The following is a 55,375-nucleotide window of genomic DNA, read 5'->3' on the forward strand; positions in this document are numbered from 1 at the left end:
GGCGATGATGGCGTCCGGCGTGTTCGCCGGCGTGCTCGACCAGGCCGATGTCTACGGGCACACCGACCAGCAGGGGAAAAAATTCGGCGAGGAGCTCGAACGCATCGGCTGGAAGGGCACCGAGAAGGTCGGTGACCGCATGATCCACGCTTTCTTCGAACTGCATATCGAGCAAGGACCGATCCTTGAGGACGAAGACATCGACATCGGTGTCGTCACCCACGGCCAGGGCCTGAAATGGCTGCAGGTGACGCTGACCGGCAAGGAAGCGCATACCGGCTCGACGCCGATGCCAAAGCGCCGCAATGCCGGGCTCGGCATGGCACGCGTGATCGAGCTGGTGCACGAGATCGCCATGGACTACCAGCCCGACGCCGTCGGCGCGGTCGGCCACATGGAGGTCTATCCCAACTCGCGCAACATCATCGCCGGCCGCACCGTCTTCACCATCGATATCCGCTCGCCCGAGAAGGAAGTGCTGGACGCCATGGACGGCCGCATCCGCGAAGGCATCGACACGATCTGCGAGGCGCTCGACATCCGCTACGAGATCGAACAGGTCGGCGCTTTCGATCCGGTCACCTTTGACGCCGGTTGCGTCAAGGCGATCCGCGATGCCGCCGAACGCCTCGGCTATTCCCACCGCAACATCGTCTCCGGCGCCGGCCATGACGCCTGCTGGATCAATCGCGTTGCGCCGACCGCCATGGTGATGTGCCCCTGCGTCGACGGGCTGAGCCACAATGAGGCCGAGGAGATCACCAAGGAATGGGCCAGCGCCGGCGCCGACGTTTTGTTCCATGCCGTGGTGGAGACGGCTGTCATCGTGGAGTGAGCTTAGAAACTACTTTCCAAACGCCGCTCGCAAAGAAGCGCGAAGAGAACAAGGGAACACGAAAATGACCAAAGTCATCAAGAACGGCACCATCGTCACCGCCGACCGCACGTGGAAGGCCGATGTGCTGTTCAGCCACGGCAAGATCGTCGCCATCGGCGCGGGACTGCATGGCGACCACGAGTTCGACGCCACCGGCTGCTACGTCATGCCGGGCGGCATCGACCCGCATACGCATCTCGAAATGCCGTTCATGGGTACCTATTCGGCCGACGATTTCGAATCCGGCACGCGGGCAGCCCTTGCCGGCGGCACGACGATGGTGGTCGATTTCTGCCTGCCAGCGCCGAAGCAGTCGCTGCTCGAAGCCTTGCAGATGTGGGACAACAAGACCTCGAAGGCATCCTGCGACTATTCCTTCCACATGGCGATCACCTGGTGGGGCAAGCAGGTGTTCGACGAGATGGCCACCGTCGTCGACAGGGGCATCACCTCGTTCAAGCACTTCATGGCCTACAAGGGCGCGCTGATGGTCGACGACGACGAGATGTATGCGTCGTTCCAGCGCTGCGCCGACCTCGGCGCGCTGCCGCTGGTGCATGCCGAGAACGGCGACGTGGTCGCCGCCCTGTCGCAGAAGCTGCTTGCCGCCGGCAACAATGGTCCCGAGGGTCATGCTTATTCGCGGCCGCCGGAAGTCGAGGGCGAGGCGACCAACCGCGCCATCATGATCGCCGATATGGCGGGCGTGCCGCTCTATGTCGTGCATGTCTCCTGCGAGCAGAGCCACGAAGCGATCCGCCGGGCGCGGCAGAAGGGCATGCGGGTGTTCGGCGAGCCGCTGATCCAGCATCTGACACTCGACGAGAGTGAATATTTCGACAAGGACTGGGACCATGCGGCGCGCCGCGTGATGAGTCCGCCCTTCCGCAATAAGCTCCACCAAGACTCGCTCTGGGCCGGCCTGCAGGCGGGCTCGCTGCAGGTGGTGGCGACCGACCACTGTGCCTTCACCACCAAGCAGAAGCGCAACGGCGTCGGTGATTTCACCAAGATCCCGAACGGCACCGGCGGGTTGGAAGACCGGATGCCGGTTCTATGGACCACCGGCGTCAACACCGGCCGGCTGACGATGAACGAGTTCGTCGCGGTGACCTCGACCAACATCGCCAAGATTCTCAACATGTATCCGAAAAAGGGTGCCATCGTCGAAGGCGCCGATGCCGACATCGTCGTCTGGGATCCCGGCGCCAAGAAGAAGATCACGTCGAAAAAGCAGCAGTCGGTGATCGACTACAACGTCTTCGAAGGGTTCGAGGTGACTGGCCTGCCGCGCTTCGTCTTCTCCCGCGGCGAATTGTCGATCCAGGAGGCCGAGGTCAAGGCCAAGCCCGGCCATGGCGAGTTCGTCGCTCGCGAGCCGAATGCGGCGGTCAACCGGGCGCTGTCGACGTGGAAAGAGATTTCCGCGCCGCGCAAGGTGGAACGCACCGGTATCCCGGCGACCGGGGTTTGAGCTTGGCGCGTTCGGCCGCGCTTTTTTCGTTGGTCCTGGCGGCAATTGTCTCCGGCCCGGCAGCAGGCGGCGTGCTGGCCGGCTCCTGGGGCAATGATGTCGGGTGTGCCGGCCTCAAGGTCGGCTATCAGGACAGTGACGCTTATATCGTCCTGACCGCCGAAGGCATCGAGACCTATGGCAGCGGCTGCCGGTTCGCGCATCAATTGAAGCCGGTGCTGGGTGAACAATCACTGATTTCGACCTGTTCTGCCGAAGGCGAGGCAGGAAGGACCGTCGAAACCGTCGTGGTCACCAACAAGGGAGAGGATGGTTTCTTTGTCACCATCCCCGGCCTTGAGGAAATGGGGCCGCTGCAATCATGTTTGTGACGTTTTGGGGGTGAGCATGCGTGGTTTTGGTCTATCTGTCGCGATGGTTCTCGTGCTGGCTGCGGGGCAAGTTTCGGCGGCGGGCATCGATCTGTCCAAGCCCTATGGCAACAAGTCCGGTTGCATCAACAAGAACGGCCAGAAAGTCTATGCGGAAGACATGCTGCTGCTGAACGCTACGGAATTCATCACCGCGACCAACGCCTGCACCTTTACCGACAAGAAGACGCAGGCTGACGGTTCGCTGGTGGTAAAGTCAATGTGCGAGGCAGACGGCGGGGATGGTCAGTCGCCGATACAGTTCACCATCAAGCGCAGTCCCAAGAACGCCAAGAAGCTGGTGATCGCGGATGAGGATGGCACTGTGTACGGGGAAGTTTCCCGGTGCCGATGACGCGCAAGTTCCTATCGATGCCGTCGGATTCAGGCGACCAGCGCATCCAGTTCCGGCAACAGGACGACGCTTTCCTGTTCGTTGGGATCGGTGCGGGCAATGACGGCCGAAGACGGGGCGCCGCTCAGATTGGCCGGCAAATGCGGCACGCCGGCGGGAATGTAGAAAAGGTCGCCAGCCTTGACGACGATATGATGCTCAAGCCGGTCGCCATACCAGGTATGGACTTCGCCGGAGAGGACATAGATCGCCGTTTCATGGCTCTCATGCATGTGCGCCTTGGCGCGGGCGCCGGGTGGCATGGTGAGGACGTGCATGCAGATGCCGGAGGCGCCGACGGTTTCGGCGGCGATGCCGGCGAAATAGGTCAATCCCTGCTTGCCTTCATAAGTGCTTTCAGGGCGGATAAGGTGACAAGTGGGTTTGGGCGACATCGGGAAACTCCGGGCGTCGATTGAGTGTGGGACAAGACCAATGGGACAGGGCGAGTGGAAAACAACATCGCAATAAAAGCAATCGGATTCCAGCCGGCGCTGCGGGGACGGGACCAGGCGGGCGGCAGCCGATGACAGGGATTTCGCCAGCCGTCGTCGCGGCCAGCAAACTCGGACTGACCTTCCAGACCAGTGACGGCCCGGTGCAGGCGCTGTCCAATGTCGATCTCACCATCGGCAAGGGAGAGTTCGTCTCCTTCATCGGGCCCTCGGGCTGCGGCAAGACCACGCTGCTGCGCGTCATCGCCGATCTGGAGAAGCCGACCTCGGGGACGATTTCGGTCAACGGCATGACAGCAGAACAGGCACGCGAGAAACGCGCCTATGGCTATGTCTTCCAGGCGGCAGCGCTGTTTGCCTGGCGCACCATCGAGCGCAATGTCGGGCTGCCACTGGAGATCATGGGCCTGTCCAAGGCGGAGCAGGCGCAACGCATCAAGCGCACGCTCGATCTCGTCAACCTCTCAGGATTCGAGAAGAAATATCCCTGGCAGCTGTCGGGCGGCATGCAGCAGCGCGCCTCGATCGCTCGCGCGCTGGCCTTCGATGCCGACCTGCTGCTGATGGACGAGCCGTTCGGAGCTCTGGACGAGATCGTGCGCGACCATCTCAACGAGCAATTGCTGGAACTGTGGGGGCGGACCAACAAGACCATCTGCTTCGTCACCCATTCCATTCCCGAAGCGGTGTATCTGTCGACGCGCATCGTCGTCATGTCGCCGCGTCCGGGCCGCGTCAGCGATGTCATTGAATCGACGCTGCCGAAAGAACGGCCGCTCGATATCCGCGAGACGCCGGAGTTTCTGGCGATCGCCGCGCGAGTCCGCGACGGGCTGCGGGCAGGGCATAGTTATGATGATTGAAGTGGCGAAGGATGAGGTTCCTCCTCTCCCCAACGGGGAGAGGGTGGCCGGAGCGAAGCGGAGGTCGGGTGAGGGGGCGGCACCGACAGATCCGACCAAAAGAAAGGTCGGGGCAACCGAGCGCGCCCGAAAGCTGCGGTTTGACGAGACCGAAGCCGAGTACAGGCTTTGGGGAGAACTGAGGGGCCGTCACCTCAACGGCTACAAATTTGTGAGGCAGGTGCCGCTTGGGCCATTCATCGCTGATTTTGTTTGCCGTGAGATGGGCCTGATTGTCGAACTCGACGGCAGCCAACACGCGGATTCACCAACCGATCCGGCCAGAACAGCTTGGCTGAATGGCCATTGTTATTCGGTTCTCCGGTTCTGGAACCATGAGGTTTTGGCCGAACGTCGAGCGGTCCTGGATACGATCTTGGCTTGCCTGGACGGAAAGATTTCTACCCCCTCACCCGACCTCCGCTTCGCTCCGGCCACCCTCTCCCCGTCGGGGAGAGGAGGGCGCGTACCTGGCGAGGTTCGCTAGATGGACACTTTCCGCGACAAGCTCATTCCCGTGACCTCGATCCTCGCTGGCGTCGTCGTCCTCTGGTATGTTTTCGCCGTCATCCTCAACACACCGTTCCAGCGCGATCTCGACCGCCGCGCCGGTGAATCACCTGCCTTGAGCGAGTTCATCGCCAACACGTTGGCGCAGCCGAAGCCGACGCTGCCGGCGCCGCATCAGGTGGCGGTGAATTTTTTCGAAAACACGTTCCTGCGGCCCGTCACCTCTAGTCGCAGCCTCGTCTACAATGCCTGGGTGACGCTGTCGTCGACGCTGCTTGGCTTTGCCTTCGGCACGGCGCTCGGCATAATCATTGCGGTCGGTATCGTGCATGTGGCGACGCTCGATCGCAGTCTGATGCCGTGGATCATTGCCTCGCAGACCATTCCCATCCTGGCGGTGGCGCCGATGATCATCGTCGTGCTGGCGGCGGTCGGCATCACCGGCCTGGTCCCGAAGGCGATGATCTCGACCTATCTGTCGTTCTTCCCGGTGACCGTGGGCATGGTGAAGGGCCTGCGCTCGCCCGAGATCATGCATCTCGACCTGATGCACACCTACAACGCCAGCCGTGCGCAGACCTTCTGGAAATTGCGTGTGCCGGCCTCGGTGCCGTTCCTGTTCACCTCGATGAAGGTGGCGGTGGCGGCAAGCCTGGTCGGCGCCATCGTCGGCGAACTGCCGACCGGCGCTGTTGCCGGCATCGGCGCCAAGCTGTTGGCCGGCGCTTACTACAGCCAGTCCATCGACATTTGGTCGGCGCTGGTCGCCGGCTCGGTGGTGGCCGCGCTTCTGGTCATGGTGGTCGGCATCGCCGGGCGCATCGTCGATCGCGCCATGGGCGGGAGGCCGGCATGAACTGGCTGAAACCTTCCTGGCAAGCGTTGCTGGCCATTGTGCTGTGCCTGATCGCGGTCGCGCTTGGTGCGATGTCGAAGCCGGAGGCGGCTGCGCTTGCGGACCCAACGGTCAGCATCAACTATCCCTATCTCGGAACCAAAAGCTTGATGTTCGGCCTGGCCATACTGGCGGCGCTGATCTCAATGACCAGGATTCCGCCCCTTGCTGAAGCGATGGTGCTCTTTGTCGGCGCTCACCTGATCGCCTGGCTGCTGATATCGGGCATTACCGGTTTTGAGGGCACCGCACTGGCGCCGAATTTCCTGCTGCTCGCGGCCGCATGGCTGCTTGGCTGGCGCTGCGTGGCGGTGCTGTCGTCATTGCGCCCTTTCGCCAGTTGGGCTCGGACGGGGTTGCGCCTGATCATCCCAGCCATCTTCGGCGCCTGGATCCTGATCATCTGGGAAGCGGTGACGCGAGGCGCGGGCATCCCCTTCATCCTGTTGCCGCCGCCCAGCGCCATCGGCGTGCGCATCGCCGGTTCGCTGCCTGTACTCGGCGCCGACGTCCGTCAAACCATCTTCAAGGCGGTTGTCTTCGGCTATGTCGTGGGCAGTGGCGCCGGCTTCATCGCCGCGGTGCTCGCCGACCGTGTGCCGTTCCTACGGCGCGGGCTGCTGCCGATCGGCAACATGGTCTCGGCGCTGCCGATCATTGGCGTCGCACCGATCATGGTCATGTGGTTCGGCTTCGACTGGCAGTCCAAGGCGGCGGTGGTCATCATCATGACCTTCTTCCCGATGCTGGTGAACACGGTCGCCGGTCTCGCCGCCTCGGGTCATATGGAGCGCGACCTGATGCGCACCTATGCTTCGGGCTACTGGCAGACATTGCTGAAGCTCAGGCTGCCGGCAGCCGCGCCCTTCATCTTCAACGCGCTGAAGATCAACTCGACGCTGGCGCTGATCGGCGCCATCGTCGCCGAGTTCTTCGGTACGCCTGTCGTCGGCATGGGCTTCCGCATCTCGACCGAGGTCGGGCGGATGAACATCGACATGGTCTGGGCCGAAATCGCAGTTGCAGCACTTGCGGGTTCGGTCTTTTATGGCGTGGTCGCTCTTGTCGAAAGAGCCGTCACGTTTTGGCATCCCTCTGTCCGTGGTGGATAGGGGCGGTGGGTTTAAGGGTGCTAACTTCAGAGGGTAAAAACATGAAAAGACTTGTTATTCCAGTTCTGGCCGGCGCGATGTCGCTAGCCGCTTTCCAGGCAATGGCCGCCGACAAGGTGACCTTGCAGCTGAAATGGGTCACGCAGGCCCAGTTTGCCGGCTACTATGTTGCCAAGGCCAAGGGTTTCTACGAGGCCGAAGGCCTCGACGTCGACATCAAGCCGGGCGGTCCCGATATTGCCCCCGAGCAGGTGATCGCCGGTGGCGGCGCCGACGTCATCGTCGACTGGATGGGCGGTGCGCTGGCCGCCCGCGAGAAGGGTGTGCCGCTGGTCAACATCGCCCAGCCGTTCAAGAAGGCCGGCATGGAGCTGGTCTGCCCGAAGGACGGCCCGATCAAGACCGAAGCCGACTTCAAGGGCCACACGCTCGGCGTCTGGTTCTTCGGCAACGAATATCCGTTCTACGCCTGGATGAACAAGCTTGGCCTCAAGACCGATGGTGGTCCGGACGGCGTCACCGTCCTGAAGCAGAGCTTCGACGTGCAGCCGCTGATCCAGAAGCAGGCGGATTGCATCTCGGTCATGACCTACAACGAGTACTGGCAGCTGATCGACGCCGGCTACAAGCCCGAACAGCTGACCGTGTTCAACTATTCGGCGATGGGCAACGACCTGCTCGAGGACGGGCTTTATGCGTCGGAAGACAAGCTCAAGGATCCGGCCTTCGAGGACAAGATGGTGCGTTTCGTGCGCGCTTCGATGAAGGGCTGGAAATACGCCATCGACCACAATGACGAAGCCGCGAGCATCGTCATGGACGGCGGCGGCCAGGACGAAAACCACCAGAAGCGGATGATGAGCGAAGTCGCGAAGCTGATCGACAATGCCGACGGCAAGCTCGATCCGGCAACCTACGAGCGCACCGCCAAGGCGCTGCTCGACCAGAAGATCATCACCAAGGAGCCGACCGGCGCCTACACCACCGCCATCACCGACAAGGCGGTCAAGTAAGCCTAGCTGGCAACATCTCGATCTCGAACGGCGCCTCTGGCAGAAGTGTCAGAGGCGCCGTTCCTTTATGGTGTTCATGACGAAGCTGGTCTCGATCGAGGCGACGCATTTCAATCGCGCGATCTTTTCCTTGATGAAGCGCTCGTACTGCTCGAGGCTTCCGGTCACCACCTTCAGCACATAGTCGCGCGAACCGGTGACGAGGTGGCATTCCAGGACCTCTTCCCAGCCGCGGATCGCATCCTCGAACATCACGATCTCGTCCTCGTTCTGGCGGCTGAGCCGGATGGTAGCGATGGCGACCATGCTCCAGCCGAAGGCTGAGGGGTCGACCAGCGTGGTGTAGCCCCTGATGACGCCGGTTTCCTCCAGCCGCCGCACCCGCCGAAGGCAAGGCGATGGCGACAAGCCGATCCGTTCGGCAAGCTCGTTGTTGGTGATGCGGGCATCAGCCTGCAGCTCACGCAGGATCCTGCGGTCGAAATCATCGGCTACTTTCTGCTGCACTTTCTGTCTCTCCAGGCGATTTGTTGCGGGAATGCAGCCATGCGAGCCGAAGAATAGCAAGGACTGGCGGATCAGGATCGCATAAATTGCTGCGACACTCCTCGAATAAGGCAGAAAAGACATGACCGCGCCACGCCCATCGAAAACCCATATCGGCAACCACAAGCTCCATCCGGAGACGCTGATGCTGAGCTATGGTTTCGATCCGCAGCTTTCGGAGGGCGCGGTCAAACCACCGGTATTCCTGACCTCGACTTTCGTCTTCAAGTCAGCGGAAGAGGGACGCGACTTCTTCGACTACACGTCGGGCCGCAAGGAGCCGCCGAGCGGTACCGCGTCCGGCCTGGTCTATTCGCGCTTCAACCATCCCAACAGCGAGATCGTCGAGGACCGGCTGGCGATCTATGAAGCGACGGATGCCTGCATCCTGTTTTCGTCAGGCATGTCGGCGATCGCCACCACACTGCTAGCCTATGCCCGTCCGGGCGACGTCATCCTGCATTCGCAGCCACTCTATGGCGGCACCGAGACGCTTCTGACGCGCACGCTTTCAGGTCTCGGCATCGGCGCTGTCGGCTTCGCCGACGGCGTCGACGAGACGGCAGTGCGCGCGGCTACCGACGCGGCCATCGCGAAGGGCCGCGTATCGGTCATCCTGATCGAGACGCCGTCAAATCCGACCAACAGCCTGGTCGACATCGCTCTGATGCGGACGATCGCCGACGAGATTGGCACGGCTCAAGGGTCGACGCCGATCGTCGTCTGCGACAACACATTGCTCGGCCCGGTTTTCCAGCGGCCGATCGAACATGGCGCCGATGTCTCGGTATATTCGCTGACCAAATATGTCGGCGGCCATTCCGACCTCATCGCGGGCGCCGCCATGGGCAGCAAGGCGGTCACCAAGCCCATCAAGGCGCTTCGCGGCGCGATCGGCACGCAGCTCGACCCGCATTCCTGCTGGATGCTCGGCCGGTCGCTGGAGACGCTGTCGATCCGAATGGAGCGGGCCAACGACAATGCGCGCCTGGTCGCCGAATTCCTGCGCGATCATGCGAAGGTCGAGAAGGTACATTATTTGCCGTTCCTGGGCGAGGATACGCCAGCGGGCCGCGTCTACAGGGCGCAATGCAGTGGCGCCGGCTCGACCTTCTCCTTCGACATCAGGGGCGGGGAGACGGCGGCCTTCGCCTTCCTCAACGGGTTGCAGATCTTCAAGCTGGCGGTAAGCCTCGGCGGAACGGAATCCTTGGCCAGTCACCCCGCGGCCATGACCCATTCGGGAATTCCCTACGAGGTGCGCCAGCGCATCGGCGTGCTTGAGACCACGGTCAGGCTGTCGATCGGTGTCGAGCACCCGGACGATCTGATCGCCGACCTGACGCAGGCGCTGGCGGCGGTCTGACGGGTCATTCCCTGGAATCCGGGAAGGGCAAGGATCGGATTCCTTCATCAGCCATCACAAATGCGTGTGGTGGGATACATTTCGCTGCTCAGCCGTTGCATTACCGCATGCGCGCGCCGGGAGGCGCGACGGATGCGACATCCCAATCGGAGGTGCTTCATGCGCAACCTATCCTTCTTCCCGGCGCTTTCGGCGCTGGCCATTTCGACCGCGTTCCTGTTCGCATCGCCGGCTCTGGCCGCCACGGAAAAGTTCAAGGCGACGCTCGACGGCGGCCAGCAAAACCCGCCCGTCACCACGAAGGGCAAGGGCACGGCCACTTTCACGTTCGACACGGCCAAGAAGAAGCTCAGCTGGAACGTCAAATATTCCGGCCTCAGCGGACCAGCGACGGGCGCGCACATTCACGGCCCGGCGGCGATGGGTGCAAACGCCGATCCGGTCATCCCATTCAAGAAGCTCAAGAGCCCGATCAGGGGATCTGAAACGCTGACGGATGCCCAGGTGGCTGACCTGGAGGCAGGCAAATATTACGTCAACATCCATACATCAGCCAACAAGGACGGTGAAATCCGCGGCCAGATCGAAAAGGCGAAGTAGGTTGTTTCGAAAGAAGGGGCGGGCGACCGCCCCTTCTTTCTGAATCACGCCTTGTCGCGGATCTGGCTCATCGTCCGGGTCGGCGTGATCGCCTCCGGGTCGAGCCTGATTTCGACGATCGCCGGCTTGCCGCTGGCGAGGGCACGCTCGAAGGCCGGGGCGAACTCCGCGGTCTTCTCCACCGTTTCTCCATGGCCGCCATAGGCGCGGGCGAGGGCCGCGAAGTCAGGGTTCTTCAAATCAGTGGCGATGACGCGGCCGGGGTATTCGCGCTCCTGATGCATGCGGATGGTGCCGTAGATGCCGTTGTTGACGACGACGACGACGATCGGCAGGTCGTACTGCACGGCGGTGGCGAACTCCTGCCCGTTCATCAGGAAGCAGCCGTCGCCCGCGAAGGCGACCACGGTTCGATCCGGAAACAGCTCTTTGGCGGCGACCGCAGCAGGCGTGCCATAGCCCATCGAGCCTGAGGTCGGTGCTGCTTGTGTGGCGAAGCGCCGGGAGCGATGGAAGCGATGCACCCAGGTGGCGTAATTGCCGGCGCCATTGGTGAGTATGGCGTCATCGGGCAGCATCTTTTCCAGGTAGTTCATGATCGGCCCCATCTGGACCGAGCCGGGGCCGCTCTCCGGCGGCGTCGACCAGTCGAGATAGGCGGCATGCAACTTTGACGTTTCGGCTGCCCAACTCGGAGCCGAGACCGGCTTGCGCTTGGCGAAGGCCTCGACAAAGGCGGATGGCGAGGCGTTGATCGCCAGTGCCGGCCGGTAGACGCGGCCAAGTTCGCCAGCGTCGGCATGGACATGGACCAACGCCTGGTCCGGATAGGGGCTTTTCAAGAGAGTGTAGTCGGACGACGGCATTTCACCCATGCGGCCGCCGATCAGCAGCACGAGATCGGCCTGCTTGATCGCTGTCGCGAGCTTCGGATTGATGCCTATGCCGACATCGCCGGCATAGTTCGGATGCAGATGGTCGAACAGCATCTGGCGGCGGAACGAACAACCGACCGGCAGCGACCACGCCTCGGCGATCGTGCGCATTTGTGCAACCGCCTCGGCATCCCAGCGCGTGCCGCCGAGGATGACGAACGGCCGCTTGGCGTTGGCCAGCAATTTCTCCAACGCGTCGAGTTCGGCTTCGCCGGCTCGCGTTTCGACCGGTGTGTGGGCCAGCGCGATGGGCGCTTCGACGACGCTGGTCAGCATGTCTTCCGGCAGCGAGATGACGACCGGGCCGGGGCGGCCCGATGTCGCCACCGCGAAGGCGCGGGTGACGAATTCCGGGATGCGCGACGCGTCGTCGATCTCGACCACCCATTTGGCGATGTCACCGAAGAACCTGACGTAATCCACCTCCTGGAACGCCTCGCGCTCCTTGGCGTGGCTGGCGACCTGGCCGATGAACAGGATGACGGGTATGGAATCCTGCATGGCGATGTGGATGCCGGCTGAGGCGTTGGTGGCGCCGGGGCCGCGGGTGACGAAGCAGATGCCTGGCTTGCCAGTCAGGCGGCCGTGACAATCGGCCATCATCGCAGCACCGCCTTCCTGGCGGCAGACGATGGTGCGGATCGCTGAATCGTGCAGCGCGTCGAGCACCGCCAGATAGGATTCACCGGGTACGCAATAGATGCGGTCTGTGCCGTTGGCTTCGAGCGCGTCGACGATCAATTGTCCGCCGGTCTTCATTGTCCAGACTTCTCCAGTTCGGCAAGGATTTCTTGCGTGTGCTCGCCCAGGCGCGGCGAGGGGCGTCCATAGACGAGCGGCGTACCAGACATGATCATCGGCGCACGCACCGACGGCAGAAGGTTGCCGTGGCCGTCGTCGAGATCGAGCCGCATGCCTCGCGCGATGGTCTGCGGATCGGCGAACATCTGGCCGATCGTGTTGATCGGGCTGGCCGGCACGCTCGCCGCTTCCAGCCTTGCCAGCAGCGGATCGCGATCAAAAACCTTCAGCGCCTCGATGATGCGTTCGCGCAGCTTGACCCGGTTGGCGACCCGGGCCGGATTGGTCGCAAAGTCGGGATCGACAGGCAAATCGTCCAACCCGACGGCAGCGCAGAATTTCGCGAACTGGCCGTCATTGCCGACCGCCAGGATGATGTGGCCATCCCTGACCGGCACCACTTCGTAAGGGGCGATGTTCATATGCGCATTGCCCATCTGCACCGGCGACTTGCCGGAAACGAGATAGTTGAGGTTCTGGTTGCCGAGCGCCGAGATCTGGGTGTCGAAGAGTGCCATGTCGATCTGCTGGCCTTCGCCGGTCTGTTCGGCATGGCGTAGTGCAGCCTGGATGGCGATGACCGAATAGAGGCCGGTGAAGATGTCGGAGATGGCGACGCCGGCCTTTTGCGGCTCGCGGCCGACCTCGCCGGTGATCGACATCATGCCGGCCATGGCCTGGATGATGAAGTCATAGCCGGCGCGTGGCGCGTATGGGCCATCCTGGCCGAAGCCGGTGATCGAGCAATAGACGAGGCGGGGGTTGATCTCGCGCAGACTGTCATAGTCGAGGCCGTATTTCTTCAGGCCGCCGAGCTTGAAATTCTCGATCAGCACATCCGACGTCGCGACCAGCCGGCGCACGGTCTCGGCGCCCGCCGGCGTCGAGAAGTCGATGGCGATGGAGCGCTTGCCACGATTACAGGAATGGTAATAGGCAGCCGACAGGTTCTCGCCATCCTTTCCCATGACGAAGGGCGGACCCCATTTGCGGGTATCGTCGCCACCATCGGGGCTCTCGACCTTGATCACATCGGCGCCGAGATCGGCAAGCAATTGCCCGGCCCATGGCCCGGCAAGGATACGGGCGAGTTCGACGACGCGGACGCCTTTCAGCGGGGGTTCGGCCATAAATCACCGTGGTTGCTGCAATCACCTTGATTGCTGCGAATGCAGAGCCTCTATCAAGCCCTGCAATGGCTGTCACGGCTCTTGCGATAGGCCAATCCCTTCAGCCCTTCAGCACGCCGTCGGCCCAGGTCGCAAAATCATCCATGATGATGTCGCGATTCACTTCGTTCAGGCTTTCGTGGCGGGTGTCGGCGTAAACCTTTGAAACGAGATTCGAAAAGCCCATCGCACGCATGCGACCGGCAAGATGCATGATCCCCTTGCCGTAATCCGAGGCGGGATCTTTTCCGCCGCCAACGATGTTGACGGGGAGGTCGCGCCGGATGCCGGCAAAGCCGGCATCCTTGCCGCCGTTCAACGCCATCTCGACGATATCACGCCACATCGACACCGAGGCATCCCAGCCGCACAGCGGATCGGCGATGTATTTTGCCACCTCGGCCTCGTCGCGTGACAGCCAGTCGAACAGCGTGCGGTGGTTAGGCACCGCCTTGCCCCAGGCCTGAAAGGTGAGTTTCGGCAGCAGCCGCGACGGAACGTCCGAGCCCAGCCGGAACCGCTCCCAGGCAAGAATACCGAGCGCCAGCTGGCCGAGTAGGCCTTGAGAAAAATTGCCGTTCCAGATCGCGGCGGCATGAACGCGCGGCGAATGGCGCAGCAGGTAGTTCAGCGCCATGGACGCACCCATCGAATGACCAAACAGGATGACCAACCGGTTCGGGCATTCGCTGGCGATGACATCGTGAATGGCATCGATGTCGGCGATCACCTTGGCCGGGCCGTCCTTGCCGGCGAACCTGCCGAGCGGCGCGTCGGGGGCCTTGGTCGCACCATGGCCGCGATGATCGTGGACATAGACGTGGAAGCCGCGCTGGGCGAGGAAATCGGCGAAGCGAGCATAGCGCGCGGCGTGCTCGGCCAGTCCATGGTTGATCTGGACGACGGCACGCGGCCGGCCTTCGGCATGTCTGACGAAAAGATTGAGATTGGCACCGGTCGGCGAGGCAACCACGCGCTGCTGGCTGAATGACATGCCGCTTGGTCTCCAGGCTCCGGCACCATCGCGGCGCCGGCTTTGTTTGCGCCGGTGCCGGTTTTGCGTCAATCCGCTGTGCCTGCTTTTCCGCGACGATGTTTCTTGCGTTTGGCCAGCAAAATATCGCAATTCTGACATGGAGACAGCTTCAGTCTGTCGTCCACTTCTTCAGCCGGGGTTTTTTCATGCGCATTGGTGTCGTTTTCGGATTGGCCGTATTGGCGGCGTCGCTGGCTGGTGCGGCGCGTGCCGACGTCAAGTTGAGCGGCAGCTTCGTCGCCGACGCAGCCTGTCCGGCAACGCAAGCGATCAAGAACGGCAAGAACACCGGCAATGTCTCGACCGATGCCGGGCAGAGCTACCAGCTGCTTGCCGGCAACAAGGAGGCGCCGACGCATTACCTTATCCAGGTACCGGGCGCCGATCCGGAGCGACGGTGGGTGAAGGTTAGCTGCGGCCATGTCTCCGGCAGCGTGGCGACCGTGCCGGCAGCACCAGCCGGTAAAGGCAACCTGGCAATGTCCGGAAAACCCGAATACGTCTTCGCACTGAGCTGGCAGCCGGCTTTTTGCGAGACCAAGTCGAACAAGGCCGAATGCAAGGCGCAAAACCCGAACGAATTCGATGCCACCAACTTCACCTTGCACGGATTGTGGCCGCAGCCGAACGGCAATTTCTATTGCCAGGCGGCAGCTGGCGACAAGGCCAACGACATTCCGGCCCACTGGAAGGATCTGCCGCCCGTCAATCTGGACGCGGTCACACGCGCGGAACTCGACAGGGTGATGCCGGGCACGGCTTCGCAGCTCGATCGGCATGAGTGGATCAAGCACGGCACCTGCTACGGCAAGAGCCAGCAGGAATACTTCTCCGACGCGCTCAAGCTGATGCGTGAGGTGAACAACTCGCCGGTGCGCGGTCTCTTTGCCAAGAACATCGGCGGCAAGCTGACGGCGGACCAGATTCGCGGCGCCTTCGACGCCGCCTTCGGTGCCGGGGCCGGGGACCGTGTACGCGTGTCCTGCGTCATCGATCCGTCGAGCGGCCGGCGGCTGATCGGGGAGTTGACACTCGGCCTCGCTGGCCCGATCGGCCCCGACAGCTCGCTCAAGGGTCTGCTGCTGGCGTCGGTACCGACCAACAAGGCCGGCTGCCCGACCGGCACCGTCGACGCGATCGGGTTCCAGTAAGTGCGGGGTGCGGCTCCGGGCGGGTCCCGGCAGCGCGCGCTTCTCCACGTGACCGGCCAGACATGGCAAAAGCGATTGCCGTTCGCCGCCGCATCGCCTACATAGCGGCCAACCTCCACTCAATTCGACAAATCCAGTCGGTTTTCTGGATCAGTCAGTTTATCAGGGAAAGCGCGCGTGGCACGCCAGTTCATCTATCACATGGCCGGGCTCAACAAGGCCTACGGCACCAAGAAGGTGCTCGAGAACATCCATCTGTCCTTCTATCCCGACGCCAAGATCGGCATTCTCGGCCCCAACGGGTCGGGCAAGTCGACGATCCTCAAGATCATGGCCGGGCTCGACAAGGAGTGGAACGGCGAAGCCTGGCTGGCTGAAGGCGCCACTGTCGGCTATCTGGCACAGGAGCCGGCCCTCGATCCGAACAAGACCGTGTTCGAAAACATCATGGAAGGCGTCGCCGCCAAGACCGCCATCATCGAGCGCTACAACGAATTGATGATGAACTATTCCGACGAGACAGCCGACGAGTCGGCCAAGCTCCAGGACGAGATGGACCGGCTCAACCTGTGGGACCTCGAACAGCAGGTCGAAATGGCGATGGAAGCGCTGGGCTGCCCGCCCAAGGATTCAGAAGTCACCAAGCTTTCGGGCGGCGAACGCCGCCGCGTAGCGCTTTGCCAGCTCTTGCTGCGCCAGCCCGACCTTCTGCTGCTCGACGAACCGACCAACCATCTCGACGCCGAAACCACGGCGTGGCTGGAAAAGCATCTGCGTGCCTATCCGGGCGCCGTGATGATCATCACCCACGATCGCTACTTCCTCGACAATGTCACCGGCTGGATCCTCGAACTCGATCGCGGCCGCGGCATTCCCTATGAGGGCAACTACACCAAGTACCTCGAAGCCAAGGCCAAGCGGCTCAAGCAGGAAGGCCGCGAGGACGACGCCCGCCAGCGCGCCATCGGCCGCGAGCGCGAATGGATTCAGTCGAGCCCGAAGGCGCGCCAGACCAAATCCAAGGCGCGTATCCAGGCTTTCCAGGATCTTTTGGATGCAGCCGACAAGCGGCGTCCGAGCGATACGCAGATCGTCATTCCGCATGGCGAGCGGCTCGGCAATGTGGTGATCGAGGCGGAAGGCCTGTCGAAGGGCTTTGGCGACACGCTTTTGATCGACGGGCTGGAATTCAAGCTGCCGCCCGGCGGCATCGTCGGCGTCATCGGACCCAACGGCGCCGGCAAGACGACGCTGTTTCGCATGATCACTGGACAGGAAAAGCCGGATGCCGGCACGATCCGCGTTGGCGAAACGGTGAAGCTCGGCTATGTCGACCAGAGCCGCGATGCGCTCGATCCGTCGAAGACGGTGTGGGAAGAGATTTCCGGCGGCGCCGAAGTGGTCAAACTGGGCAAGTTCGAGGCCAACACGCGTGCTTATTGCGCCTCGTTCAACTTTCGTGGCGGCGACCAGCAGCAGAAGGTCGGCAATCTCTCGGGCGGCCAGCGCAACCGCGTGCACTTGGCCAAGATGCTGAAGACCGGCGGCAACGTGCTGCTGCTTGACGAACCGACCAACGATCTCGATACGGAAACGCTGGCCGCGCTGGAAGACGCACTGGAAAACTTCGGCGGCTGCGCGGTCATCATCTCGCACGATCGCATGTTCCTCGACCGCCTGGCGACGCACATCCTCGCCTTCGAAGGCGACAGCCACGTCGAATGGTTCGAGGGCAATTTCGAAGATTACGAGCAGGACAAGATCCGCCGCCTCGGGCCGGATGCCGTCAACCCGCACCGCATGACGTACAAGAGGCTGACGCGGTAAGGGGCAGAGCCGTTGCGGGTGATCGGCGTTTGACCTAAATTGACCTGACGGAGCTGGACATGATCACAGTCAAACTGCCGCAAAAAACCGAGAAGCTCCTAGCCGACATGGCCAAGGCCAGTGGTCGCACGGCCGATCAGGTCGCAGTTGATGCGATCCTCGAGGCTATCGAGGATTGGCAGGACGCCAGGATTGCCGAGGAGCGCATCAGGAATGATGACGGCGTTCGTGTCCCGCTGGAGGAGATGATCCGCAAGCTTGAACTTCGTGAAGTCGAGGAGCGCGGCAAGAAGCCCGCCGCTGGATGAGTTGGCGTGTCGAGTTCACGCTGCGAGCCAAAAAAGATATTGAGCGGCTTTCGACAAAAGACCAGCGCCGAATCCTGGAATTCCTCTCTGGAAGAGTTTCGGCGCATCCCGATCCGAAAGTTCTGGCCAAGCGTCTGACCGCGACCAAAGAAGAAGCTTGGCGATTTCGCGTCGGCGACTATCGCATCATCGTCCAGTTCTGGGATAGCCGTCTTGTCGTCCTGGTCGTGGAAATAGGCAACCGTCGCGAGGTCTATCGATGAATAACGGCGGCGTTTTACAAAAGCCCGATTGGTCAGCCGCTCAGTACCTGAAATTCGAGGATGAGCGCACGCGGCCCGCGCGGGACTTGGTGGCGCAGGTGCCGGTGGATTTTCCGCGCCGGGTCGTCGACGTCGGCTGCGGGCCGGGCAATTCGACCGAGCTGCTTGTCGCGCGCTGGCCGAATGCGCAGGTAAGCGGTTTCGACACTTCGCCCGACATGATCGAGAAGGCGAAGGCGCGTCTCCCCGAGGTCACTTTTGATCTCGCCGATGCCTCAAAATGGCAGCCGGCGGAGCCGGTCGACGTGATCTTCGCCAATGCGGTGTTCCAATGGCTGCCCGAGCATCCCGCGGTCTTCCAGCGGCTGATGGGCTTCCTGGCGCCGGGTGGCGCCTTGACCGTCCAGATGCCCGACAATATGGGCGAGGACTCGCACCGCCTGATGCGAGAAACCGCCGCCGAAATGCCGTTTGCCGCCAAGATGAAGGGCGCGGCGCGCGCCCCCCTGCCGCCGGTGTCGTTCTACTATGACCTTCTTTCGCCGCTCAGCGATCGGCTGGACATCTGGCACACGATCTACAACCACCCGCTTGCCGACGCCGAGGCGATCGTCGAATGGGTGAAGTCGACGGGTTTGAAGCCCTTTGTCGACCCGCTCGATGCGAATGAGAGGGCGCTGTTCCTAGACAGCTACACGGCCAAGATCGCCAAGGCCTATCCGAAGACGGCGAGCGGCAAGGTGCTTTTGCGCTTTCCGCGCATCTTCATCGTCGCCAAACGGGCCTGATTATCCATCTTGCACGACGCCTGTTGTCGCCGCTTGACCCCGTTTCGCCGCCATGCGCAATTCATTCCGATGGGATGACAATGCCCGCGTGGCAGGGGTGGATAATGACACTGAAAAAGATGCTTTTCGGCGGTGGCGTGTGCGCGGCGGCACTTCTGGCGTTCTCGATCTCGGCGGAGGCCAAGCGGGCGCGCTGCTTCACCAGCGATGACGGTTATTTCGCCTGCAGCTATCGCTCGATTGACGGCGCCGGCAGTTTCCGCATCTCGGCGCCGGGCTATCCGACCTATGTCCTGGAGATCGACGAGCCGGGCTTTGCCTATGGTTATGTCAATCTCGGCCACCGCAATGTGCCGCTGCCGGGGCAGTTCGTGCGCAGCCGCGACGATGGTGCCTGCTGGAACAACCCGCAGACCAACACCAAGATGTGCGCTTGGTGAGGATTGGCTTAAGTCGGCCTAAACCTTTGGTTTAAGTCGGTGTAAACCGCCGCGGTGAGAAAACTGTTGCGCCGGCGCATTCCGGCGTCCACATGAAGCCTGGAACGCCGGACGGACTGGATATATGCATCGCGTCATCATCAGCGGCATCGGCGTTGAAATCCCTGAAGCCACAATCACCAATGAAGAACTGGTCGCCAGCTTCAATGCCTGGGTCGACATGGAGAATGCGCGCCGCCTGGGCACCGGCGAGCCGCCGCTGCCGAAATCCGACAGTGACTTCATCGTCCACGCTTCGGGCGTGCGCACCCGTCACGTCATCGAGCGCGAGGGCATTCTCGATCCGACCCGCATGGCGCCGCGCATTCCGGCACGGCCCGACGATGCGTTGTCGCTTGAAGCCGAGTTCGGTATCGCCTCGGCCAAGAAGGCTCTCGACCATGCTGGCCTAGACCCGTCCGATATCGACCTTGTGATCTGCTCGGCCTCGCACCACCAGCGGCCCTATCCGGCGATCGCCGTCGAAATGCAGGAGGCGCTGGGCACCAAGGGCGCCGGATTCGACATGGGGCTTGGCTGTTCGTCCGCCGCGGCGGCCCTTCACATGGCAGTGAATTTGGTGCGCTCGGGCGCGCACAAGCGCATTCTGGTGACGACGCCGGAAATCATCACCGGCCATCTCAATTTCCGCGACCGGCAGACGCATTTCATCTTCGGCGATGCCTCGGTGTCGATGGTGGTGGAGGGACTTGCTCAGGGCGACAAACGGCCTGGGCGTTTCGAGGTGCTGGACACACGCATCTGGACGCAGATGTCGAACAACATCCGCACCAATCTCGGCTACCACACCCGAACCGCCCAGGACGACCCCTACATGATCAACCTGGAAGGCAATCTGATCAAGCAGGTCGGTAACAGGGTGTTCAAGGAAGTCACCGTTGCCGGGCAGAAGTTCATCGTGGAATTCCTCGCCGAGCACGGCCTGACGCCACAGGCGGTGAGGCGCTTCTGGCTGCATCAGGCCAATGCGCGGATGAATGCCATGATCCTGAAACTGTCATTCGGCCACGAGGTCGATCACGATCGCGCGCCGATGGTGCTTGAACGGCTTGGCAACACGGCGGGCGCCGGCGCCATCGTTGCACTTTCGGAGAACCACGCCGACATGAAACCCGGCGATTTCGGCCTGATCTGTGCCTTTGGCGCGGGCTATTCGATAGGCGGCGCGCTTCTCAGGATGCTGTAGAGAGCTATTCGTGCCAGACCGGTGCGAACGGCACCAGCATCGGTACCCGCCTGATGTAGTCGTCATAGGCGCTGCCCAGCTCGCTGCGCAGGAAGCATTCCTCGAGCTTTGCCTTCATGACGATGCCGATGGTCAGCAGGAGGGCGCCGGCAACACCCCAGACAGTGCCTTTCGCCGCCATGGTGGCAAGGATTGCCAAAAGCAGTCCTGTGTAGATCGGATGGCGGACGAGGCCGTACGGGCCAGTGTCGACGACACGGTGCCCGGCCTTGGCGGTGACGGTGCCCGACCACAAGCGACCGAGATGCAGGCGCGCCCACCAGCAGAGGGCGAAGCCTACGGCAATCAGTGCGACGCAAATCCAGGCTTCGGCAAGGTTGGGAGACCACAGGCGAAGCCGGCCGACATAGTTATGCGCCGGAATGAAGAGCAGGATGGTGCCGGTCATCAGAGCCGCGCGGTAAGGCGCCTCGGCCCGGAAGCCGGCACGCTTCGAGGCTTTGTCGGCCCAGAAGGCGGCAGCGGCCCACGACACCACCCAGATCAGCCAAAGAAGCGTGATTGCCGTCCCGGGACGCATGAGACCCTCCGCGATGGTTCGGAGGCATCATGTAGCCGGCACAGCGCGGCGGCAATGCGGCGCTGTGTGAGAGTGGTTCGATTCAGGTAAGAAGATCGTGACCCGCAGCGGACCTCATTCATTGGGACAGTTAAACATCCACTGCACGCCGAAGGCGTCGACCAGCATGCCGAACCTGGTTCCCCAAACTTGCCTCGCCAGAGGGACGGTGATCCGGCCAGCCTCACCCATGCGGTTGAAAAGCCCGCGCATCGCGGTCAGGTCGTCGAATTCCAGCATCAAGGCGGAGCCTTTCATTGGCTCCGCATCGTCATTGTCCGAAGCGTGGAACAGGACGCCTGGGCCTTCGAACCGCGCGTGCAGCACCTTTCCACGCATGGCTTCGGTTCGCACCGGCATATCGTTGTCGCCCCAGCGCAGCAGGATCGTCCCCCGGCCAAGGCCGCACTGCTCGTAGAAGGTCAGTGCAGGTTCGCAATTGGTGGTGAAGAACAGGGAAGGGGAGAGCCGCATGGGTTTGCTTTTTGCCGGATCAGTGCGCGGCGGCGGTGGCGGCAGTGATAAGCGCCTCGCCCGTATATTGCCTGTCACCGATCCCCCAGCCGCCGTCGGGTGCGTTGACGATGTTGATCCAGGTGTCTTCGGGCCGGTGGTTTGGCTCGCAAAGCTCGGCGACGATCCCGGCGGCTGCGGTGATGAAGCTATTTCGAGCTTCGATCGAACCGAGGCCGATGTTGGGCAGCTTCAGCTCGACCATCACGACCGGGCAATTGACGCCGCCGGCGTAGATGCGATGAAGCGGCAGGACATGGACCGTGCCGCCGACGATCGCGGTGAAGAACGGATTGCCGGTGGCGCCCGAGGCTTCGATGAGGGCGGTGCTGAGACGCGGCAGGATCTCGCGTTCTCCCGCAGGGGTCAGTACGCCTTCCGGCGCGGTCACGGTGATTGGCATTTGGCTCTCTCCTGTTCGCTGGTTTGCATAGCTTCCGGCGGATATTCGTCCGGCTTGCGATGTTTCGTATCAATTGTTACGTTACAAGAAGAAGGCGAGTCAACAGGTTTCGTATCGATCGATATGGAAGATTTGGAAAAGCCCCGTGGCGGACGGCCGCGCGCATTCGACCCCGACCGGGCGCTGGATGCGGCGATGCATCTATTCTGGGAGCATGGCTATGAGGCGACGTCGCTGGCCATGCTGCGCGAGGCGATGGGCCTGACGCCGCCGCAGATCTACAACGCGTTCACCGACAAGGAGACCTTGTTCCGCAAGGCACTGACGCGCTACCACGAAACCGAGATTGGGTTTGCGCTGGAAGCGCTGAGCGCGCCGGTATCGACGCGGGAAGCGATCCGGCGGTTGCTGGTCGGCGCGGCGGAGGCGTATTCCAGGCCCGGCAAGCCTGCTGGCTGTCTGTTCGTCAGCGGCGCGTTGGCAGCCTCGCCGCAGGCGCAAGCCATCGCCGATGAACTCAAGATCTATCGCAAGGCAAGTGAAGCGGCGATTGCAGCCCGGCTGGCCAAGGGCAGGGCAGTGGGCGACCTCCCGGAAAACCTCTCGGTCGAGGGCTTCGCCAAATACCTTGCCGGCGTGATGACTGGCATGTCGATCCAGGCTCGGGACGGCGCTTCGGTCGAAGAGTTGCGCGGTTTGGCCCAAACCGCTCTTGCGGCCTTGCCAGCCGAAGGGCAAAACCAAGCGGCATCATCCAAGGAATGAAGCCATGCTGGATCTCTTCCCCCAAGCTGAAAAGCCGGTTGAAATCGTCCCCGCGCGAAAGCTTGTCGCCAAGGCGGCAGCACTTTACGCGGCACCATCGGATCATTTCCAGACGCGCCCGGCGGACGAATTGCGGCTGGGTTTCGGCGGTATAGCGGGCGATTTCCATGCCGGGTCGACGCGGCGTTCGGGCGGGCGCGAGCCCTGGTATCCGCGCGGCACCGAAATGCGCAACGAACGGCAGATATCGATCGTGGCATTGGATGAACTCGCCATCGTCGCGGAACGGATGAGCCTGGCCGAGATCAAGCCGGAGTGGATCGGCGCCAACCTGGTGATCGAAGGAGTGCCAAACCTCTCAATGCTGCCGCCCGGCACGCTGCTGTTCTTCAAGGGCGGCGTGACCATCAAGGTCGACGCGCAGAACGGCCCTTGCCGAATCGCCGGCCGTTCGATCGCCGAACATGCAGGGATGGCCGATATCGAGGCCGGTGCGCTGTTGTTCCCGAAAGCGGCAAAGCGGCTGCGTGGCGTCGTCGCCTGGGTCGAGAAGCCGGGAACGGTCAAGGCCGGCGAAGAAATCTCGGTGCGTGTGCCGGAACAGTGGATCTATCAAGCCTGAGAGCAGGCTACGCCGCCCATGGAGCGGCGTAGCAAAAGCGCTGGGCTTCAGCCCTTGCGGTTCTTCTTCTCGCCTTGCGCCATGATGGAAACGTGGTCCCACTTTTCCCAGGTGGCGATGCGGTTTGCGTATTCCTGTTTGATCATTGGCAGGCCGCCGTCGCCGAAGAATACCCTGAGCGGCGGCTCGGCGGCGTCGACAATGGCCAGCATGGCCGGCCCGGTGGCCTCGGGATCGCCCGCGACCGAATTGGCGCGGCGCTCTGCCATCTTGGCGCGGGCGGGCGCATAGGCCTCGATCGGTTGGGAGACCTTTGCCGACGGGCCGGCCCAATCGGTGGAGAAACCGCCGGGTTCGACCAGCGTGACATGGATACCGAATTCCGCGACCTCGATGCTCAGCGACTGGCTGAAGGCTTCCAGCGCCCATTTCGAGGCGTGGTAGAGGCCGAGCAAGGCAAAGGCGTTGACGCCGCCGATCGACGAGATCTGGATGATGTGGCCGGACCGCTGCGCCCGCATGATCGGCAGCGCTGCCTGGGTGACCCAGAGCGCGCCGAAGACATTGGTTTCGATCTGGTCTCGGGCTTCCTGCTCGCTGACTTCTTCGATGGCGCCGAAATGGCCATAGCCTGCATTGTTGATGACGACGTCGAGCCGGCCAAAGCGCCTGTGCGCCTCGGCGACAGCGGCATCGACGGCTTTCTTGTTGGTGACGTCGAGCTTCATCGCGGCAATGTTTTCGCCGTACTTCTCGACGAGATCGGCGAGCGTGCCGGCATCGCGGGCGGTCGCGGCAACGCGGTCGCCACGCGCTAGTGCTGCCTCGGCCCAGACGCGGCCAAAGCCCTTCGACGATCCGGTGATGAACCAAACCTTGTTTGTCATAGTGTGGAGTCCTTGCCCCTGCGGGCGTGATTTCGGTGGAAACGGAGGCTACTCCGCTTTGAGGCATATACGGTCTATCGCCTGATTTTCCAGAGGCCGAGGCGAATCTTTTTACAGGACGCCGGTCGATCAGGGATAATTCACAGGGCTCGACCATGCCGGGTCGTCGTGCTTCTCCCAGTAAAGTCCCATCAGCCGGCTGGTGACCGCGCCGACCGTGCCGTCAGCGATCCGGACGCCGTCGACCTCCGTCACCGGCATGATGCCGCCGGCGGTGGAGGTGATGAAAACCTCGTCGGCGTCACGTAATGCGGCAACGCTGACATTGGTGGCGGCGGCCGCAAGACCTTGTTCGATGCAAAGATCGAAGACGGTGCGCCTTGTGATGCCGGGCAGCACGCCAATGGAAGGCGTCGACAGTTTGCCATCCTTGACGCAGAAGACGTTGAAGCCCGGGCCTTCGGCGACATTGCCGTTGAAGTCGAGAATCAGCGCCGTCTCGGCGCCGCGGTCATAGGCATCGTAGAGGCCGCGCACCAGATCGAGCCAATGGTAGTTCTTGATCGTCGGGTCGAGCGAAGCCGGCGGAATGCGCACCTTGTCGCTGATGGCGACGCGCAGGCCGCGCTGCAACTGCTCGGCATTGGCAACCGAACCGAATGGCACGGCGAACGCCATAAACCGATTGATCGCCTGGCGCGGGTCGCGGCTGAAGGTCGGCGAGGCGCCGCGCGTGCACAGCATTTCGACATAGGCGGCGCGATGGCCGGACAGCGCCACGCAATTGTGCAGGATTTCTGTGACGCCTTCGCGGTCGAAAGGGATCGTCATGCGCAGCTTGTCCAGCCCGCCGAAGAAGCGGTCCAGATGCAGGTCGAGCCGGAAGAAACGACCTTTCCAGACATGCGCGGTGTCATAAGTGGCGTCGGAATGCAGAAAGCCCCAGTCCAGCACCGAGATCTTGGCTTGCGACATCGGCAGGTATTGGCCGTCAAGGAAAGCGACGCCCTCGGGGTAAGAATGTGGGTCGAGATGGCGGTCGCCGACGATGGGCAGTTGCATCTCGTTCATCGTCTGCCTCATTGGGACCTCCTGTCGCGCAAGGCGAGGTCAGCAGGCTAGCGGTGCTGGGCAGAAGGCATAGAGCCACCCGCTCGGCGCTGTTCGGCCTCCATGATGGTCTGAACGATACATTGGATTGGAATTGCCCTACCATTCCGGTTCTGCGGTCGCCGTGCTCGCGCGGAAATGACTGCGTTCAATACTCCTCGTCATCGGCATCGAGCAGACGTGTCGCGCGCCAGCGGGTGAGCACGATGTTGGTCTGCTCGATGACGAAGAAACGCGCCGAGTCGCGATCGTAACCTTCGGCCAGCAGTTTCTCGTAGTCGGTGTGCACGTGGCGGATATGGGCAATCGTCGCCAGCCACACGGCGATGCCCGGCGGCAAGGTCTTCATGTGGACCGCACCGGCGTCGGTGCGGATCTTCTCCATATCGGCATAGGGCGCCAGCGGCAGCAGTGCCGTCAGCGCCTTGGCGATGGCGCGGCGTCGGCCGGTCGGCGCCGTCATCGCCGGATCCGATCTGGCTCGTCGCGCCCTTCGATCATCGCTTCGGCAAAAGCGTCGGTCGAGGCGAAATAGGGTTTCAGGTCGATGACCGGCGTGCCGTCGAGCACGTCGATGGCGTCGAGATCGATGCGGCCGGTGTCTTGGTCGAGCCCAACCAGCCTGGCCACATGCAGCCCGATGGGGTTTGGGCGGGCAGGGGAGCGCAGCGAAAATACGCCTTTCGCTTCAGCCGCGTGACGCGGTTTCTGCACGATCAGGTCGCGCGGCGCATAATGCAGCCAGGACAGGATGATGACGTGGCTGGCCCGCTCCAGCCCTTGCAGGCCCTCGCGATAGGGCGCGTCGATGGTCAGCACCGCGGGCTGTCCGGTCTCGCGCGCGGCATGCATGTTCTTCGGACAGGTCTCCCGCGTTATCCATGGCGAGGCGATGCGGCCGATGAAGACGATACCGCCATCCGGAGGCATAGATGCCGGATCGTTGTTCAGCCTACGCTCGCCTTCGCGTTCCTCGAACATTTCACGCGATCCGGTCATTTCGCTCGTCTTTTTGTTGGTGCATGTCGTTACATCAAGACCGCGACATACTTTTAGGCGACACGCATCGAGAATCACGCATGCGGCATTTTCTTGTCCGGCAGCGACATAGCGCTTGCAAGGTTTTGAAAATCGACATAAACATATGTTTATATCTTTTAAAAGAGAATACGCTGATGCATGTCTCGCTCGACACCATGGTGGATACGTTGAAGGCGGCGGCCGAATCCAGCCGCTTGCGCATACTGGCACTGTTGTCGCGCGGCGACCTCACGGTTTCCGATCTTACCGAAATTCTCGGCCAGTCGCAGCCGCGCGTTTCGCGGCACCTGAAGCTCTTGCTGGAGGCCGGGCTGATCGGCCGCTATCAAGAAGGGTCATGGGCCTTCTTCCGCCTGTCGGACACGGATTCCGCACGTGACTTCGTCATGGGGCTGGTTTCCGGCATTCGGGGTGCCGATCCGCAGGTTGAACGCGACCTCGAACGGCTGGCCTCGGTGAAGCGCAAGCGGCAGGACCGGGCGGTCCAGTATTTTTCCGTGAACGCGGCGAGCTGGGACCATATCCGTTCGCTGCACGTGCCGGATCGCGCCGTCGAAGCCGCCATGCTGAAGCTGGTCGGCAAGCGGCCGTTCCAGTCGATGCTCGATCTCGGCACCGGCACCGGGCGGCTGCTCGAAATCTTCTCGCCACTCTACCGGCGCGGCGTCGGCATCGACATGTCGCGCGAAATGCTGACCGTGGCACGGGCCAATCTCGACAAGGCCGGCGTTTCAAACGCGCAGGTGCGGCAGGGTGATATCTTCGCGCCGCCGGTTGAGCGCGACGCCTTCGATCTCGTCACCATGCACCAGGTGCTGCATTATCTCGACGATCCCGCCCGCGCCATCCATGAGGCGGCGCGGCTTTTGCGCCCGGCCGGGCGCCTGGTCATCGTCGACTTCGCGCCGCACACGCTGGAATTCCTGCGCGACGAGCATGCGCATGTGCGGCTCGGCTTTTCCGACCGGCAGATCATCGATTGGTTTGCGGAAGCCGGGCTCGATCTCGAAGATGCCCAGGAGTTCGAGCCGCGCGGCGGTAACGAGGCCAGGCTCACCGTGAAACTCTGGCTTGGCCGCGACCGGCGGCTGCTGATCGCCGATCCTTCCAACGACAGCAAGCAGATAAGGGAAACCGCCTGATGAACCAGTTCCGCTTTTCCCGCCGCCCCGACATCGGCGACAAGGTCAGGGTTTCCTTCGAATTCTTTCCGCCGAAGACCGACGATATGGAGGCCAGGCTTTGGGACACAGTCACAAGGCTGGAGCCGCTGAAGCCGAAATTCGTTTCGGTGACCTACGGCGCCGGCGGTTCGACACGTGAGCGCACCGCCCGCACCGTAAAGCGCATCCTGACCGAAACCGATATTCCTGCCGCGGCGCATCTGACCTGCGTCGGTGCAACGCGCGACGAGGTCGACGCGGTCATCCAGGACTACAAGTCGATCGGCATCAACCGGTTCGTGGCGCTGCGCGGCGACCCGGCCTCCGGCGTCGGCGAACCCTATCGCCCGCATCCCGGTGGCTACGAGAATGGCGCGGAGCTGGTCGCCGGGCTGAAGTCGATCGCAGATTTCGACATCTCCGTCGCGGCTTACCCGGAGAAGCATCCGCAAAGCCCCGATTTCGCCACCGACATCGAGATGCTGAAACGCAAGGTCGACAATGGCGCGACGCGGGCGATCACCCAGTTCTTCTTCGATAATGATCTCTACGAGCGCTATGTCGAGCGCGTCCGCCGCGCCGGCATCTACATCCCCATTGTGCCGGGCATCCAGCCGGTTCACAGTTTCAAGCAGGTCGCGAACTTTTCCGCGAGGGCGGGCGCGCATGTGCCCGGCTGGCTGGCGGAACGGTTCGAGGGCCTCGACCGGGACCCGCAGACGCATGCGCTGGTGGCATCGGCGGTGGCGGCCGAACAGGTCATGGATCTGGTCGAGCGCGGCGTCGGCGATTTCCACTTCTATACGATGAACCGGGCCGATCTGGTCTTTGCCATCTGCCATATGATCGGCATCCGCTCGCATGAGGCGGCGGCCGCCGGATCAGCCGCTGCATGAGCCAGGCTCAACAACAAAAGGCCGGGAAAAACCCGGCCTTTTGAATTGGTTGGACTATTTGGGTGCTGGTCTTCCCCGCTTTGGCGGTCAGGGAAGGAAACCCATAATGAGGGCTCCGATAAAGGCGAACGCAGCACAGATCATCAATGCGTTGATAGGCCTCGTAAGTCCCATGACATAGCCTCCTCTTAAAGAGCTATGTCCAGGAGTCTAGTTTCATTTGTGCCACAGGCAAGCGGAAAATATGCTGCATTGCGACGTGATTGTGAAATTCGCGACCCGTCTTTTGCCGTTAGGCGTTGAAACTCCTAGGCAAAAACCGGCCTCAGACCTGTGAATAAATTATGGCGGTGATGTGTCTCTGTCGTGTCATGGCAGCGCCACCCCCGCGAAAGTCGAATCGGCTTTCACGCTACGGCGCGTCCAGTTGGACGCACGGCTAACGTCTTGCGAACAGTCGTCCGTCGATGGTGACGAGGCCAAGGGCGATCAGCACCACGCCGACGACTTCGAACAATTCGAGCCGCTCGCCGAGGAACAGGAAGCCGAGCAGCATGGCGCTGGCCGGCACGATGAGCGTGACCAGCGACGCGTTGGTGGCGCCGGCGGAGGCAACAAGGTTGAAATAGAGGATGTAGGCGAAGGCGGTGGACAAGAGCGCCAGCGCCAGCACCGCGGCCCAGACCGGCGGTGAGGCCGAGAACAGGCCTGCTGGACCATAGGTGAAGAGAACGATCGGAATCATGATGATGGTCGAGGCGGTCAATTGCCCGGTGGCGATGGCCGGCGAGGGCACGCCCTTGAAGCGGCGGGCGACCATCAGGGCAATGCCGTAGGACAGCGAAGCGCCGATCAGCGCGAATTTGGCCCAGACCGGGCCGCCGAGCCCGGCAAGCAGCCCGGGGCCGATCATCACAGCCGTGCCGGCGATGCCGAGCGCAATGCCGGCGAGCTTGTTCCAGGAAAGCTTTTCGTCTGATGTCAGCGCATTGGCGAGGATCAAAGTCCAGAACGGCGTCGTCGCGTTGAGCACCGAGGCAACGCCGGCGCCAAGCTCCGTCTGGCCGGCGAAGATCAGCGAGAAGGGGACGACGTTGTTGGTGAGTGCCAGCAGGAAGAACAGGCCGGCATGCGGAAGCGCGAGTCGGAAGGAGGGGCCACGCAGGCCGAGATAGGTATGCAGCGCGACCGCCGCGATGGCGACACGAAACAGCACCAGCACCAGTGGATGGAGTTCCGCCACCGCGATGCGGGCAAAGAAGAACGAGCCGCCCCAGATTGCACCGAGCAGCAGGAGCTGGCCCCAATCCTTGAGCACCATCGGCCCGCGTGATGCAGTCGCCCCGGCTATCGCCATGTGATCGTTCTCCCCCCAGACGGCCTGAATGCCAGTCGGTCAGGCGAAACGCATATCGGATCCGGCCACAAGGGCCACCCGAAACCTGATTGATGGCAAGCCTTCACGCCAAGACCTAGCTCCGCTGCGACAGCGCCGCGAGACACAGAATTGTTTTCATTAGCCGCTAGCTTGGATTAATTGTGCGCAGGCTAGGTCAAGGATTCGTCGATGCAGCGATTCGAAAATGCCCGCGAGGCGGCACTGGCGCTTCGTCCGGACGACCCGGTCTATTGCTTCCGCCCGCAGGTGCTGATCGCCGATGCCAAACAGTTCATGGGCATGTTCCCCGGCAAGACCGCTTATGCGGTCAAGACCAATGGCGAGCAGATCGTGCTGAAGACCCTGGTCGAGGCCGGCGTGAAGGCTTTCGATGTGGCTTCGCCGGGCGAGTTCGCCGCCGTGCGCGCGGTCTCTGCCGATGCCGAGATGCTCTACATGCACCCGGTCAAGGCACAGTCGGACATCAAGCTGGCGCTGGAGAAGTACGGCATCCGCGTCATTTCGCTCGACCATGAGGACGAGATCACCAAACTGACCCGCGTGGTGCGGGCGCTCGACGTCGATCCGAGCTCGATCAGTGTCTTCGTGCGGGTGCAGACCAAAGGGCATGCCGCCTACGAACTGTCGAAGAAGTTCGGCGCCGGGCCGGCCTATGCCATCGAACTCGCCGAGCGGCTGAACCGTACCGGCTACAAGGTCGGCCTGTGTTTCCATGTCGGCAGCCAGATCGAGGATCCCGACACCTATGAGCGGGCGCTTGCGTCGGCCGACTGGGTGCGCAACCGGCTGACCTTCGATATTGGCGGGCTCGATGTCGGTGGCGGTTTTCCCGCCGAATACGGCCATGATCCCAACCGCAAGCAGATCGAGATGCCGTCGCTCGGCCAGATCATGTCGCGGCTGTCCGGCGACCTGAAGGAATACCAGTTCGACCAGATGCCGCTGGTGGCCGAACCCGGCCGCGTGATCGTGGCGCGCTGCCTGTCGCTGATCGTGCGGGTGCTGCTGCGCAAGGGCAAGCGGCTCTACATCAATGACGGCATCTGGGCATCGCTGTCGGATTCATGGACGGGCAAGATCACCCTGCCGGCGCGCTTCATTCCCGATCCGGCAATCCGCTCGCGCAATGGCGAGGAAAAGAGCATCGTGCCTTTCAAGGTCTGCGGCGCGACCTGCGATTCCGTCGACATCCTGTCGCGGCCGTTCTGGCTGCCGGAAACCGTCGACACCGGCGACTGGATCGAGATCGGCCACATCGGCGCCTATTCGCTGTCGCTAAGGACCCGCTTCAACGGCTTTTATCCCGACACCTTCGTCGAGGTCACGACGCCCTTCGACGAGGGCGACGTGCCACAAGGGTTTGCGAGCCTGGAGACGATGGCGGATTAGCGAATAGCGAATAGCGAATAGCGAATAGGGAATAGGGAATAGGGAATAGGGAATAGCCAGTAGCGAATAGGGAAGATTTGCTGAGACAGCAGCAAGGAAGGACCACCTTCTATTCGCTATTCGCTATTCGCTATTCGCTAAAGCTTTGCCAATAGCTCCGGCGTCGGCCAGCCATCCACCGGCAAACCTAGCCGCATCTGCTCCTTGCGGATCGCCTCGCGGGTGTTGGTCCCGAGGATGCCGTCGACTGTGCCGACGTCGTAGCCCCTGGCTTCGAGCTTTGTCTGCAAAGCCTTCATTTGCTCGCTCTCGAGACCGGTCTCGGGATTGCGTGGGTCGAACTGTTTTGCTCCCGCCAACCGGGCGGCGAGATTGGCCGCGGTCAGCGCGTAGGTGAAGGACTGGTTCCACTCGAGATAGACGTCGAAATTGTCATAGGCGAGGAAGGCGGGGCCTTTGCGGCCCATAGGCAGCGCCAAGCCGGCCCTGAGGCCGTTGTCGATCAGCGGCGTGCCGTCGGGGTTGGTGATGCCCCATTGTGCCCATTGCGATAGGGGCAGCTTGTTGGTGCGACCGGTCTGGTCCCACGGCATGTCTTCGGGCACGCGGACTTCCTGGATCCAGGGCTCGTCGCGTTTCCAGCCACGCGACAGTACCTTGTTGGCGGTGGTCATGATCACGTCCGGCACACTGCCGCGCAGGTCGACCTTGCCATCGCCGTCGCCATCGACCCCGCGCGCCAGATAATCGGACGGCAGGATCTGCGTCTGGCCGATCTCGCCGGCCCAGGCACCCTTGACGTCGGCCGGCACCACGCCGCGATCGATCAATTGCAGAAGCGGCATCAGTTGTGGCCGGAACAGTTGCGGTCGGCGGCAATCATGGGAAAGCGTCACCAAGGCGCTCAACGTGTGGAAATCGCCCTGTACGGCGCCGAAATCGGTCTCCAGTGCCCAGAACGCGGCGATGATCGGCGCCTGGACGCCGAACTGCCGATCGGCGCGGGCGAAGACATCGGCGTATTTCGTCAGATTCGCCGCACCTTGCTTCAGTCGGTAGGCCGAGATCATGCGGTCGGAGAATTCGATGAAGGTCTGGGTGAAAACGCCCTGGGCGCGGTCACGTGCGAGAACCTTCTCGTCTATAGTGGCGTCCTCCAGTGCGTCGAGACCGACGGGGCCGATGCCAGCCGCCTTGGCTTCCACCGCCACGCCCTGCTTCCAGGCTTCGAAGTCGCCGCCGCATTCCTGCGCCATCGCCGGCAAGGCCGAGGCGCACAGGAACAGCGCCGCGAGGGCTTGAGAACGCAGTCGCATCAGCTTCCTCTCGAAACGAATGGGCATTTGTCGTGCTTCGCCGGGAAGCCCAACGCCCTGAATTGCCTGCGGTTGCACTCTTTACCGCTGCCTGTGTCGAAAAGCAGGCGGCAGCCCCGGTGTCAACGGTTCTTCTGCCGCAGCCCTTATTCCCGAGGCTTCGCCGCCATTGTGACGATGTCAGCGGGTGTTCTGCCGCAGCCACTTGTTCCAGGCGGCTTCGCTGCCGTTGAAGACGTTGATGTCGGACTTGCCGGTCATGCCCGGAACGATGCCGGTTCCAGTGTACTGCCAGAAGGTGAAAGGGTGGCTGCCATACTTTTCGCGCGGATGGCCGGCGACGGAGCGCAGCCAGTAGGGATACCCGCCGAAGCTCGCCAGTTCGTTATCGTCGAAGAAGTCGACCGAGGTGTAGATGATCGGCTTCTTGCCGTAGTGCCGTTCGACGATTTCGAGGAAGGTGGTCATCTCCGCGCGCACCGTGGCCGCGTCGGGACGCAGCTTGCAGGTCGGCGATTGCGGGTTCCATTCCATGTCGAGGACCGGTGGCATTGCCGAGCGATCGACAGGGACGTTGCGGATGAACCAGCGCGCCTGCACGGCAGCCGGGGTGCAGAAATAGTAAAAATGATACGCCGCGCGCGGAATCCCGTTGGCCTTCGTGCGCGCCCAATGCTCGTTGAAATAGTCGTCGAAACGGTCGCCGCCCTCGGTCGCCTTGATGAAGGCGAAGGAGATGCCGCTGGCCCTGGCCGCTGGCCAGTCGACCGAGGTCTGGTATTTGGAGACATCGGTGCCGTGGACAGCGTAGCTCCACGGCGCGCCGCTTTCCCATTCATGCGGCTTGGAATCGGCAAAGCGCGGCGCGCGCACGGCGACCGCCTGACTGTTCGACGCGGACGGCGACAGCGGCGAGAGGTCGTCAACGGTCGAACAGGCGCCAAGCAGTGTCAGCACGAAAAGGACCGCAAGACGGCGCATCGCAACTCCCGAGCCGGATTCAGCCGGTCGCTGATGGGTTTTGTTGCGGGTGGCCCCCTCGACTGGCCTCTCCGAGCGATCGCCCCACAGCATCGCCCCCAACCTATCCTTTGATCGCCGATCATGGTTGATAATCCGTTGACGGCGCTCGACAAGCCCCATGATTTGCGAAAGCAATGGCGGCAAATCGATGACGGAAGGGTCCGGCGAGGCCTGGGAGGAAAGAAAAGAAATGCGGATCGTCGTCAAGATCGTCAAATGGCTGCTTGGCCTGATCGTGCTGGCGATCGCCGCGCTTTTTGCCTGGCTTTATATCGCGCCGCCGGAATTGATCCGCGTCGGCTCGGGCTACTCGGCCAAGATCGTCTGTTCGAACGTCTTTATCGCCGGACGCAACGCGAATGAGGTGCTGGCCGTCGACGTGCAGGCGCCGGGGCACCCGCTGCTGCGGTTGATGCGGGTCTCGGTGGACAAGAACAGAGGAACGGTCTCCGCGGGCTTGCTTGGTTTCCTCGGCAAGAGCGTCGCCGTAGCCCGTGACGGGCTGGGTTGCGCTTCGGTCCCCGACGGCGATGTCGGCAAGGTGCGGCGGACGGCAATCCATGCGGCGTCCCCGGAGGTCAGCCAGAATGCGCTGTGGCCGGAAGGCGAGCGGATCGAGGCATCACAGGACCCGCTGATTGCCAAGTTGCTGGACGATGCGGCACTGACCGGTCCTGGGATGCGTGCGGTGGTGGTGGTCAAGAACGGTCGTGTCATCGCCGAGCGCTATGGTGCCGGTTTTTCGGCAAAGACGCCGTTGCTCGGCTGGTCGATGACCAAGACGGTGAACGCCGCCATCGTCGGCACGCTGGTCAAGGACGGCAAGATGACCTTTGCCGACAAGGGGCTGTTCGGGCCGTGGAAGGCGGACGGCCGCAGTGCAATCAGCCTTGCCGACATGATGGCGATGTCGAGCGGGCTGGAGTTCAATGAGGATTATGGCGACGTCGCCGACGTCACGCGCATGCTTTATCTGGAGCCTGACATGGCAGGCTTTGCCGAATCAAAGCCGCTGGCGGCCGAGGTCGGCAAGATGTTTTCCTATTCGAGCGGCACTGCGGTGATGCTGTCGCGCCTCTGGCAGGACGCGATCGGCGACAAGGCCAAGGCGCTGACGTGGCCGCGCACGGCGCTGTTCGAGCCGCTCGGCATGCACAGCGCGGTGCTGGAGACGGACGAGCAGGGCACCTTCGTCGGCTCGTCCTATCTCTACGCAACCGCGCATGACTGGGCGCGCTTCGGTCAGTTCCTGCTGCAAAGCGGGGTGTGGAACGGCAACCAAATCCTGCCGGCCGGCTTCGTCGACTGGATGCGGGAGCCGGCAGCCGCATCGAAAGTCTACGGCAAGGGCCAACTGTGGATAGAGGCTCCGGGCGATGAGGAAAACTCGGGCGCGGGCGTCGCCGCAGGCCTGCCAAAGGACACCTACTGGATGGAAGGCCATGACGGGCAGACGGTCGCCATCATCCCCTCTGAGCAGTTGGTGGTGGTGCGGCTGGGCCTGACTCCGGCCAAACTCGGCTACCGGCCGCAGACGATGGTGGGCGCGCTGGTGAAGGCGTTGCATTAGACTAGCGCGCCCGCAATTCTTGCTATGCAGCAGTCGCCAAAGGCTTGGCACGATCAACCCGCGCTCGCTCGTCGGGCGAGTTCATGACCTGCCAAAGGTCACTGCGGCGCTGGACGTTTAGCCAGAAATCCGGGCTGTTGCCGAACACCCGAGCCAGAATAAGCGCGGTCGCCGCCGTCACGTTGCGGCGGTCGTTGCACAATTCGTTCACATGTTTGCGCTGAACCCCCATCGCCTCGGCCAAAGCTGCCTGCGTAAGGCCGAGCGGTTGCATGAATTCTTCCGTGAGAATTTCGCCAACCGTTGCTGGCTTGCGTGCGGTCATCAACATGTTCTCACCTCACAACTGCCCCGCCTAACAGGGGAATTGGAGCACCATGCCTGCCCAATGGCAACATTCAGATGGCGCTCTTGATGACCGCCAGCCAGGTATAACCGCGATAAAGCGTGCGGAAACGGAAGCTTGCGCCGGTTCGCCGAGATTCCGATTCCAGAACCTCGCGCAGCGATTCACGCGGCGCGACATGGAATTTTTTGAGCCAGCCGCGCAGCAACGTGCGGAACCAGCGCGGCAGGCCTTCCTGCTGGCCGAAATCGACGACGTGCAGCGAACCGTTCGGTGACAGCGCGGCAAGCGCTGCCGATACCGTTTTTTCCCAGCCAGGGATCATCGACAGTGAGTAGGACACGAAGACGCGATCGAAGCGTTCGACACCGAAGAGCGCATCGGCATCGAAATCTGTGGCGTCTCCCCTTGCCAGCATGACCCGGCCGGACAGGCCTTCGCGCGTCATCGCGGCGCCGGCCGTCTCCAGCATTTCGGCTGAGATGTCGAGGCCGAAGAAGCGCGCTTCGGGGTATCTGCGAGCGGCGAGGATGATGTTGCGGCCGGTGCCGCAGCCGAGCTCAAGCACGTTGCCGCCGACCGGTACGTCCAGCCCCGCGATCAGCCAGTCGCGGCCGAGCAGGTAATATTTGCGGGTCAAGTCGTAGATGTGGCGCTGCCAGCGGTAGACGCCGTCCATCAATTCGGCATGGCTGGCCTTGAATTCCGGGCTGGCCGGCAGTTCGGTCGCGCTCACGCCGCACGCTTCACATAGAGGTGGAAGCCGCCATAGATGGCGGAGCGGTCGCGAGTCGAGAATTCGCGCGAAGCTTCATCCTGATAGACCCACTGGTCGAGCAGCGAACTAGAGACCCGGCCTGGCAACAGGCTGGGCTCGGCGGCGGTGCGGAAGATGATGCGGGCGCCGGCCGATGCGGTGCGGGTGATTTCCGCCCACAGCGCGTTGAGCTGTTCATCGGTCATCCAGTCCTGTGCATCGAGCAAGACGAAGCGGTCGACCGCGCCGGCATCCTTGCCGGCGAGGAATTCGATCAGATTGATATGGTGAATGGCGACGCGGTCGACATTGCCCCGGATGGTCTCGTAGTTCTGCCTTTCCAAATAGGCGGGCAGGGCGGCCTCGCCGGGGTTCGGATAGCGCCGCGCGAAGGCCTGCCAGGCGAAGTAGTTGTTCTCCAGCGGAAAATCGCAAGCGAGCTTTTCCAGCCGGGCCTTCAGCACGCTGGCCATGGTACCGTCGCCCGAGGTGATAAGCGAATCGTACTGCGCCGGCGGAATGCCGAGGCCGAACAGCGAGGCCTTGCGTGACGTCGCCCATTTCAAAAGCTTCTTGTCGAAGACCGGCGCCAGTTCCTCATGGAAGAAACGGCGCTGCTCGCCGATGTTGCGGGCCTGCATGATGCCGGCTGGGTCGACGCCGAAGAACTTTGCCGTGCGATGGCCCATGGCGATGAACAGGCCGAGCAGGCCGGTCTGGTAGAAATTGCGGTCGAAAACGGCGATGCGCCTGATGCCGCGCCAGTTGCGGCGCTCCCAGTAGTGACGGCTGACGGTATCGAGATGCGGCGCGATGAAACGGTCGTAGGCTTCCGAATTGTGGCTGGTGTCGGCGGCGCCGAAGAAGCGGAACAGGTCGCCTTGCGAAGGCAAATGGCGCACTGCCTCCAGCTTCATGCGGTTCAACGCGACATGGGCGGCATTGAGGTCTACGGCATCGATCCGTGCCGGCGAACGGGTGAGGTAGGCCAGGATATTGCAACCGCCCGACGCGATGGTGACGACGCGGTGACCCCGGCCAAGCTGCATCGCCTCCATGTCGACGTCGGGGTCTTCCCAGATCTGCGGATAGACGAGGCCGGAAAACAGGAAGGCGAACAGCCGCTCCGAAATGCCCGCCTTCGACAGTGGGCGGTTCTGGTAGACGGCCTTTCCCACTTCCTTGCCGCGGCGAAAAACCAGATCTGCGGAGACGTCCGTCATGGCAAGATGATTCCCCATTTGCTTTGCCGCAAGCGGGTAACCCAGGGTGATGACAGGCCGGTGACAGCCTGTTGATGCCTGCTTACGGCTTGCCAAATCCGCCCGGCGTCGGCGTCGTCAGAATGACGGCTTCGCCCGGCTGAAGCACGGTCTGGTCGCAGGCCTTGAGGACTTCAATGGTTCCGTCCTTGCGGCGGATCTTGGTCGAGCCGACCTCGCCATCGCCGCCGCCGTCCAGGCCTTGCGGCGGGCGGTTGCGGTGCGAGGACAGGATCGCGCATTCCATCTTTTCGAGGAAGCGGATGGTCCGTTTGGTGCCGTCGCCGGCGCTCCATTTGCCCTTGCCGCCGGAACCCTCCCGAATGTGAAAATCCTCGAGCAGCACGGGAAAGCGCAGTTCCAGCACTTCCGGGTCGGTGAGGCGCGAATTGGTCATGTGGGTGTGGACGCCGGAGGTGCCGGCAAAGCCGCGGCCGGAATTCGTCTGGCCGGCCGGCGAGCCGGAACAGATCGTCTCGTAATATTGGTAAGTCTTGTTGCCGAAGGTCAGGTTGTTCATCGTGCCTTGCGCGTTGGCCATGGCGCCCATGGCGCCGAACAGCGCGTTGGTGACGTGCTGCGAGGTCTCGACATTGCCGGCGACGACAGCGGCGGGGTAGGCGGGTTTGAGCATGCAGCCGTCGGGAATGATGATGTTGATTGGCCGCAGGCATCCGGCATTCATCGGGATCATGTCCTCGACCATGACCCGGAACGCGTAGAGCACGGCGGCGCGGGCGACCGGCTCGGGTGCATTGAAATTGTTCTTCATGACCGGAGATGTGCCGGTGAAGTCGACCGTCGCCTCGCGCTTTTGCCGGTCGACCGTGATCTTGACCTTGATGATCTGGCCGGTGTCGGTCGGGTATTCATACTGCGAACTGTCGGGCAGCCGCTCCAGCACGCGGCGCACGCTCTCGGCGGCATTGTCCTGGACGTGGCCCATATAGGCCCCGACGACATCGAGGCCGAAATGCGCGACCATCTTGCGCAGTTCGGCGACGCCCTTCTCGTTGGCGGCGATCTGCGCCTTGAGGTCGGCGATGTTCTGGTGCGGGTTGCGGGCCGGGTATCGGTGGTCGGTGAGCAGCGTTTCCAGCTCCTTCTCGCGGAAGTGGCCGCGATCGACGATGCGGAAATTGTCGAACAGCACGCCTTCCTCGTCGACGGTGGTTGCAAGCGGCGTCATCGAACCGGGTGCCGTGCCGCCAATATCCGCATGATGGCCGCGCGAGGCGGCCCAGAAAAGGATTTCGTGTTGGGCGTCGTCGAACACCGGCGTCACCACAGTGATGTCGGGCAGGTGCGTGCCGCCATTGTAGGGAGCGTTGAGCGCAAAGACGTCGCCGGGGTGGATATCGCTGGAATTCAGCCGGATGATGGTTTCGACCGAACGGTCCATCGAGCCCAGATGCACCGGCATATGCGGCGCGTTGGCAACCAGCGCGCCGGTGCGGTCGAAGACGGCACAGGAGAAATCCAGCCTCTCCTTGATGTTGACCGAATAGGCGGTGTTCTGCAGCGTCACGCCCATCTGTTCGGCGATCGACATGAACAGATTGTTGAAGACCTCCAGCATGACCGGGTCGGCCTCGGTGCCGAGCGCTGCCTGCCGGCGCTTTTTCTCGACGCGGCGCAGGAGCACATGGTTCCTGGCGGTGATTTCGGCCAGCCAGCCCGGCTCGATGACGATCGTCTGGTTCGGCTCGATGATCAAGGCAGGACCTGCAACCGTGTTTCCCGGCCTCAGCGCCTCGCGGCGGAAGATGCCTGAAGCACGCCACTCCCCCTCGGTAAAGATTTCGCGGGTTTGCGAAGGGCTTACAGCGAGGTCTTCGGTTTGCGATTCAGTTTCGTCGCGGCCGTTGCCGCCGGTGTCGATGCCTTCGACGCCGACGGTCTCGACGATCATCGGCTTGTCGTCATAGACGAAACCGAACTGTGCTTTGTGGGCGATTTCGAAATCGCGCTTGGCCTGGAAAATCGAGTCTTCCTCAAAATTCACCGGCAATGTCGTGTCGGTGCCGTCGTAACGGATGTGCAGCACCGGCTTCGCGGCAACCGCGTCCTCGGCGATGCCTTGTGCCGCGAGTTCGGCGATGACGGCTTTTTTCAAGGTGGCAATGAGGTTGTCGATCTCCGTTCTGGACTCTTCGGCAAGGGGCTTCAGCAACGCCTGCTGGCGCGAGGCAAAAACCGAAGACAGGCCAATGCCGTAGGCCGACAGCAGGCCGGAGAAGGGATGGATCAATACCGCCTCCATGCCGAGCGCGTCAGCGACCAGGCAAGCGTGCTGGCCGCCAGCGCCACCGAAGCAGTTCAAGAGATATTCGGTGACGTCGTAGCCGCGCTGAACGGAGATTTTCTTGATGGCGTTCGCCATGTTCTCAACGGCGATGGTGACGAACCCTTCGGCGACAGCCTCGGGCGTGCGGCCGTCGCCAATTTCGACTGCCAGCATGGCGAATTTTGCCCGTACCGTCTCGACATCGAGCGGCTGGTCCTGGCCGGGCCCGAAAATGGCGGGAAAGAAATCGGGCTGCAGCTTGCCCAGCATGACATTGGCGTCGGTGACGGCGAGCGGCCCGCCGCGCCGGTAGGCGGCCGGGCCGGGATTGGCGCCAGCCGAGTCCGGTCCGGCACGGAAGCGGCCGGCCTCGTAATGCAGGATCGAGCCGCCACCGGCGGCGACGGTGTGGATGCGCATCATCGGCGCGCGGATGCGCACGCCGGCGACCTCGGTGTCGAAGGCGCGCTCATATTCGCCGTCATAATGGGCGACATCGGTGGAGGTGCCGCCCATGTCGAAGCCGATGACCTTGCCGAAACCGGCGAGCCTGGCCGTCTCGACCATGCCGACGACGCCGCCGGCTGGGCCCGACAGCAGCGCGTCCTTGCCCTGGAACATGTCGGCAGCGGTCAGCCCGCCGGAGGACATCATGAACATGAGGCGAGGGGATTCCCTCCCCCTCGAGGGGAGGGTGGCGGCAAAGCCGCCGGGTGGGGTCGGCTCGACTGGGTTCGACGCATCGGCGGTGCCTTCTGATAGGACCCCCTCTGGCCGCTTTGCCGACTGCCCTTCGCTATGGCTTCGGGCGTTCGTTGCTGAAAAAGCCAAATCGTTGGCTTTTTCTCGACCTTCGGTCGACCGCCCCTCACCCCCCTCGAGGGGGGAGAGGACGCCCAACTCTCCCGCCACCCTCTGCACATACCTCGACAGGATCGGCGACAGATAAGCGTCGACCACAGTGGTGTCGCCACGGCCGACCAGCTTGATCAGCGGTGAGACCTCGTGGCTGACCGAGACCTGGCTGAAACCAAGTTTGCGGCAGACTTTTGCCACCGCCTTCTCGTGGTCGGGATATTTCCACGCATGCATGAAGGCGATAGCCACGGCATCGATGCCATCGGCCCTGGCCTGTTCGATTGCCGGCCGGCAGGCGGCGATGTCGAGCAATTGTTCGACACGGCCATCAGCGCGTACGCGCTCGTTGACCTCGATGACGCGCTCGTAGAGCTGTTCGGGAAGGATGATCTCCTTGGCGAAGATGTCCGGGCGCGCCTGATAGGCGATCCTCAGCGCATCGCGAAAACCCTTGGTGATGAGCAAAAGAACGCGGTCGCCCTTGCGCTCCAGCAGCGCATTGGTGGCGACCGTGGTGCCCATCTTGACGTCGCCGATCAGGCCGGGCGGGATGGCATCGCCGGAGGATAGACCGAGAAGGCCGCGAATGCCCTGGATGGCGGCATCGGCATAGGCCTCGGGATTTTCGGAGAGAAGCTTGCAGGGATGCAGCCCGCCCTCCGGATCCTTGCCGATGACGTCGGTGAATGTGCCGCCGCGGTCGATCCAGAAATCCCATTTTTCGGTCATGACAGCCCTGGTACTTTTCTGTTCGATCTGTGGTTCAGCACATTCTGTTAGTTCGCCATCGTTCGACCGGCAATCGCAAATGGACCAGACGATGTTACATGCGGAAACGCAACGTTACGAAACTCATGGCTATCTGATGCATTTCCCTTCGACCGTTCACGGCAACGTGAGCGTGTATCGAAGGAGAGATAATATGAAAAAGCTCATTCTTGCGTCCGTTTCCGCTTTGGCCTTGCTTGGCGTTGCCGCCTGCAGTGACAACGGTACGGATAACACCACCACCCAGAGCACCCCACCGCCGGCCGAACAGCCGATGAAGCCGGCTACGCCGCCGGCCGCGACGCCTCCGGCTACCGACAACTCGACTACGAAGAGCATCACACCCGAGAAGCCTGCCGAGCCGGCTCCGGCAAAACCAGCTCCTGCGCCCGCGCAGTAGTCGGGAACGCGGTACTTTCGCGTGAAGGCTGAGAAAGGCCGTCTGGTATCGGCCTTTCTCGTTAGTCCGACCGCCGCGGCCACATCCCGCGCCAAAGTCGGGCCGATTGTCGTGCGGAGCCTGCGGCACTGTCCCGGCTTGATAGCAAGGGGCGGTGGCACTAAGAAGCAGGCTATGTCCATTTGGGATCGCCTTGGCGAGTTCATCACCCGCGTTTCATCTTCAACCTCGTCGGGTGTTGCCGACGTCGTCGAGGCCGTGCGTACGGTTTTTTCGGGCGATGCGGATCTGCGCCGGCGTGTCGCCTTCTCGGTGGCGATGATCGCATTGTCGGCCAAGATGGCCAAGGCCGATGGCATCGTCACCCAGGACGAGGTGCGCGCCTTCCAGCAGATTTTCGACGTGCCGCCAAAGGAGACGCGTAATGTGGCGCGGCTGTTCGATCTCGCCCAACGCGACGTGGCCGGTTTCGAAATCTATGCCGAGCGGATGGCGCAGATGTGCGGTTCGGGGCATTCCAACTGCGCGATGTTGGAAGACATACTCGAGGGCTTGTTTTACATCGCCAAGGCCGACGGGCTGGTGCATGAGCGCGAGGGCCTCTTCTTGCACCGCATCGCCGAGATTTTCCGCATTGATGAGACACATTACGAAAGCATCATGGCGCGGCACGTCAATCTGGGCGCCGGGGATCCCTATGTCGTGCTCGGCATCGAGCGCGGTAAGCCGTTCGAAGAGGTCAGGAAGCGCTATCGAAAGCTGGTTTCCGACAATCATCCGGACCGGCTGATCGCGCGCGGCCTGCCGCAGGAATTCATCAAGATCGCGACGACCAGGGTGGCGGCGATCAATGCCGCCTATGAGATGATCGAGCGGGGTCTGCGCCACGCATGAGCGGTTTCCTGCCCGACGAGCCACGTGCCGAGGTCAGGGTATCGCCGAATTTCGGTCCGCGGCGCGAGACACTCAAGCCTGACATGATCGTGTTGCACTACACCGGCATGGCGACTGGCATTGGCGCCGAGGCGTGGCTGTGCGATCCGGCCAGCGAGGTGTCGTCGCATTATCTCGTCCATGAGAATGGCCACATCGTGCAAATGGTCAGGGAAAGCGACCGCGCCTGGCACGCCGGCAAGAGTTCGTGGTTCGGACGCGCCGACATCAATTCCTGTTCCGTCGGCATCGAGATCGTCAATCCGGGACATACGCTGGGCTATCCCGGTTTTCCCAAGCGGCAGATCGATGCGGTGATCGGGCTGTGCAGGGGGATCGCCGGGCGGCATTCGATTGCCGCCGAGCGGGTGCTCGCACATTCCGATGTGGCGCCGGGACGCAAAATCGATCCGGGCGAGAAGTTCCCCTGGAAGACGCTGTTCGAGGCCGGTGTCGGCCATCTCGTGGCGGCCGCACCGATCCGGCGAGGAGCCGTGCTCAGGCTCCGCGATGCCGGCGGTGACGTCGAGGCGTTGCAGTCGATGCTGGCGCTCTACGGCTATGGCGTCGAAATAACGAGCATTTTCGACCGACAGACGGAGTTCGTCGTCGAGGCGTTTCAGAGGCATTTCCGGCCGCGCAGAGTGGACGGCATGGCCGATGGCTCGACACTGCGGACACTGCAAAAGCTGCTTGCCTCCGTGAGACGCTGACCTGAGGGAAGCCTCTTCCAAGCAACCCCTTCCAATCTTTAAATTACAAGCTGTCACTCAAAGTGACTTGCCTGGCCTTGTTTGACACCAATTCGAGCGTCAAACGGCTGGCGTGCAGATGTCGGACCCCCAGCCCCCCGGGTTGTTCCGATATTGATTAGGCGTTGCTGCGTGAACATCTTCACGCGGTCCAGACAGAACAGGATCACATGCAGAAATTGACCGTTTTAACGGCAGCTCTTGCTGCCGGCGTAATGACTTTTGCCTTCGGCACGGCGCAAGCCGCGCCACTCAGCCCGCGGGCCGATCAAGGGCTTTCCGCCGTACCCGCAAAAAGCGGCAAGGCCACGCTGGCCAAAAGCGACAAGGCAAGCCACGACGCCGAGGCGACGAAGCGGGTTTCCGCCAAAGTGGAAAAGGCAAGCTGGTCCAAGCCCAAGAAGTCTACCGCCAAAAGGCAGACGAAGCGCGGTCGCAAGACCGTCGACATGACGACAACGGCGTCGGTTGGTCTGAGGAAGGCGGCGGCATCGACGGCCGCGGTGGCCAGCAGCGGCCAGTATTCCGCAATCGTTGCCCGCTATGCGGCGATCGAAGGCGTGCCGGTGTCGCTCGCCACGGCCGTCATCAAGATCGAGAGCAACTACCGGCCTGACATCGTCGGCAGCGCCGGCGAGATCGGCCTGATGCAGATCAAGCCGGCAACAGCGCGGATGATGGGATATAGCGGTTCCGCCAAGGGCCTGTTCGATCCCGACACCAACATCAAATACGGCATGAAATATCTTGCCATGGCGCGGAGCCTCGGCGGCGGCACGACCTGTGGTACGATTCTGAAATACAATGCCGGGCACGCCGCAACGCGAATGAACCCGGTGTCGGCCGCCTATTGCGGCAAGGTCAAAGTGCAGATGGCTGCGCTTGGATCGCCTGCATAAGTCTGCTTTTTCGTTTGCGTTTTCGGGCGTGAACCCCTTTATACGCCTTGCCAGCTGGCCGGGCGGCCGCACCCGCAAACGCCGAAAGGCCGCGGGTGAGGAAAGTCCGGGCTCCATGGAAACACGGTGCCGGTTAATGGCCGGCGGGGGCGACCCCAGGGAAAGTGCCACAGAAAGCAAACCGCCACGGTTCGGCTTTGCCGAATCCGGGGCAAGGGTGAAAGGGTGGGGTAAGAGCCCACCGCGCGACTGGCAACAGGAGCGGCACGGTAAACCCCACCGGGAGCAAGACCGAATAGGGGCGGTGCGAGGGGAAACCCTCGAGGGCTGTTTCCGGCCCACCGTCCGGGTAGGTTGCGTGAGGCGCATGGCAACATGCGCCCAAGATGAATGGCCGCCACGTTCTCGCGCCGCAAGGGGCGAGGGCCATACAAAACCCGGCTTACAGGCCAGCTGGCAATTTTTCTCGCGCGAGATCGAAGAGAACTCTTCAGCAGGTTGCGCCCTCGGGCGCGCCTGGTGATTCAAGGTTTGTTCAACGATCCACCACGCAAGCCTGGACCGGCGATTGCTTGAACTTGGGTGCGATTAAATCGTACCGTGAATCGGCAATATTTTCGGGAGCCGTCATGGGACAGGTCGATAAACGCAGCATAACGCTGTCGCCGGAATTGGCGCAGGCGGTGGATGACGTGGTCGCCGCCGGCGAATATGCATCGGCGAGCGAGGTGATCCGTGATGCGCTCAGGCAATGGAAAGACCGGCGCGACCTGCATGGCTATACGGTCGAGGAATTGCGCAAACTTGTGCAGGAAGGGATCGATAGCGGGCCCGCTCTTGAGGGGCCGCCGATTATCGAACGAGCGCGCGCCAGATATCTCAAAATGGCAGAGGCAAAAAGCTCTTAGCCGATTTTGTCAGCCGCCGATCTTGTCCAGCGACGTCTCGATCGCCTTCCAGAGTTCTTCCACCGGCTCGCAGCCGACCGAGAGGCGCACGAAGCCGGCGGGAACCGCATCGCCTCGCTTCAAGCGCCGCTCGGCAGAGGTGTGGACGCCGCCGAAGGATGTCGCGGCCTGAATCAGGTCGCAATTGTTGATGAAATCCTCTGCCTTGTCCTCCGATGCGAGCTCGAAAGAGATGAGAAAGCCGAAGCGCTCCATCTGGGCGCGAGCAAGGTTATGCGACGGATCGCTTTCCAGCCCGGGGAACCGCAGGCCGCTGATCGCGCGGTGGTCCTTCAGCCGCCGCGCGATCACTTCCGCCGAGGAACACATGCGATCGAAGCGCACGTCCAGTGTCTCCAAGCCGCGATGCACCAGCCAAGCTTCGAACGGACCGGGAATGCTTCCGGAAACCTCGCGCCAGCCGGTCACGGCGGCGATGATTTCGGCATTGCGGCTGGCGACATGGCCGAACAGCACATCGGAATGGCCATTGGGCGCCTTGGTGTCGGCGGCAATGACGATGTCGGCGCCATGGTCGAGTGGCCGCTGGCCGAAGGGTGTCATCGTGGTGTTGTCGACCACCAGCAGCGCGCCGGCTTTGTGAACAGCGCCAGCGACGGCCGCGATATCGCAGATATCCAGCCCCGGATTGGCGGGGGTTTCGACGAAGGCGAGGCGGTATCCTTCGAAGCCGCCATCGAGGAAGGTCGAGGTCGGCCTGACATCATAGGTGACGCCAAGGGGCTTCAGGAAGCGTTCGGCCAAAGCCCGCGTCGTGTGATAGCCGTCCGAAGGCAGCAGGATACGATCGCCGGCCTTGAGCAGGGCAAAAAATGCTGCCGAGATCGCCGCCATTCCCGAAGGAAAGGCGACGCAAGGCGCGTCCTCCAGATGGGCCAGCATATGTTCGACTGCATCCCAGGTCGGGTTGCTGAAGCGGCCGTACTGGTTGAAGCCGGTGGCGTCACCGGGCGCGTGAAAAATGGCGGCCATGGTCAGGGGCAGAGGGATGGAATCGCCCGTGGCAAGCCCGCTGCTACGCAGATGGGACAGTGCTGCAGCGCGACTGTTCGCTGTTTCAGACATCGATTCTCAACCCTTTAACGACGTACCGATGCGGCGAAACGCTATGCTGGGTAGCGCCTCGCGGCAAGGCGCGTCTGGTTGGGCCAGGCGCCTCTAAACGCTTCGTTAGGCTTAATGATCCATAAAGACGAGACGTGCCGTCAAGGCTGCTCTCATTGGTCGCGACGTGCGTGTTTGTGAATCCCTTCCCGTTGACGCCCATAGTACCCCATGATATCCCATACAGACATCAAAGCCTTCGTTCCGCGTCAGGGTAATGCGTACGCCAATCGGGCAGCCGCGGCGGCTGCGCGTTTGCCGGTTTTTGCCCGTGCCAACGAGATTGATGCGGGGCAGCGAACGTGCCGCGGCGGCGCGTGCGACACGATGAAGAGGGGTGCGGCGGCGCAAGCGGCCGTGGCATTTAATGGACCGGTTTCTCTCGAACACGGTGAGCAGGATCGATGCGAAGGGACGGGTATCCGTTCCGGCGCATTTCCGCGCCGTTGTGCAGAAGCGCGGCTATTCGGAACTCTATGCGCTGCGCTGTCTCGATCTGCCGGCAATGGATGTCGGCGGGCTCGACCTGCTCGACCGCTACGAGCAGCGCATCGCACTCGAGGATCCCTTCCTGCAGACGGCGGACGATATGTCATTCTTCTGCCATGGCGACGGAACATTCTTGAAACTCGACCAGGACGGTCGCATCACGATGAGCGATTTTATTCGCGAACACACCGGCATTTCGGCGGAAGTGGCCTTTGTCGGACGCGGCAATTTCTTTCAGGTCTGGGAGCCGGGACGGCTTGCTGCCTATGGGGCGCAGGCGCGGGCTCGGCTTTTGCAGCTTCGGCAGGGGACGAAGGCTGGGGAGCGACCGGAATGACGGTGGGCCACGGCGATGACCTTCCTCACGCCGTCGATGGGCACGCCGTTGGCGGATCGGCCCGCCACATTCCGGTCCTCCTTGGCGAAGTGCTGGAAGCACTGTCGCCAGCGGAGGGCGACATCATCATCGACGGCACGTTCGGCGCCGGCGGTTACACCAGGGCCATTCTGGCGACGGGCGCCTCCGTGGTGGCGATCGACCGCGATCCGGATGCCATCGCCGCCGGGCGCGATCTCGAGGCGCAGTCGGGCGGCCGCCTGCGGCTGGTGCAGGCGCCGTTCTCGACGCTGGACGAACATGTCGAGAGCGCCGACGGCGTCGTGCTCGACATCGGTGTGTCCTCGATGCAGCTCGACCAGGCCGAGCGCGGGTTTTCGTTCCGCGCCGACGGGCCGCTCGACATGCGCATGGCGCAGGCTGGTTTGAGCGCCGCCGACGTCGTCAACAGCTTCAAGCCCGGCGACCTCGCCCGCATCTTCGGCTTCCTCGGCGAGGAGCGTCACGCCGGACGCATCGCCCGCATGATCGAGGCCCGCCGCGAAAAGCGTCCGTTCGAGAGCACGCTGGAATTGGCCGACGCCATAGAGACGCATATCGGCCGTGCGCCGAAGGACAAAATCCATCCGGCGACGCGCGTTTTCCAGGCGCTGCGCATTTTCGTCAATGACGAGCTTGGCGAACTGGCCAAGGCCTTGTTTGCGGCCGAACGTGCGCTGAAGCCGGGCGGACGGCTCGCCGTGGTGACGTTCCATTCGCTCGAGGACCGCATCGTCAAGCGTTTCATCGCCGACCGTGCCGACGTCGCAACCGGCTCGCGTCACCTGCCCGAGGCTCATGCGCGCACCGCGACCTTCCGCAAGGCGGGCGGCGGCGTGACTGCCGGCGATGCCGAGGTGGCGGCCAATCCGCGCGCCCGTTCGGCCAGGCTGCGCGCGGCAATCCGCACGGAGGCGCCGGCGCGCAGCAGCGACTTTTCGATTTTCGGCCTTCCAAAGCTTCCCGGTATCGACCGGCCGGGGGAGAGGTAAGCACGTGTTTCGTACCAGCGACATCGTCCTGATCGCCGTCATGGTTGGGGCGGCTGCCCTTACCTACAAGGCCAAGCGCGAGGCCGAGGAACAATTGGCCTCGGTGCAGAAGATCCATGCGCAGATCCGCTATGAGGAGGACACGATCGACCTGCTCAAGGCCGACTGGAGCCTGCTCACCCAGCCATCGCGGCTGCAGAAGCTGGCCGAACTCTACAAGTCACAGCTCGAACTCGAGCCGGTTAGCGCTCGCCAGATCGTCGGCATCGGCGACCTGCCGGCCAAATCCCTGGACATCCAGGACATCCTGTCCGGACGCCAGGGCGGCATGGCCGACAATTCCGATCAAGCGCGTCCGGGCAGCAAGGATCCCGTGGTGACCGGAGGCATCGCCCAATGATCGGCAAACTGCTGAAGCGTCGCGTGAGGACGGGTGAAGGCGGTTCGATCGTCGTCGAGGGCGCCCGCAAGGCGACCGGCGGCAAGGGCAGGACGCGCATCGTGATGACGATGGCGGTGTTCTTCGGGATCTTCTCGACGATTTCCGGGCGCCTGGTCTATCTCGGCTTCCAGACCCCTGACATGTCGGGCGGTCCGCAAAGCCGGGTGACGGCATCGCGGCCCGACATTGTCGACCGCAACGGCGAAGTGCTGGCGACGGACATCAAGACAGCGTCGCTGTTTGCCGAGCCGCGCCGCATCGTCGACGCCGACGAGGCGATCGAGAAGCTGTCGACGGTACTTCCGGACATCGACTATGAGCAGACCTACCATAAGCTGAAGAGCGGTGCTGGTTTCGTCTGGCTGCAGCGTCAGCTGACCCCCAAGCAGCAGTCCGACATCATGCAGCTCGGCATTCCCGGCTTCGGTTTCCGCACCGAGAAGCGCCGCTTCTATCCGAGCGGCGAGACCTCGTCCTACATTGTCGGGCTAACCAACATCGACAACCAGGGCATCTCCGGCATGGAGAAATATGTCGATGAGCAGGGTTTGAGCGACCTGCAGGCATCGGGCCTCGCGGTGGCCAAGGATCTCAAGCCGGTGAGGCTTTCGATCGATCTGCGCGTCCAGCATGTGGTGCGCGACGAGATCGCCGCCGGCTTGGAGCGCTATCGCGCCATGGGCGCTGGCGCCGTTGTGCTCAACGTCAAGACCGGCGAAGTGGTGGCCATGGCCTCGGTTCCGGATTTTGATCCTAACAATCCTTATAATGCGCAAGACAAGGACCGGCTGAACCGGATGTCGGCAGGCCTCTACGAGATGGGCTCGACCTTCAAGAGCTTTACCTCTGCCATGGCGCTCGATTCGGGCAAGGCGACGATGGCGAGCCGCTTCGATGCTTCGCATCCAATCCGGGTCGGCCATCAGGCCATTCACGACTTCCACGGCAAGAACCGTGTGCTGTCGTTGCCGGAGGTGTTCCTCTATTCGTCCAACATCGGGTCGGCCAGGGAGGCCGAAATGGTCGGCATCGCGGGGCACCGCGAATTCCTGCATCGCCTTGGAATTTTGGATAAGATGCAGACCGAACTGCCGGAAGTCGCCCGCCCGACCGAACCGAAGGTCTGGAAACAGGTCAATTCGTTCACAATCGCCTTCGGTCACGGCGTGTCGACGACGCCGCTGCAAGCGGCTGTCGGCTGCGCCGCGCTGATGAATGGCGGCTTCCTGATGAACCCCACCTTCCTGATCCGTACACAGGAAGAAGCGATGGCCATGGCCAAGAAAGTGGTCAGCGAAAAGACGGTCGACGGCATGCGCTACCTGTATACGCTCAACGCGGAGAAAGGCTCGGCCAGAAACGCCAGAGTGCCCGGCTATCGCGTTGGCGGTAAGACCGGAACAGCCGAGAAGGTCATCAATGGCCGCTACTCGAAGGAATTGAATTTCAATACATTCGTCGCCGCCTTTCCGATGGACGATCCACAATACCTGGTGTTTACGATTGCCGACGCCCCGCACCCTGAAAAGCCGGGCATGACAGACGTCGCGGCATCGAACGCGGGCGTTATGGCGGGCAACATTATCCGGCGTGCGGCTGCCATGCTTGGCGTGAAGCCAGATTTCAGCCATGAAAATGGTGCAACGCTGGTTTCCTATCAGTGATTCTTAGGGCGCGCCGGTAACTGCGCGCTATTTTGTTGCGGTGAACGGGGTTCGATGAAACTAAGAGACCTAGCCGGTATCCTGCCAGTCGAAGGAACAACTTCCGCCGATCTGGAGGTCATCGGGATTTCGTCGGATTCCCGCCAGGTAAGATCGGGCGTTGTCTTTTTTGCGCTCGCCGGAACCAAGGCCGATGGTGCCGCCTATGCCGCCGACGCCGCCGCGCGTGGTGCGGCCGCGATTGTGGCTGCCAAGGGCAGCGCCATTGCTGGGCTGTCGGTTCCGGTACTGGCTGTCGACGATCCGCGCCTGGCGCTGGCGCTGAGTGCGGCCCGCTATTTCGGCAAGCAGCCTCAGACCATGGTCGCGGTGACCGGTACCAGCGGCAAGACATCGGTCGCCGCTTTCACCAGGCAGATCTGGGAGCAGGCGGGCTATGCCGCCGCTTCGATCGGCACCACCGGCGTGGTAGCTCCGGGCCGCAACGATTATGGCTCGCTGACGACGCCCGATCCGGTCGCCTTGCACCAGTTGCTGCGGGAATTGGCCGATGCCGGCGTCAACCACGCCTCCATGGAAGCCTCCAGCCATGGGCTCGACCAGCGCCGCCTCGACGGTGTGAAGCTGGCGGCCGGCGGGTTCACCAATCTCGGCCGCGACCATATGGACTACCATCCGACCATCGAGGACTATCACCGCGCCAAATTGCGGCTGTTCGACACGCTGCTGCCGAAGGGCGCTCCGGCCGTGATCTTCGCCGACGATCCATGGTCTTCGCCGACGATCGAAGCGGCGCGGGCTGCCGGGCTCGAGGTGCTGACGGTTGGCCGTCATGGCGATTTCCTCAGGTTGAAGCGGGTCGAGCACGAGCGTCACCGCCAACGCGCCGAGGTCGAGGCCGACGGCGTGCTCTACGAAATCGACCTGCCGCTGGCCGGCGACTTCCAGATATCGAACGCGCTGGTTTCGGCCGGACTGGCCATTTCCACGGCAACGCCAGTTGCCAAGGCCTTGATGGCGTTGGAGAAACTGAAGGGCGCGCCGGGCCGGCTCGACCTCGTCGGCACCACCGCGAATGGCGCGCCGGTCTATGTCGATTATGCCCACAAGCCGGACGCGCTGGAAAACGTGCTGGTCTCGGTGCGCCCATTCACCACCGGTCGCGTCGTCGTCGTGTTCGGCTGCGGCGGCGACCGTGACCGCGGAAAAAGGCCGATCATGGGGGAGATCGCGACGCGGCTTGCCGATGTCGTGATCGTCACCGACGACAATCCGCGTTCTGAAGTACCGGAAACAATCCGCGCTGCGATCCTCGCCGCCGCTCCTGGTGCCATAGAGATAGGCGACCGGCGCCAGGCGATCCGCGAGGCGGTCGCCATGCTGCATGCCGGCGACACGCTGATCGTAGCCGGCAAGGGCCACGAGGAAGGCCAGACGATCGGCTCCGAGACCTTGCATTTCTCCGATCATGAGGAAGTTCGCGCAGCACTCGTAGAGCGTGCCGCATGAGCTTGTTGTGGACCTCCGAGGCGCTGGTCACCGCCATGGACGGGCGGCCGCTCGGGCCGATGCCGGACGGCATATCGGGTATTTCGATCGACAGCCGCAGCCTGCAGCCCGGCGACGCCTTCTTCGCCATCAAGGGCGAGGCGATGGACGGGCATGACTTCGCCACATCAGCCATCAAAGCCGGCGCTGGAGTGCTGGTGGTGGCTGAAGGCAAGCTGCCGTCGCTCGGCAGGCTGACGGCGCCGATCATCGTCGTCGATGATGTGCTGGTCGCGCTGGAAAAGCTCGGAGTGGCCTCCCGCGCGCGCTCCCAAGCCAAAATCATCGCGGTGACCGGTTCGGCCGGCAAGACCACCACCAAGGAAGCGCTGCGCCATGTGCTGTCGGCCGTCGGCAAGGTGCATGTCTCCGCGCAGTCCTTCAACAATCACTGGGGCGTGCCGCTGACATTGGCGCGCATGCCCGCCGATTGCGACTATGCCGTTTTCGAAATCGGCATGAACCATCCTGACGAGATACGGCCGCTGGTGAAAATGGTGAGGCCGCACGTCGCCATCGTGACCATGATCGCGGCCGCCCACCTTGGCTTCTTCCGCAACCTGGACGAGATCGCCAAGGCCAAGGCCGAGATTTTCGAAGGGCTGGAGCCTAAGGGTGCCGCTGTCCTCAACCGCGACGATGCGCGCTTCAAGATTCTCGACAAAATGGCGCATGCCGCCGGCGTCGAGCACGTCTACGGTTTCGGCGAGAATGCGCGTTCGACCTTCAAGCTGGTCCAATGCGAACTGCACGCCGACCATTCCGACATCACCGCCAGGATCAGCGGCCGCGAAGTGTCGGCTCGGATCGGTGCGCCCGGCCGCCATATGGTGCAGAACGTGTTGGCGGTGCTGGGAGCAGCGCATCTGGTCGGGGCCGATGTCGACAAGGTGGCCCTGGCACTGGCCGATCTCTCGGCCGAGCGCGGGCGCGGCAAGCGCCATGTGCTGCGCCACCCCGGTGGCTCGATTTCGAGCCACCCCGGTGGCTCGACTTCTAGCCACCCCGGCGGGCCGATCACGCTGATCGACGAGAGCTACAACGCCAATCCGGCGTCGATGGCTGCCGCGATGGCATTGCTCAACGCGACGCCGGTGACGGGCGAGGGCCGCCGCATCGCCGTGCTCGGCGACATGCTCGAACTCGGCGACCATTCGGCCAAGCTGCATGCTGCTCTCGCCGACCTTATCGTTGGCACCGGGACGCAGACCGTCTTCCTCGGTGGCCCGGAAATGCGGGCGCTGGCCGAGATACTGCCCGGTGAAGTCAAGACGGAATACCGTGCCGGTGTCGAGGAACTGAAGCCGGTGCTGCTGGCCGCGCTGAGGCCAGGCGACGTGGTGATGATCAAATCGTCGAAAGGCATCGGCTTTGCAAAACTGGTCGATGCGGTGCTGGGCAAATTCCCGCCTGAATCGACAACCAGAAAACAGACCCAGGTCGGGGGACGATAACGCATGTTCACATTACTCGTCGATTTTGCGGACAAGATCTCGGCCTTCAATGTCTTCCGCTACATCACCTTCCGCACCGGCGGGGCGTTGATCACGTCGGCGCTGATCGTCTTCATCTTCGGACCGACCATCATCAATTCGCTGCGCCTGCGGCAAGGCAAGGGCCAGCCGATCCGGGCCGACGGGCCGCAGACGCATTTCAAGAAGGCTGGTACGCCGACCATGGGCGGCCTGATGATCCTGTCCGGCATCATCGGTTCGTCGCTGCTGTGGGCGAACCTGTCGAGCATCTACGTCTGGGTGGTACTGCTGGTGACTGTGGGCTTCGGCTCGATCGGCTTCTACGACGACTATCTCAAGGTGACCAAGCAGTCGCATCTCGGCTTTTCCGGCAAGGCGCGGCTGGCGCTCGAATTCGTCATCGCCGGTATTGCCGCATGGGTGATCATGCATAACGGCCAGGCGCCGTTCTCCTCGTCGCTGACATTTCCCTTCGCCAAGGAATTCATCGTCAATCTCGGCTGGTTCTTCATTCCGTTCTCCTGCTTCGTCATCGTCGGCGCCGGCAATGCGGTGAATCTGACCGACGGCCTGGACGGGCTGGCGATCGTGCCGATCATGATCGCGGCGGCCTCCTTCGGCGTCATCGCCTATCTCTCCGGCAACGCTGTCTTCGCCGAATATCTGCAGATCCATTTCGTGCCTGGCACCGGCGAACTGGCGGTCGTGCTTGGCGCGGTCATCGGTGCCGGCCTCGGCTTTCTCTGGTTCAACGCGCCGCCGGCGGCGATCTTCATGGGCGACACCGGTTCGCTGGCCATGGGTGGCCTGATCGGCACCGTGGCCGTCGCCACCAAACACGAGATCGTGCTTGTCATCGTCGGCGGATTGTTCGTCGTGGAAATCCTGTCGGTCATCATCCAGGTCGGCTACTTCAAGATGACCGGTAAGCGGGTGTTCCTGATGGCGCCGATCCACCATCATTTCGAAAAGCTGGGCTGGACCGAAAGCCAGGTGGTGATCCGCTTCTGGATCATCGCCGTCATCCTGGCGCTGGTCGGCCTGTCAACCCTGAAGCTGAGATAGGAGTCCGCTTGGTCCCCGCCGCATCCTTTTCAGGCAAGCGCGTTTCGCTCTTTGGGCTCGGTGGTTCGGGGATTGCGACGGCGCGCGCGCTTATCGAGGGCGGCGCGGATGTGCTGGCCTGGGACGACAATCCCGAAAGCGTCGCCAAGGCCGCCGCCACCGGGATTGCAACAGCCGATCTGCGCGGCGCCGACTGGGCGAAGTTCTCGGCCTTCGTGCTCTCGCCGGGCGTTCCGCTGACGCATCCCAAGCCGCATTGGACGGTGGAGCTGGCGCGCGGTTCGGGTGTCGAGATCATCGGCGACATCGAGCTTTTTTGCCGCGAACGGATGCTCAAGGCGCCGATGTCGCCCTTCATCGCCATCACCGGCACCAACGGCAAGTCGACGACGACCGCGCTGACGGCGCATATCCTGAAAGCGGCGGGACGAGACACCCAGATGGGCGGCAACATCGGCCGCGCGGTGATGACGCTCGATCCGCCTGAGCCCGATCGGCACTATGTGGTCGAATGCTCGTCCTACCAGATCGATCTCGCGCCTTCGATCAACCCGACGGCCGGAATCCTGCTCAATCTGACGCCCGACCATCTCGACCGTCACGGCACCATGCAGCACTACGCCGCGATCAAGGAGCGGCTGGTGGCCGGCAGCGAGACGGCAATCGTCGGCATCGACGATTCCTGGTGCGCGCAGATCGCCGAGCGGCTGGAGCGGGCGGGGCGGCATGTCATCCGGATTTCCAAGCGGCTGCCGC

At 62.7% G+C, this 55,375-nt stretch carries 57 protein-coding genes and 1 other RNA gene (2 of these 58 only partly in view); 38 read left to right on the plus strand and 20 right to left on the minus strand.

The features are described 5' to 3' along the window. The 4 genes from NKJ01_RS16720 to NKJ01_RS16735 form a co-directional block, all read left to right on the plus strand. Window positions 1-835: the 3' portion of a Zn-dependent hydrolase gene (locus tag NKJ01_RS16720; RefSeq protein ID WP_352729492.1), read on the plus strand. It extends 416 nt beyond the left edge of the window; only the last 835 of its 1,251 coding nucleotides appear in the window; the start codon falls outside the window, past its left edge; the stop codon is at window positions 833-835. A 64-nt stretch (window positions 836-899) separates the two neighbouring features. Next, window positions 900-2,351 (plus strand): dihydropyrimidinase, encoded by a 1,452-nt coding sequence (gene hydA, locus NKJ01_RS16725; RefSeq protein ID WP_352729494.1) that lies wholly within the window; start codon window positions 900-902, stop codon window positions 2,349-2,351. Between the two features lie 2 nt (window positions 2,352-2,353). Next, entirely contained in the window at window positions 2,354-2,722 is a 369-nt protein-coding gene (locus tag NKJ01_RS16730; RefSeq protein ID WP_352729496.1) for a hypothetical protein, read from the plus strand. 16 nt (window positions 2,723-2,738) lie between these two features. After that, a complete protein-coding gene (locus NKJ01_RS16735; RefSeq protein ID WP_352604259.1) occupies window positions 2,739-3,116 on the plus strand; it encodes a hypothetical protein in 378 nt (125 codons plus the stop codon). A 29-nt stretch (window positions 3,117-3,145) separates the two neighbouring features. Here the strand turns inward: NKJ01_RS16735 and NKJ01_RS16740 are convergent, their stop codons facing one another. Then, on the minus strand, window positions 3,146-3,550 hold the full coding sequence (locus tag NKJ01_RS16740) for a cupin domain-containing protein (RefSeq protein WP_023756957.1): 405 nt from the start codon (window positions 3,548-3,550) through the stop codon (window positions 3,146-3,148). A 131-nt stretch (window positions 3,551-3,681) separates the two neighbouring features. On the opposite strand from NKJ01_RS16740, the gene NKJ01_RS16745 reads away from it, so the two are divergent. The 5 genes from NKJ01_RS16745 to NKJ01_RS16765 are packed head-to-tail and all read left to right on the plus strand — an operon-like array spanning window position 3,682 to window position 8,042. Then, on the plus strand, window positions 3,682-4,473 hold the full coding sequence (locus tag NKJ01_RS16745; protein WP_023756958.1) for an ABC transporter ATP-binding protein: 792 nt from the start codon (window positions 3,682-3,684) through the stop codon (window positions 4,471-4,473). Then, window positions 4,466-4,999 (plus strand): endonuclease domain-containing protein, encoded by a 534-nt coding sequence (locus NKJ01_RS16750; RefSeq protein WP_502905886.1) that lies wholly within the window; start codon window positions 4,466-4,468, stop codon window positions 4,997-4,999. The genes NKJ01_RS16745 and NKJ01_RS16750 overlap by 8 nt, the downstream gene beginning before the upstream one ends. Beyond that, window positions 5,000-5,878 (plus strand): ABC transporter permease, encoded by an 879-nt coding sequence (locus NKJ01_RS16755; RefSeq protein ID WP_352729499.1) that lies wholly within the window; start codon window positions 5,000-5,002, stop codon window positions 5,876-5,878. Continuing rightward, a complete protein-coding gene (locus NKJ01_RS16760) occupies window positions 5,875-7,029 on the plus strand; it encodes an ABC transporter permease (protein WP_352729501.1) in 1,155 nt (384 codons plus the stop codon). Before NKJ01_RS16755 ends, NKJ01_RS16760 begins: the two co-directional genes overlap by 4 nt. 41 nt (window positions 7,030-7,070) lie before the next feature. After that, window positions 7,071-8,042 (plus strand): ABC transporter substrate-binding protein, encoded by a 972-nt coding sequence (locus NKJ01_RS16765; RefSeq protein ID WP_031259518.1) that lies wholly within the window; start codon window positions 7,071-7,073, stop codon window positions 8,040-8,042. A 48-nt stretch (window positions 8,043-8,090) separates the two neighbouring features. Here the strand turns inward: NKJ01_RS16765 and NKJ01_RS16770 are convergent, their stop codons facing one another. Further along, a complete protein-coding gene (locus NKJ01_RS16770; protein ID WP_352729503.1) occupies window positions 8,091-8,549 on the minus strand; it encodes an Lrp/AsnC family transcriptional regulator in 459 nt (152 codons plus the stop codon). Window positions 8,550-8,670: 121 nt separating this feature from the next. Here NKJ01_RS16770 and NKJ01_RS16775 point away from each other — a divergent pair, with 121 nt between their 5' ends. Together NKJ01_RS16775 and NKJ01_RS16780 are read left to right on the plus strand one after the other, a co-directional pair. Beyond that, window positions 8,671-9,954 (plus strand): cystathionine gamma-synthase family protein, encoded by a 1,284-nt coding sequence (locus NKJ01_RS16775; RefSeq protein WP_352729505.1) that lies wholly within the window; start codon window positions 8,671-8,673, stop codon window positions 9,952-9,954. Window positions 9,955-10,113: 159 nt separating this feature from the next. Then, window positions 10,114-10,554 (plus strand): CHRD domain-containing protein, encoded by a 441-nt coding sequence (locus tag NKJ01_RS16780; RefSeq protein WP_352729507.1) that lies wholly within the window; start codon window positions 10,114-10,116, stop codon window positions 10,552-10,554. Window positions 10,555-10,598: 44 nt separating this feature from the next. On the opposite strand, the gene NKJ01_RS16785 is transcribed toward NKJ01_RS16780, so the two are convergent. The 3 genes from NKJ01_RS16785 to NKJ01_RS16795 all read right to left on the minus strand — a co-directional run bounded on the left by NKJ01_RS16785 (window position 10,599) and on the right by NKJ01_RS16795 (window position 14,453). Then, window positions 10,599-12,248, minus strand: coding sequence for a thiamine pyrophosphate-binding protein (locus tag NKJ01_RS16785; protein WP_352729509.1), 1,650 nt, complete (start codon window positions 12,246-12,248; stop codon window positions 10,599-10,601). Beyond that, window positions 12,245-13,420: a CaiB/BaiF CoA transferase family protein gene (locus NKJ01_RS16790; RefSeq protein WP_352729511.1), complete on the minus strand. Its 1,176-nt coding sequence runs from the start codon at window positions 13,418-13,420 to the stop codon at window positions 12,245-12,247. The genes NKJ01_RS16785 and NKJ01_RS16790 overlap by 4 nt, the downstream gene beginning before the upstream one ends. Window positions 13,421-13,520: 100 nt before the next feature. Continuing rightward, complete coding sequence (locus tag NKJ01_RS16795) at window positions 13,521-14,453, minus strand: alpha/beta fold hydrolase (RefSeq protein WP_352729513.1); 933 nt, start codon at window positions 14,451-14,453, stop codon at window positions 13,521-13,523. A 188-nt stretch (window positions 14,454-14,641) separates the two neighbouring features. On the opposite strand from NKJ01_RS16795, the gene NKJ01_RS16800 reads away from it, so the two are divergent. The 7 genes from NKJ01_RS16800 (at window position 14,642) to NKJ01_RS16830 (ending at window position 20,518) form a co-directional block, all read left to right on the plus strand. Next, window positions 14,642-15,646: a ribonuclease T2 family protein gene (locus NKJ01_RS16800; protein ID WP_352729515.1), complete on the plus strand. Its 1,005-nt coding sequence runs from the start codon at window positions 14,642-14,644 to the stop codon at window positions 15,644-15,646. Window positions 15,647-15,823: 177 nt separating this feature from the next. Beyond that, the gene (gene ettA / locus NKJ01_RS16805) at window positions 15,824-17,473 is read left to right on the plus strand and encodes an energy-dependent translational throttle protein EttA (RefSeq protein WP_023756970.1); all 1,650 of its coding nucleotides are present in this window, start codon (window positions 15,824-15,826) and stop codon (window positions 17,471-17,473) included. A 59-nt stretch (window positions 17,474-17,532) separates the two neighbouring features. After that, on the plus strand, window positions 17,533-17,781 hold the full coding sequence (locus tag NKJ01_RS16810) for a DUF6290 family protein (protein ID WP_352604237.1): 249 nt from the start codon (window positions 17,533-17,535) through the stop codon (window positions 17,779-17,781). Further along, entirely contained in the window at window positions 17,778-18,044 is a 267-nt protein-coding gene (locus tag NKJ01_RS16815) for a type II toxin-antitoxin system RelE family toxin (RefSeq protein WP_023756972.1), read from the plus strand. Before NKJ01_RS16810 ends, NKJ01_RS16815 begins: the two co-directional genes overlap by 4 nt. Continuing rightward, complete coding sequence (gene tam / locus NKJ01_RS16820; RefSeq protein ID WP_352729518.1) at window positions 18,041-18,832, plus strand: trans-aconitate 2-methyltransferase; 792 nt, start codon at window positions 18,041-18,043, stop codon at window positions 18,830-18,832. Before NKJ01_RS16815 ends, tam begins: the two co-directional genes overlap by 4 nt. A 104-nt stretch (window positions 18,833-18,936) precedes the next feature. Next, a complete protein-coding gene (locus NKJ01_RS16825; RefSeq protein ID WP_352729520.1) occupies window positions 18,937-19,272 on the plus strand; it encodes a hypothetical protein in 336 nt (111 codons plus the stop codon). Window positions 19,273-19,396: 124 nt separating this feature from the next. Then, a complete protein-coding gene (locus NKJ01_RS16830; RefSeq protein ID WP_023756975.1) occupies window positions 19,397-20,518 on the plus strand; it encodes a beta-ketoacyl-ACP synthase III in 1,122 nt (373 codons plus the stop codon). A gap of 4 nt (window positions 20,519-20,522) precedes the next feature. Here NKJ01_RS16830 and NKJ01_RS16835 read toward each other — a convergent pair whose 3' ends face one another. From NKJ01_RS16835 to NKJ01_RS16845, 3 genes are all read right to left on the minus strand, one after another. Then, window positions 20,523-21,098 carry a methyltransferase family protein gene (locus NKJ01_RS16835; protein WP_352729522.1) on the minus strand — a complete coding sequence of 192 codons (576 nt, stop codon included), beginning with the start codon at window positions 21,096-21,098 and terminating at the stop codon, window positions 20,523-20,525. Window positions 21,099-21,212: 114 nt separating this feature from the next. Next, window positions 21,213-21,611 (minus strand): VOC family protein, encoded by a 399-nt coding sequence (locus NKJ01_RS16840; protein WP_023756977.1) that lies wholly within the window; start codon window positions 21,609-21,611, stop codon window positions 21,213-21,215. 19 nt (window positions 21,612-21,630) lie between these two features. Then, window positions 21,631-22,053, minus strand: coding sequence for a tautomerase family protein (locus tag NKJ01_RS16845; RefSeq protein ID WP_023756978.1), 423 nt, complete (start codon window positions 22,051-22,053; stop codon window positions 21,631-21,633). A gap of 195 nt (window positions 22,054-22,248) precedes the next feature. On the opposite strand from NKJ01_RS16845, the gene NKJ01_RS16850 reads away from it, so the two are divergent. Continuing rightward, window positions 22,249-22,818, plus strand: a complete 570-nt coding sequence (locus tag NKJ01_RS16850; RefSeq protein ID WP_352729524.1) for a TetR/AcrR family transcriptional regulator — start codon at window positions 22,249-22,251, stop codon at window positions 22,816-22,818. A gap of 4 nt (window positions 22,819-22,822) precedes the next feature. Beyond that, entirely contained in the window at window positions 22,823-23,440 is a 618-nt protein-coding gene (locus tag NKJ01_RS16855; RefSeq protein WP_352729526.1) for an MOSC domain-containing protein, read from the plus strand. 47 nt (window positions 23,441-23,487) lie between these two features. Here the strand turns inward: NKJ01_RS16855 and NKJ01_RS16860 are convergent, their stop codons facing one another. The 4 genes from NKJ01_RS16860 to tsaA all read right to left on the minus strand — a co-directional run bounded on the left by NKJ01_RS16860 (window position 23,488) and on the right by tsaA (window position 26,436). Continuing rightward, window positions 23,488-24,327, minus strand: coding sequence for an SDR family oxidoreductase (locus tag NKJ01_RS16860; protein WP_352729528.1), 840 nt, complete (start codon window positions 24,325-24,327; stop codon window positions 23,488-23,490). 129 nt (window positions 24,328-24,456) lie between these two features. Beyond that, on the minus strand, window positions 24,457-25,410 hold the full coding sequence (locus NKJ01_RS16865; protein ID WP_352729530.1) for a D-amino acid aminotransferase: 954 nt from the start codon (window positions 25,408-25,410) through the stop codon (window positions 24,457-24,459). Window positions 25,411-25,585: 175 nt separating this feature from the next. Then, complete coding sequence (locus tag NKJ01_RS16870) at window positions 25,586-25,900, minus strand: DUF2293 domain-containing protein (protein WP_352729532.1); 315 nt, start codon at window positions 25,898-25,900, stop codon at window positions 25,586-25,588. Next, window positions 25,897-26,436, minus strand: coding sequence for a tRNA (N6-threonylcarbamoyladenosine(37)-N6)-methyltransferase TrmO (gene tsaA, locus NKJ01_RS16875; RefSeq protein WP_352729534.1), 540 nt, complete (start codon window positions 26,434-26,436; stop codon window positions 25,897-25,899). Before tsaA ends, NKJ01_RS16870 begins: the two co-directional genes overlap by 4 nt. 176 nt (window positions 26,437-26,612) lie before the next feature. On the opposite strand from tsaA, the gene NKJ01_RS16880 reads away from it, so the two are divergent. Then, the gene (locus tag NKJ01_RS16880; RefSeq protein WP_352729536.1) at window positions 26,613-27,620 is read left to right on the plus strand and encodes an ArsR/SmtB family transcription factor; all 1,008 of its coding nucleotides are present in this window, start codon (window positions 26,613-26,615) and stop codon (window positions 27,618-27,620) included. Further along, entirely contained in the window at window positions 27,620-28,537 is a 918-nt protein-coding gene (metF, locus tag NKJ01_RS16885; protein WP_352729538.1) for a methylenetetrahydrofolate reductase [NAD(P)H], read from the plus strand. The genes NKJ01_RS16880 and metF overlap by 1 nt, the downstream gene beginning before the upstream one ends. Before the next feature lie 439 nt (window positions 28,538-28,976). Here the strand turns inward: metF and NKJ01_RS16890 are convergent, their stop codons facing one another. Further along, entirely contained in the window at window positions 28,977-29,894 is a 918-nt protein-coding gene (locus tag NKJ01_RS16890; RefSeq protein WP_352729540.1) for a DMT family transporter, read from the minus strand. A gap of 210 nt (window positions 29,895-30,104) precedes the next feature. On the opposite strand from NKJ01_RS16890, the gene NKJ01_RS16895 reads away from it, so the two are divergent. After that, complete coding sequence (locus tag NKJ01_RS16895) at window positions 30,105-31,325, plus strand: alanine racemase (protein WP_352729542.1); 1,221 nt, start codon at window positions 30,105-30,107, stop codon at window positions 31,323-31,325. Between the two features lie 137 nt (window positions 31,326-31,462). On the opposite strand, the gene NKJ01_RS16900 is transcribed toward NKJ01_RS16895, so the two are convergent. Beyond that, a complete protein-coding gene (locus tag NKJ01_RS16900; protein WP_352729544.1) occupies window positions 31,463-32,641 on the minus strand; it encodes a lytic murein transglycosylase in 1,179 nt (392 codons plus the stop codon). Window positions 32,642-32,821: 180 nt separating this feature from the next. Then, window positions 32,822-33,622 carry a glycoside hydrolase family 25 protein gene (locus NKJ01_RS16905; protein ID WP_352604209.1) on the minus strand — a complete coding sequence of 267 codons (801 nt, stop codon included), beginning with the start codon at window positions 33,620-33,622 and terminating at the stop codon, window positions 32,822-32,824. A gap of 232 nt (window positions 33,623-33,854) precedes the next feature. Here NKJ01_RS16905 and NKJ01_RS16910 point away from each other — a divergent pair, with 232 nt between their 5' ends. Continuing rightward, window positions 33,855-35,234 carry a serine hydrolase domain-containing protein gene (locus tag NKJ01_RS16910; RefSeq protein WP_352729546.1) on the plus strand — a complete coding sequence of 460 codons (1,380 nt, stop codon included), beginning with the start codon at window positions 33,855-33,857 and terminating at the stop codon, window positions 35,232-35,234. A 22-nt stretch (window positions 35,235-35,256) separates the two neighbouring features. Here the strand turns inward: NKJ01_RS16910 and NKJ01_RS16915 are convergent, their stop codons facing one another. The 4 genes from NKJ01_RS16915 to NKJ01_RS16930 all read right to left on the minus strand — a co-directional run bounded on the left by NKJ01_RS16915 (window position 35,257) and on the right by NKJ01_RS16930 (window position 41,473). Next, a complete protein-coding gene (locus tag NKJ01_RS16915; RefSeq protein ID WP_023813159.1) occupies window positions 35,257-35,565 on the minus strand; it encodes a HigA family addiction module antitoxin in 309 nt (102 codons plus the stop codon). Window positions 35,566-35,632: 67 nt separating this feature from the next. After that, window positions 35,633-36,316 (minus strand): class I SAM-dependent methyltransferase, encoded by a 684-nt coding sequence (locus NKJ01_RS16920; protein WP_352729548.1) that lies wholly within the window; start codon window positions 36,314-36,316, stop codon window positions 35,633-35,635. Further along, window positions 36,313-37,560: a BtaA family protein gene (locus tag NKJ01_RS16925; RefSeq protein WP_352729550.1), complete on the minus strand. Its 1,248-nt coding sequence runs from the start codon at window positions 37,558-37,560 to the stop codon at window positions 36,313-36,315. The genes NKJ01_RS16920 and NKJ01_RS16925 overlap by 4 nt, the downstream gene beginning before the upstream one ends. Before the next feature lie 82 nt (window positions 37,561-37,642). After that, window positions 37,643-41,473, minus strand: coding sequence for a hydantoinase B/oxoprolinase family protein (locus NKJ01_RS16930; RefSeq protein ID WP_352729552.1), 3,831 nt, complete (start codon window positions 41,471-41,473; stop codon window positions 37,643-37,645). 193 nt (window positions 41,474-41,666) lie between these two features. Here NKJ01_RS16930 and NKJ01_RS16935 point away from each other — a divergent pair, with 193 nt between their 5' ends. The 6 genes from NKJ01_RS16935 to NKJ01_RS16960 all read left to right on the plus strand — a co-directional run bounded on the left by NKJ01_RS16935 (window position 41,667) and on the right by NKJ01_RS16960 (window position 45,404). Continuing rightward, the gene (locus NKJ01_RS16935) at window positions 41,667-41,912 is read left to right on the plus strand and encodes a hypothetical protein (protein WP_084025055.1); all 246 of its coding nucleotides are present in this window, start codon (window positions 41,667-41,669) and stop codon (window positions 41,910-41,912) included. 174 nt (window positions 41,913-42,086) lie between these two features. Further along, on the plus strand, window positions 42,087-42,806 hold the full coding sequence (locus NKJ01_RS16940) for a TerB family tellurite resistance protein (protein WP_352729554.1): 720 nt from the start codon (window positions 42,087-42,089) through the stop codon (window positions 42,804-42,806). Further along, the gene (locus NKJ01_RS16945) at window positions 42,803-43,558 is read left to right on the plus strand and encodes an N-acetylmuramoyl-L-alanine amidase (protein ID WP_352729556.1); all 756 of its coding nucleotides are present in this window, start codon (window positions 42,803-42,805) and stop codon (window positions 43,556-43,558) included. Before NKJ01_RS16940 ends, NKJ01_RS16945 begins: the two co-directional genes overlap by 4 nt. A 209-nt stretch (window positions 43,559-43,767) precedes the next feature. Further along, the gene (locus NKJ01_RS16950) at window positions 43,768-44,496 is read left to right on the plus strand and encodes a lytic transglycosylase domain-containing protein (protein ID WP_352729558.1); all 729 of its coding nucleotides are present in this window, start codon (window positions 43,768-43,770) and stop codon (window positions 44,494-44,496) included. A gap of 50 nt (window positions 44,497-44,546) precedes the next feature. Beyond that, an RNA gene (rnpB, locus tag NKJ01_RS16955) (RNase P RNA component class A) lies at window positions 44,547-44,957 on the plus strand. 168 nt (window positions 44,958-45,125) lie between these two features. Further along, the gene (locus NKJ01_RS16960; protein ID WP_352729581.1) at window positions 45,126-45,404 is read left to right on the plus strand and encodes a type II toxin-antitoxin system ParD family antitoxin; all 279 of its coding nucleotides are present in this window, start codon (window positions 45,126-45,128) and stop codon (window positions 45,402-45,404) included. A gap of 9 nt (window positions 45,405-45,413) precedes the next feature. Here the strand turns inward: NKJ01_RS16960 and NKJ01_RS16965 are convergent, their stop codons facing one another. After that, on the minus strand, window positions 45,414-46,529 hold the full coding sequence (locus NKJ01_RS16965; protein WP_352729560.1) for a cystathionine gamma-lyase: 1,116 nt from the start codon (window positions 46,527-46,529) through the stop codon (window positions 45,414-45,416). A gap of 406 nt (window positions 46,530-46,935) precedes the next feature. Here NKJ01_RS16965 and mraZ point away from each other — a divergent pair, with 406 nt between their 5' ends. The 8 genes in view from mraZ to murD are tightly spaced (at most 54 nt apart) and all read left to right on the plus strand, a layout consistent with a single transcriptional unit that may run on beyond the window. Continuing rightward, a complete protein-coding gene (mraZ, locus tag NKJ01_RS16970; protein ID WP_352604187.1) occupies window positions 46,936-47,394 on the plus strand; it encodes a division/cell wall cluster transcriptional repressor MraZ in 459 nt (152 codons plus the stop codon). Next, on the plus strand, window positions 47,391-48,425 hold the full coding sequence (rsmH, locus tag NKJ01_RS16975) for a 16S rRNA (cytosine(1402)-N(4))-methyltransferase RsmH (protein WP_352729562.1): 1,035 nt from the start codon (window positions 47,391-47,393) through the stop codon (window positions 48,423-48,425). The genes mraZ and rsmH overlap by 4 nt, the downstream gene beginning before the upstream one ends. 4 nt (window positions 48,426-48,429) lie before the next feature. After that, the gene (gene ftsL, locus NKJ01_RS16980) at window positions 48,430-48,825 is read left to right on the plus strand and encodes a cell division protein FtsL (RefSeq protein WP_352729564.1); all 396 of its coding nucleotides are present in this window, start codon (window positions 48,430-48,432) and stop codon (window positions 48,823-48,825) included. After that, the gene (locus tag NKJ01_RS16985; protein WP_023757004.1) at window positions 48,822-50,531 is read left to right on the plus strand and encodes a peptidoglycan D,D-transpeptidase FtsI family protein; all 1,710 of its coding nucleotides are present in this window, start codon (window positions 48,822-48,824) and stop codon (window positions 50,529-50,531) included. Before ftsL ends, NKJ01_RS16985 begins: the two co-directional genes overlap by 4 nt. A 54-nt stretch (window positions 50,532-50,585) precedes the next feature. After that, window positions 50,586-52,040, plus strand: a complete 1,455-nt coding sequence (locus NKJ01_RS16990; RefSeq protein WP_352729566.1) for a UDP-N-acetylmuramoyl-L-alanyl-D-glutamate--2,6-diaminopimelate ligase — start codon at window positions 50,586-50,588, stop codon at window positions 52,038-52,040. Next, entirely contained in the window at window positions 52,037-53,533 is a 1,497-nt protein-coding gene (locus tag NKJ01_RS16995) for a UDP-N-acetylmuramoylalanyl-D-glutamyl-2,6-diaminopimelate--D-alanyl-D-alanine ligase (protein WP_352729568.1), read from the plus strand. Before NKJ01_RS16990 ends, NKJ01_RS16995 begins: the two co-directional genes overlap by 4 nt. A gap of 3 nt (window positions 53,534-53,536) precedes the next feature. Further along, window positions 53,537-54,619, plus strand: a complete 1,083-nt coding sequence (gene mraY, locus NKJ01_RS17000) for a phospho-N-acetylmuramoyl-pentapeptide-transferase (protein WP_023757007.1) — start codon at window positions 53,537-53,539, stop codon at window positions 54,617-54,619. A gap of 8 nt (window positions 54,620-54,627) precedes the next feature. After that, window positions 54,628-55,375 carry the 5' portion of a UDP-N-acetylmuramoyl-L-alanine--D-glutamate ligase gene (gene murD, locus NKJ01_RS17005; RefSeq protein WP_352729570.1) on the plus strand. It continues 653 nt past the right edge of the window, so only the first 748 of its 1,401 coding nucleotides appear in the window; it begins with the start codon at window positions 54,628-54,630; the stop codon falls past the right edge of the window.

This window comes from Mesorhizobium sp. M0276, assembly GCF_040321755.1.
GTDB lineage: Bacteria > Pseudomonadota > Alphaproteobacteria > Rhizobiales > Rhizobiaceae > Mesorhizobium.

Coding starts and splice junctions, on each gene's coding strand:
- hydA (WP_352729494.1), top strand. CDS start 900: ATGACCAAAGTCATCAAGAACGGCACCATCGTCACCGCCGACCGCACG.
- NKJ01_RS16735 (WP_352604259.1), top strand. CDS start 2,739: ATGCGTGGTTTTGGTCTATCTGTCGCGATGGTTCTCGTGCTGGCTGCG.
- NKJ01_RS16740 (WP_023756957.1), bottom strand. CDS start 3,550: ATGTCGCCCAAACCCACTTGTCACCTTATCCGCCCTGAAAGCACTTAT.
- NKJ01_RS16745 (WP_023756958.1), top strand. CDS start 3,682: ATGACAGGGATTTCGCCAGCCGTCGTCGCGGCCAGCAAACTCGGACTG.
- NKJ01_RS16750 (WP_502905886.1), top strand. CDS start 4,466: ATGATTGAAGTGGCGAAGGATGAGGTTCCTCCTCTCCCCAACGGGGAG.
- NKJ01_RS16755 (WP_352729499.1), top strand. CDS start 5,000: ATGGACACTTTCCGCGACAAGCTCATTCCCGTGACCTCGATCCTCGCT.
- NKJ01_RS16760 (WP_352729501.1), top strand. CDS start 5,875: ATGAACTGGCTGAAACCTTCCTGGCAAGCGTTGCTGGCCATTGTGCTG.
- NKJ01_RS16765 (WP_031259518.1), top strand. CDS start 7,071: ATGAAAAGACTTGTTATTCCAGTTCTGGCCGGCGCGATGTCGCTAGCC.
- NKJ01_RS16775 (WP_352729505.1), top strand. CDS start 8,671: ATGACCGCGCCACGCCCATCGAAAACCCATATCGGCAACCACAAGCTC.
- NKJ01_RS16780 (WP_352729507.1), top strand. CDS start 10,114: ATGCGCAACCTATCCTTCTTCCCGGCGCTTTCGGCGCTGGCCATTTCG.
- NKJ01_RS16785 (WP_352729509.1), bottom strand. CDS start 12,248: ATGAAGACCGGCGGACAATTGATCGTCGACGCGCTCGAAGCCAACGGC.
- NKJ01_RS16790 (WP_352729511.1), bottom strand. CDS start 13,420: ATGGCCGAACCCCCGCTGAAAGGCGTCCGCGTCGTCGAACTCGCCCGT.
- NKJ01_RS16795 (WP_352729513.1), bottom strand. CDS start 14,453: ATGTCATTCAGCCAGCAGCGCGTGGTTGCCTCGCCGACCGGTGCCAAT.
- NKJ01_RS16800 (WP_352729515.1), top strand. CDS start 14,642: ATGCGCATTGGTGTCGTTTTCGGATTGGCCGTATTGGCGGCGTCGCTG.
- NKJ01_RS16810 (WP_352604237.1), top strand. CDS start 17,533: ATGATCACAGTCAAACTGCCGCAAAAAACCGAGAAGCTCCTAGCCGAC.
- NKJ01_RS16815 (WP_023756972.1), top strand. CDS start 17,778: ATGAGTTGGCGTGTCGAGTTCACGCTGCGAGCCAAAAAAGATATTGAG.
- tam (WP_352729518.1), top strand. CDS start 18,041: ATGAATAACGGCGGCGTTTTACAAAAGCCCGATTGGTCAGCCGCTCAG.
- NKJ01_RS16825 (WP_352729520.1), top strand. CDS start 18,937: ATGACACTGAAAAAGATGCTTTTCGGCGGTGGCGTGTGCGCGGCGGCA.
- NKJ01_RS16830 (WP_023756975.1), top strand. CDS start 19,397: ATGCATCGCGTCATCATCAGCGGCATCGGCGTTGAAATCCCTGAAGCC.
- NKJ01_RS16835 (WP_352729522.1), bottom strand. CDS start 21,098: ATGCGTCCCGGGACGGCAATCACGCTTCTTTGGCTGATCTGGGTGGTG.
- NKJ01_RS16840 (WP_023756977.1), bottom strand. CDS start 21,611: ATGCGGCTCTCCCCTTCCCTGTTCTTCACCACCAATTGCGAACCTGCA.
- NKJ01_RS16845 (WP_023756978.1), bottom strand. CDS start 22,053: ATGCCAATCACCGTGACCGCGCCGGAAGGCGTACTGACCCCTGCGGGA.
- NKJ01_RS16850 (WP_352729524.1), top strand. CDS start 22,249: ATGCATCTATTCTGGGAGCATGGCTATGAGGCGACGTCGCTGGCCATG.
- NKJ01_RS16855 (WP_352729526.1), top strand. CDS start 22,823: ATGCTGGATCTCTTCCCCCAAGCTGAAAAGCCGGTTGAAATCGTCCCC.
- NKJ01_RS16860 (WP_352729528.1), bottom strand. CDS start 24,327: ATGACAAACAAGGTTTGGTTCATCACCGGATCGTCGAAGGGCTTTGGC.
- NKJ01_RS16865 (WP_352729530.1), bottom strand. CDS start 25,410: ATGAGGCAGACGATGAACGAGATGCAACTGCCCATCGTCGGCGACCGC.
- NKJ01_RS16870 (WP_352729532.1), bottom strand. CDS start 25,900: ATGACGGCGCCGACCGGCCGACGCCGCGCCATCGCCAAGGCGCTGACG.
- tsaA (WP_352729534.1), bottom strand. CDS start 26,436: ATGACCGGATCGCGTGAAATGTTCGAGGAACGCGAAGGCGAGCGTAGG.
- NKJ01_RS16880 (WP_352729536.1), top strand. CDS start 26,613: ATGCATGTCTCGCTCGACACCATGGTGGATACGTTGAAGGCGGCGGCC.
- metF (WP_352729538.1), top strand. CDS start 27,620: ATGAACCAGTTCCGCTTTTCCCGCCGCCCCGACATCGGCGACAAGGTC.
- NKJ01_RS16890 (WP_352729540.1), bottom strand. CDS start 29,894: ATGGCGATAGCCGGGGCGACTGCATCACGCGGGCCGATGGTGCTCAAG.
- NKJ01_RS16895 (WP_352729542.1), top strand. CDS start 30,105: ATGCAGCGATTCGAAAATGCCCGCGAGGCGGCACTGGCGCTTCGTCCG.
- NKJ01_RS16900 (WP_352729544.1), bottom strand. CDS start 32,641: ATGCGACTGCGTTCTCAAGCCCTCGCGGCGCTGTTCCTGTGCGCCTCG.
- NKJ01_RS16905 (WP_352604209.1), bottom strand. CDS start 33,622: ATGCGCCGTCTTGCGGTCCTTTTCGTGCTGACACTGCTTGGCGCCTGT.
- NKJ01_RS16910 (WP_352729546.1), top strand. CDS start 33,855: ATGCGGATCGTCGTCAAGATCGTCAAATGGCTGCTTGGCCTGATCGTG.
- NKJ01_RS16915 (WP_023813159.1), bottom strand. CDS start 35,565: ATGTTGATGACCGCACGCAAGCCAGCAACGGTTGGCGAAATTCTCACG.
- NKJ01_RS16925 (WP_352729550.1), bottom strand. CDS start 37,560: ATGACGGACGTCTCCGCAGATCTGGTTTTTCGCCGCGGCAAGGAAGTG.
- NKJ01_RS16930 (WP_352729552.1), bottom strand. CDS start 41,473: ATGACCGAAAAATGGGATTTCTGGATCGACCGCGGCGGCACATTCACC.
- NKJ01_RS16935 (WP_084025055.1), top strand. CDS start 41,667: ATGAAAAAGCTCATTCTTGCGTCCGTTTCCGCTTTGGCCTTGCTTGGC.
- NKJ01_RS16940 (WP_352729554.1), top strand. CDS start 42,087: ATGTCCATTTGGGATCGCCTTGGCGAGTTCATCACCCGCGTTTCATCT.
- NKJ01_RS16945 (WP_352729556.1), top strand. CDS start 42,803: ATGAGCGGTTTCCTGCCCGACGAGCCACGTGCCGAGGTCAGGGTATCG.
- NKJ01_RS16950 (WP_352729558.1), top strand. CDS start 43,768: ATGCAGAAATTGACCGTTTTAACGGCAGCTCTTGCTGCCGGCGTAATG.
- NKJ01_RS16960 (WP_352729581.1), top strand. CDS start 45,126: ATGGGACAGGTCGATAAACGCAGCATAACGCTGTCGCCGGAATTGGCG.
- NKJ01_RS16965 (WP_352729560.1), bottom strand. CDS start 46,529: ATGTCTGAAACAGCGAACAGTCGCGCTGCAGCACTGTCCCATCTGCGT.
- mraZ (WP_352604187.1), top strand. CDS start 46,936: ATGGACCGGTTTCTCTCGAACACGGTGAGCAGGATCGATGCGAAGGGA.
- rsmH (WP_352729562.1), top strand. CDS start 47,391: ATGACGGTGGGCCACGGCGATGACCTTCCTCACGCCGTCGATGGGCAC.
- NKJ01_RS16985 (WP_023757004.1), top strand. CDS start 48,822: ATGATCGGCAAACTGCTGAAGCGTCGCGTGAGGACGGGTGAAGGCGGT.
- NKJ01_RS16990 (WP_352729566.1), top strand. CDS start 50,586: ATGAAACTAAGAGACCTAGCCGGTATCCTGCCAGTCGAAGGAACAACT.
- NKJ01_RS16995 (WP_352729568.1), top strand. CDS start 52,037: ATGAGCTTGTTGTGGACCTCCGAGGCGCTGGTCACCGCCATGGACGGG.
- mraY (WP_023757007.1), top strand. CDS start 53,537: ATGTTCACATTACTCGTCGATTTTGCGGACAAGATCTCGGCCTTCAAT.